Source organism: Mycolicibacterium parafortuitum, assembly GCF_002086815.1.
GTDB lineage: Bacteria > Actinomycetota > Actinomycetes > Mycobacteriales > Mycobacteriaceae > Mycobacterium > Mycobacterium parafortuitum.
Window position 1 is genome coordinate 115343 of record NZ_MVID01000001.1, and the last position, 57671, is coordinate 173013.

The 57671-nt window shown below is 69.3% G+C and carries 53 protein-coding genes and 1 other RNA gene (2 of these 54 running past the window's edge); 30 read left to right on the forward strand and 24 right to left on the reverse strand.

All coding sequences use genetic code 11. The features are described from left to right. A protein-coding gene (locus tag BST38_RS00530; RefSeq protein ID WP_083141280.1) for a putative bifunctional diguanylate cyclase/phosphodiesterase crosses the window boundary here: on the forward strand, nt 1–1204 show its 3' portion. The gene continues 1112 nt to the left of window position 1, outside the view; only the last 1204 of its 2316 coding nucleotides appear in the window; its start codon lies beyond the left edge, outside the window; its stop codon occupies nt 1202–1204. An 81-nt stretch (nt 1205–1285) separates the two neighbouring features. After that, nucleotides 1286–1653, forward strand: a transfer-messenger RNA (tmRNA) gene (gene ssrA / locus BST38_RS00535). A 66-nt stretch (nt 1654–1719) separates the two neighbouring features. Here the strand turns inward: ssrA and BST38_RS00540 are convergent. From BST38_RS00540 to BST38_RS00550, 3 genes are all read right to left on the reverse strand, one after another. Then, nucleotides 1720–2475, reverse strand: coding sequence for a hypothetical protein (locus BST38_RS00540; protein ID WP_083141281.1), 756 nt, complete (start codon nt 2473–2475; stop codon nt 1720–1722). Nucleotides 2476–2670: 195 nt separating this feature from the next. Next, nucleotides 2671–3285 (reverse strand): dihydrofolate reductase family protein, encoded by a 615-nt coding sequence (locus tag BST38_RS00545; RefSeq protein WP_083141282.1) that lies wholly within the window; start codon nt 3283–3285, stop codon nt 2671–2673. A 61-nt stretch (nt 3286–3346) separates the two neighbouring features. Further along, nucleotides 3347–4243 (reverse strand): NYN domain-containing protein, encoded by an 897-nt coding sequence (locus tag BST38_RS00550; RefSeq protein WP_083141283.1) that lies wholly within the window; start codon nt 4241–4243, stop codon nt 3347–3349. 96 nt (nt 4244–4339) lie between these two features. Here BST38_RS00550 and BST38_RS00555 point away from each other — a divergent pair, with 96 nt between their 5' ends. Both BST38_RS00555 and BST38_RS00560 read left to right on the forward strand, forming a co-directional pair. Beyond that, the gene (locus BST38_RS00555; RefSeq protein WP_435404606.1) at nt 4340–5767 is read left to right on the forward strand and encodes a DUF2252 domain-containing protein; all 1428 of its coding nucleotides are present in this window, start codon (nt 4340–4342) and stop codon (nt 5765–5767) included. Between the two features lie 60 nt (nt 5768–5827). Next, nucleotides 5828–6430 carry a hypothetical protein gene (locus BST38_RS00560; protein ID WP_083141285.1) on the forward strand — a complete coding sequence of 201 codons (603 nt, stop codon included), beginning with the start codon at nt 5828–5830 and terminating at the stop codon, nt 6428–6430. Between the two features lie 10 nt (nt 6431–6440). Here BST38_RS00560 and BST38_RS00565 read toward each other — a convergent pair whose 3' ends face one another. The 3 genes from BST38_RS00565 to BST38_RS00575 form a co-directional block, all read right to left on the reverse strand. Next, on the reverse strand, nt 6441–7178 hold the full coding sequence (locus tag BST38_RS00565) for a cutinase family protein (RefSeq protein ID WP_083141286.1): 738 nt from the start codon (nt 7176–7178) through the stop codon (nt 6441–6443). Between the two features lie 378 nt (nt 7179–7556). Continuing rightward, complete coding sequence (locus tag BST38_RS00570; protein WP_083141287.1) at nt 7557–8600, reverse strand: cupin domain-containing protein; 1044 nt, start codon at nt 8598–8600, stop codon at nt 7557–7559. Between the two features lie 107 nt (nt 8601–8707). Continuing rightward, on the reverse strand, nt 8708–9187 hold the full coding sequence (locus BST38_RS00575; RefSeq protein WP_083141288.1) for an acyl-CoA thioesterase: 480 nt from the start codon (nt 9185–9187) through the stop codon (nt 8708–8710). Nucleotides 9188–9279: 92 nt separating this feature from the next. On the opposite strand from BST38_RS00575, the gene BST38_RS00580 reads away from it, so the two are divergent. Next, on the forward strand, nt 9280–10284 hold the full coding sequence (locus BST38_RS00580; RefSeq protein ID WP_083141289.1) for an LmeA family phospholipid-binding protein: 1005 nt from the start codon (nt 9280–9282) through the stop codon (nt 10282–10284). Nucleotides 10285–10288: 4 nt separating this feature from the next. Here BST38_RS00580 and BST38_RS00585 read toward each other — a convergent pair whose 3' ends face one another. Beyond that, entirely contained in the window at nt 10289–10762 is a 474-nt protein-coding gene (locus BST38_RS00585; protein WP_083141290.1) for an Lrp/AsnC family transcriptional regulator, read from the reverse strand. Between the two features lie 139 nt (nt 10763–10901). Between BST38_RS00585 and BST38_RS00590 the strand changes: the two genes are divergently transcribed. After that, a complete protein-coding gene (locus BST38_RS00590) occupies nt 10902–14342 on the forward strand; it encodes an indolepyruvate ferredoxin oxidoreductase family protein (protein WP_083141291.1) in 3441 nt (1146 codons plus the stop codon). Here the strand turns inward: BST38_RS00590 and BST38_RS00595 are convergent. Genes BST38_RS00595 through BST38_RS00610 form a run of 4 tightly spaced genes read right to left on the reverse strand, consistent with a single transcriptional unit; the run spans nt 14336 to nt 17826 of the window. Then, nucleotides 14336–14881: a nuclear transport factor 2 family protein gene (locus BST38_RS00595; protein WP_083141292.1), complete on the reverse strand. Its 546-nt coding sequence runs from the start codon at nt 14879–14881 to the stop codon at nt 14336–14338. The two genes, BST38_RS00590 and BST38_RS00595, sit on opposite strands and share 7 nt — an antisense overlap. A 14-nt stretch (nt 14882–14895) precedes the next feature. Continuing rightward, complete coding sequence (locus BST38_RS00600) at nt 14896–15699, reverse strand: aminoglycoside phosphotransferase family protein (protein ID WP_083141293.1); 804 nt, start codon at nt 15697–15699, stop codon at nt 14896–14898. Between the two features lie 21 nt (nt 15700–15720). Next, nucleotides 15721–16887: an LLM class flavin-dependent oxidoreductase gene (locus BST38_RS00605; RefSeq protein WP_083141294.1), complete on the reverse strand. Its 1167-nt coding sequence runs from the start codon at nt 16885–16887 to the stop codon at nt 15721–15723. 45 nt (nt 16888–16932) lie between these two features. Continuing rightward, complete coding sequence (locus tag BST38_RS00610) at nt 16933–17826, reverse strand: SDR family oxidoreductase (protein WP_083141295.1); 894 nt, start codon at nt 17824–17826, stop codon at nt 16933–16935. Nucleotides 17827–17906: 80 nt separating this feature from the next. Here BST38_RS00610 and BST38_RS00615 point away from each other — a divergent pair, with 80 nt between their 5' ends. Both BST38_RS00615 and BST38_RS00620 read left to right on the forward strand, forming a co-directional pair. Next, a complete protein-coding gene (locus tag BST38_RS00615; RefSeq protein ID WP_083141296.1) occupies nt 17907–18494 on the forward strand; it encodes a TetR family transcriptional regulator in 588 nt (195 codons plus the stop codon). A gap of 41 nt (nt 18495–18535) precedes the next feature. Beyond that, complete coding sequence (locus BST38_RS00620; protein ID WP_083141297.1) at nt 18536–19906, forward strand: APC family permease; 1371 nt, start codon at nt 18536–18538, stop codon at nt 19904–19906. 15 nt (nt 19907–19921) lie between these two features. On the opposite strand, the gene BST38_RS00625 is transcribed toward BST38_RS00620, so the two are convergent. Continuing rightward, nucleotides 19922–20782, reverse strand: a complete 861-nt coding sequence (locus BST38_RS00625) for a class I SAM-dependent methyltransferase (protein ID WP_083141654.1) — start codon at nt 20780–20782, stop codon at nt 19922–19924. Between the two features lie 93 nt (nt 20783–20875). Beyond that, the gene (locus tag BST38_RS00630; RefSeq protein WP_083141655.1) at nt 20876–23470 is read right to left on the reverse strand and encodes an ATP-binding protein; all 2595 of its coding nucleotides are present in this window, start codon (nt 23468–23470) and stop codon (nt 20876–20878) included. A 110-nt stretch (nt 23471–23580) separates the two neighbouring features. Between BST38_RS00630 and BST38_RS00635 the strand changes: the two genes are divergently transcribed. The 5 genes from BST38_RS00635 to BST38_RS00655 are packed head-to-tail and all read left to right on the forward strand — an operon-like array spanning nt 23581 to nt 29325. Beyond that, nucleotides 23581–23769 (forward strand): nickel-binding protein, encoded by a 189-nt coding sequence (locus tag BST38_RS00635; protein WP_110781430.1) that lies wholly within the window; start codon nt 23581–23583, stop codon nt 23767–23769. A 39-nt stretch (nt 23770–23808) separates the two neighbouring features. Next, the gene (locus BST38_RS00640; protein WP_083141298.1) at nt 23809–24477 is read left to right on the forward strand and encodes a PAS and ANTAR domain-containing protein; all 669 of its coding nucleotides are present in this window, start codon (nt 23809–23811) and stop codon (nt 24475–24477) included. Between the two features lie 14 nt (nt 24478–24491). Continuing rightward, nucleotides 24492–24857 carry an STAS domain-containing protein gene (locus BST38_RS00645; protein ID WP_083141656.1) on the forward strand — a complete coding sequence of 122 codons (366 nt, stop codon included), beginning with the start codon at nt 24492–24494 and terminating at the stop codon, nt 24855–24857. Continuing rightward, entirely contained in the window at nt 24854–29014 is a 4161-nt protein-coding gene (locus BST38_RS00650) for a SpoIIE family protein phosphatase (protein ID WP_083141299.1), read from the forward strand. The genes BST38_RS00645 and BST38_RS00650 overlap by 4 nt, the downstream gene beginning before the upstream one ends. Continuing rightward, complete coding sequence (locus BST38_RS00655; protein ID WP_083141300.1) at nt 29014–29325, forward strand: STAS domain-containing protein; 312 nt, start codon at nt 29014–29016, stop codon at nt 29323–29325. Before BST38_RS00650 ends, BST38_RS00655 begins: the two co-directional genes overlap by 1 nt. Here BST38_RS00655 and BST38_RS00660 read toward each other — a convergent pair. The 5 genes from BST38_RS00660 to BST38_RS00680 form a co-directional block, all read right to left on the reverse strand. Then, on the reverse strand, nt 29322–30281 hold the full coding sequence (locus tag BST38_RS00660; RefSeq protein WP_083141301.1) for a DNA polymerase domain-containing protein: 960 nt from the start codon (nt 30279–30281) through the stop codon (nt 29322–29324). The genes BST38_RS00655 and BST38_RS00660 overlap by 4 nt on opposite strands. Nucleotides 30282–30304: 23 nt before the next feature. Continuing rightward, nucleotides 30305–31054 carry a nuclear transport factor 2 family protein gene (locus BST38_RS00665; RefSeq protein ID WP_083141302.1) on the reverse strand — a complete coding sequence of 250 codons (750 nt, stop codon included), beginning with the start codon at nt 31052–31054 and terminating at the stop codon, nt 30305–30307. Further along, entirely contained in the window at nt 31044–32006 is a 963-nt protein-coding gene (locus BST38_RS00670; protein WP_083141303.1) for an oxygenase MpaB family protein, read from the reverse strand. The genes BST38_RS00665 and BST38_RS00670 overlap by 11 nt, the downstream gene beginning before the upstream one ends. A 128-nt stretch (nt 32007–32134) precedes the next feature. After that, the gene (locus tag BST38_RS00675) at nt 32135–33349 is read right to left on the reverse strand and encodes a sulfotransferase family protein (protein WP_083141304.1); all 1215 of its coding nucleotides are present in this window, start codon (nt 33347–33349) and stop codon (nt 32135–32137) included. Beyond that, nucleotides 33346–34413, reverse strand: coding sequence for a DUF1214 domain-containing protein (locus BST38_RS00680; protein WP_083141305.1), 1068 nt, complete (start codon nt 34411–34413; stop codon nt 33346–33348). The genes BST38_RS00675 and BST38_RS00680 overlap by 4 nt, the downstream gene beginning before the upstream one ends. Before the next feature lie 123 nt (nt 34414–34536). Between BST38_RS00680 and BST38_RS00685 the strand changes: the two genes are divergently transcribed. The 3 genes from BST38_RS00685 to BST38_RS00695 are packed head-to-tail and all read left to right on the forward strand — an operon-like array spanning nt 34537 to nt 38289. Beyond that, on the forward strand, nt 34537–35166 hold the full coding sequence (locus tag BST38_RS00685; protein ID WP_181792015.1) for a TetR/AcrR family transcriptional regulator: 630 nt from the start codon (nt 34537–34539) through the stop codon (nt 35164–35166). Between the two features lie 55 nt (nt 35167–35221). After that, a complete protein-coding gene (locus BST38_RS00690; protein ID WP_083141307.1) occupies nt 35222–37282 on the forward strand; it encodes a TRAP transporter permease in 2061 nt (686 codons plus the stop codon). Continuing rightward, complete coding sequence (locus BST38_RS00695) at nt 37279–38289, forward strand: TAXI family TRAP transporter solute-binding subunit (RefSeq protein WP_083141308.1); 1011 nt, start codon at nt 37279–37281, stop codon at nt 38287–38289. Before BST38_RS00690 ends, BST38_RS00695 begins: the two co-directional genes overlap by 4 nt. 9 nt (nt 38290–38298) lie before the next feature. On the opposite strand, the gene BST38_RS00700 is transcribed toward BST38_RS00695, so the two are convergent. Further along, nucleotides 38299–39447, reverse strand: coding sequence for an acyl-CoA dehydrogenase family protein (locus BST38_RS00700; RefSeq protein ID WP_083141309.1), 1149 nt, complete (start codon nt 39445–39447; stop codon nt 38299–38301). 115 nt (nt 39448–39562) lie between these two features. Here BST38_RS00700 and BST38_RS00705 point away from each other — a divergent pair, with 115 nt between their 5' ends. Genes BST38_RS00705 through BST38_RS00765 form a run of 13 tightly spaced genes read left to right on the forward strand, consistent with a single transcriptional unit; the run spans nt 39563 to nt 52243 of the window. Continuing rightward, nucleotides 39563–40741: an acyl-CoA dehydrogenase family protein gene (locus tag BST38_RS00705; protein ID WP_083141310.1), complete on the forward strand. Its 1179-nt coding sequence runs from the start codon at nt 39563–39565 to the stop codon at nt 40739–40741. Between the two features lie 41 nt (nt 40742–40782). Further along, on the forward strand, nt 40783–41943 hold the full coding sequence (locus BST38_RS00710) for an amidohydrolase family protein (protein ID WP_083141311.1): 1161 nt from the start codon (nt 40783–40785) through the stop codon (nt 41941–41943). Then, nucleotides 41940–42215 carry a hypothetical protein gene (locus BST38_RS00715; protein WP_083141312.1) on the forward strand — a complete coding sequence of 92 codons (276 nt, stop codon included), beginning with the start codon at nt 41940–41942 and terminating at the stop codon, nt 42213–42215. Before BST38_RS00710 ends, BST38_RS00715 begins: the two co-directional genes overlap by 4 nt. 29 nt (nt 42216–42244) lie before the next feature. Beyond that, nucleotides 42245–43111, forward strand: coding sequence for an MlaE family ABC transporter permease (locus BST38_RS00720; protein ID WP_083141313.1), 867 nt, complete (start codon nt 42245–42247; stop codon nt 43109–43111). Beyond that, on the forward strand, nt 43112–43966 hold the full coding sequence (locus tag BST38_RS00725) for an ABC transporter permease (RefSeq protein WP_083141314.1): 855 nt from the start codon (nt 43112–43114) through the stop codon (nt 43964–43966). Nucleotide 43967: 1 nt separating this feature from the next. Continuing rightward, nucleotides 43968–45314, forward strand: coding sequence for an MlaD family protein (locus BST38_RS00730; RefSeq protein WP_083141315.1), 1347 nt, complete (start codon nt 43968–43970; stop codon nt 45312–45314). Next, on the forward strand, nt 45311–46360 hold the full coding sequence (locus BST38_RS00735; RefSeq protein WP_336385735.1) for an MlaD family protein: 1050 nt from the start codon (nt 45311–45313) through the stop codon (nt 46358–46360). Before BST38_RS00730 ends, BST38_RS00735 begins: the two co-directional genes overlap by 4 nt. An 8-nt stretch (nt 46361–46368) precedes the next feature. Further along, entirely contained in the window at nt 46369–47403 is a 1035-nt protein-coding gene (locus BST38_RS00740) for an MCE family protein (protein WP_083141657.1), read from the forward strand. Further along, complete coding sequence (locus BST38_RS00745) at nt 47400–48503, forward strand: MCE family protein (RefSeq protein WP_083141317.1); 1104 nt, start codon at nt 47400–47402, stop codon at nt 48501–48503. The genes BST38_RS00740 and BST38_RS00745 overlap by 4 nt, the downstream gene beginning before the upstream one ends. Continuing rightward, on the forward strand, nt 48500–49714 hold the full coding sequence (locus BST38_RS00750) for an MCE family protein (RefSeq protein WP_083141318.1): 1215 nt from the start codon (nt 48500–48502) through the stop codon (nt 49712–49714). Before BST38_RS00745 ends, BST38_RS00750 begins: the two co-directional genes overlap by 4 nt. Continuing rightward, the gene (locus BST38_RS00755; RefSeq protein ID WP_083141319.1) at nt 49711–50988 is read left to right on the forward strand and encodes an MlaD family protein; all 1278 of its coding nucleotides are present in this window, start codon (nt 49711–49713) and stop codon (nt 50986–50988) included. Before BST38_RS00750 ends, BST38_RS00755 begins: the two co-directional genes overlap by 4 nt. An 18-nt stretch (nt 50989–51006) precedes the next feature. Continuing rightward, entirely contained in the window at nt 51007–51513 is a 507-nt protein-coding gene (locus tag BST38_RS00760) for an Rv1363c family protein (protein WP_083141320.1), read from the forward strand. Further along, nucleotides 51494–52243: a DUF3298 domain-containing protein gene (locus BST38_RS00765; protein ID WP_237160623.1), complete on the forward strand. Its 750-nt coding sequence runs from the start codon at nt 51494–51496 to the stop codon at nt 52241–52243. Before BST38_RS00760 ends, BST38_RS00765 begins: the two co-directional genes overlap by 20 nt. 3 nt (nt 52244–52246) lie before the next feature. Here the strand turns inward: BST38_RS00765 and BST38_RS00770 are convergent, their stop codons facing one another. Continuing rightward, nucleotides 52247–52693 (reverse strand): DUF2599 domain-containing protein, encoded by a 447-nt coding sequence (locus BST38_RS00770; RefSeq protein ID WP_083141321.1) that lies wholly within the window; start codon nt 52691–52693, stop codon nt 52247–52249. After that, nucleotides 52678–54150 carry an aldehyde dehydrogenase family protein gene (locus BST38_RS00775; RefSeq protein ID WP_083141322.1) on the reverse strand — a complete coding sequence of 491 codons (1473 nt, stop codon included), beginning with the start codon at nt 54148–54150 and terminating at the stop codon, nt 52678–52680. Before BST38_RS00775 ends, BST38_RS00770 begins: the two co-directional genes overlap by 16 nt. Nucleotides 54151–54239: 89 nt before the next feature. Between BST38_RS00775 and BST38_RS00780 the strand changes: the two genes are divergently transcribed. Next, a complete protein-coding gene (locus tag BST38_RS00780; protein ID WP_083141323.1) occupies nt 54240–55034 on the forward strand; it encodes a FadR/GntR family transcriptional regulator in 795 nt (264 codons plus the stop codon). A gap of 8 nt (nt 55035–55042) precedes the next feature. On the opposite strand, the gene BST38_RS00785 is transcribed toward BST38_RS00780, so the two are convergent. The 3 genes from BST38_RS00785 to BST38_RS00795 all read right to left on the reverse strand — a co-directional run. Continuing rightward, nucleotides 55043–56251, reverse strand: a complete 1209-nt coding sequence (locus BST38_RS00785; protein WP_083141324.1) for a CaiB/BaiF CoA transferase family protein — start codon at nt 56249–56251, stop codon at nt 55043–55045. 23 nt (nt 56252–56274) lie between these two features. Continuing rightward, complete coding sequence (locus tag BST38_RS00790; RefSeq protein ID WP_083141325.1) at nt 56275–57375, reverse strand: DUF7064 domain-containing protein; 1101 nt, start codon at nt 57373–57375, stop codon at nt 56275–56277. A gap of 100 nt (nt 57376–57475) precedes the next feature. Beyond that, nucleotides 57476–57671 carry the 3' portion of an AMP-binding protein gene (locus BST38_RS00795; protein WP_083141326.1) on the reverse strand. 1373 nt of this gene lie beyond the right edge of the window, so only the last 196 of its 1569 coding nucleotides appear in the window; its start codon lies off the right edge, out of view — the gene reads right to left on this strand; the stop codon is at nt 57476–57478.

Consider the following 57671-nt stretch of genomic DNA (forward strand, 5'->3'; position numbering starts at 1 on the left):
GCTGATCTTCGTCGACCTCGACGACTTCAAGGAGGTCAACGACCGGTTCGGGCACGCGGCCGGCGACGAACTGCTGTGCGCGGTGGGGGACCGGCTCGGCCGACAAGTGCGCAGCAACGACACCCTGGCCCGCATCGGCGGCGACGAGTTCGCGATCCTGATCGACGGCGTGCGCGACATCCCCGAGATGGTCGCCGACCGGCTGCGGGTAGCGCTGCGTGACCCTTTCCCGATCCACGGCTCCTCGGTTCGGGTGCGCGCCAGCATGGGGCTGGTGCGATCCGGTGGACCGGGCAGCGTGCAGACCCCGGACGACCTGCTGCGGCAGGCCGACGTTTCGATGTATGCGGGCAAGCGCATCGGTAAGGACACCGCGGTGGTGTACCAGCCGTCCTCGGGGGTGCGCGCCGAGTTCCCGACCGTGCTGCGGGAAGCCAACGGCGGTGTGCCCGCCGGGTTCAGCATGGCCTACCAGCCGGTGGTCCGACTGCCCGGTCAGACACCGGTGGCCCTGGAGGCGCTGGCGCGGTGGACCGCGCCGAACGGGATCGTGGTGTCCCCGGAGACGTTCGTCGCGGTCGCCGAGGCGGCCGGACTCGGTGCGACCCTCGATGCGATGGTGCTCGAGCTCGCATGCCGCGAGATCAGCGATGCCGGCCTCGACGTCGACATCCACGTCAACATCGGCGCCGCGCGGCTCGGCAATCCGACCTTCGAGGAACAGGTGCACCGCACGTTCGACGAATGCGGCATGGCGCCGAGCCGTCTGGTGCTGGAGATCACCGAGACCGTCCCGATCGTCGACCTGTCGTACGCCGCCGCCCAGATCGAACGGTTCAACGAAATCGGGGTGCGCATCGCGCTGGACGACTTCGGTGCGGGCTACAACACGTTGACCTACCTGCACGCGCTTCCGGTGGACATCGTGAAGCTCGACCGCGGCCTGGCTGTCGGTGCGGACCCGAAGCGGGATCTGGCGATGTACCGGTCCGTCGTCGGGTTGTGCACCGACCTCGGCATGGACGTCGTCGCCGAAGGTATCGAGACGCAGTTGCAGGCCGACACCGTCTATGCGGCAGGCTGCATGTTCGCGCAGGGACATCTGTTCGGCAGGCCGGTTCCGGTCGACGAGCTGGACCGGGACAGATACACCTCCAACGATCAGCGCGGCAACGACACCAGCGGTGTGGGGCAGCCGGGCTGATCGGCGGGAGTAAATAACGGGTGGCCGATGTTGATATCGCCGGTAGTATGAACCTCCCACCGAAAGTCGGTGGGTGTGCGAGGGGCTGAACGGTTTCGACTTCGCGCATCGAATCAAGGGAAGCGTGCCGGTGCAGACAACTGACCACCGTAAGCGTCGTTGTAACCAATTAAGCGCCGATTCCAATCAGCGCGATTACGCTCTCGCTGCCTAAGCGAAGCTAATCCGTCAGACCGGGAGAGCCCTCGACCCGGACCCTGGCGTCATCTAGAGGGACCCACCCACGGGTTCGGTCGCGGGACCTGTGGGGACATCAAACAGCGACTGGGATCGTCATCCTGACTTGTTCGCGTGATCAGGAGATCCGAGTAGAGACATAGCGAACTGCGCACGGAGAAGCCTTGAGGGAATGCCGTAGGACCCGGGTTCGATTCCCGGCAGCTCCACCAAGAAACCGCAGGTCAGGCCCCCCAGACATGGGGGCCTGACTTGTGTCAAGGGATTTCGAGCGCGCGTCAGCACCCGGGGGACCGTGCTTTGTGGACGATGGCGACCGCGCTGCCTTTGCGCACCGCCCCGTTGACCGTCACATAGATCTGTTCGTCGGCATCGCCCCAGGTCCACATCGTCAGATCCCGCTCGACATGCTCCCAACACCACGGCAATCCACGGTAGGGCAGGTTGACGGGCAGTTGAGCACGCAGTTTGTCCACCGCTTCGGCGTAGGGGAGCGGCACTTCCCAACTCTCGCGACCCTCTCCCGAGTCGCGCAGGCCTGTCGATCCCGCCGGCAACTCCAACCCGGCAATGATGTCCGAAGTCGGCGGCGGGCCCGTAGCCGGCGTGGATGCTGGAGCAGGAGTCGCTCCAGTGGTCGGGGCGAGGAGTTTCCGGGCATCGCCCTCGCAGCGGGCGATGTCGTCGTCGCCGAGGTCCTCGGCCACAGTGCGCCCGTCGACGCTGATACGACAGGTCACGCCGCCCTTCTCACCGGCTGCGAAAGCCACCAGGTCCACGCGCACTGGGAGGTCGTCGGGAGCGCGGAAACTCACCTCTCGGCGCCACGGCGACGAGTGGGTGGGCCAGGTCTCGAAGTCGGAGGGCTCCATCTCGTGGTCTGGCCAGCCGAAGTTCAGGTGCGCAGACTGCGCTGTGCCACCGATCTCGAAAACGACGGTGAAGTCACGCTGCGGGGTCGGCGACGCCAACTTCATTACGTGGTAGATCCCGGAAACTGCGATCAGACAGGCCGCGACGGCGGCGACGATCACGAGCGCGACGATCCATGACCGGTCCGGTCGGCGGGGGCCGGGCGCAGGCCTGGGGGCATACCGAGGGGGGTGCACACCTGGATGCCCCTGCCACGGCGGGGGATAAGCCATGGAAAGCATTCTCCGGCAACCACTTCATGGTCAAGCGCACCAATTTCTCGGGATGGGTGGCGCCGGCGATCCGACCTCTTGCCCTCAGCGGATCACGTTGTAGCGCAGGTGCACGACGCCTGGTGCCTCCAGCACGCGGGCGAGTTCCAGGTTCAGCGCACCCGGTGAGAAGCCGTCGAACAGCCGCTCACCCCCGCCCAGGATCTCGGGGCTCAGCTGCAGGTCGATCTCGTCGACGATGCCGGCCGCCAGCGCTTGGCGGGCACACGAGGCGCCGCCGGCGATCGAGATCGGGCCCCCGTCGGCGATCGCGGTGGCCTGCTCGTAGGCGGCCATGATCCCGTCGGTGACGAAGTGGAACGTCGTCCCGCCCTTGAGTTCGATCGGCTCGTGCCGATGGTGGGTGAGCACGAACACCGGGCAGTGGTAGGGCGGTTCGTCACCCCACCAGCCCTGCCACGGTGAGTCGCCCCACTCGCCGCGGACCGGGCCGAACATGTTGCGCCCCATGATCGTCGCCGCCATCCCGGCCAGCATCTCGTCGGCGACCTGACGGTTCACCGGGTGATCCCGACCTGTCCCGATATGCCACTGGTGCAGCCGCTCACCGCCGATGCCCAGCGGATGTTCCTCGCTCTGCTTCGGTCCGGCGACGTACCCGTCGGCGGAGACGGACATCGATAGGTTGGTTCTGCTCATCGGGCCTCCTCGTCGTCACCGTCTAGACCCCGCCGCGCCGTGGAACTCATCGCCGCAACGTTCACACCCCGTCGCGCAGGCGCACCATCCGGATCGTGGAGCTCTCGTCGAGTTCGACGATGTCGGAGCGTGAGCGCAGGAAATCGCTGAACGACCGGAACCCCAACGCCTTCTCGCTGAACGACGGGTCCATGCGCTTCATCTGGGCCTTCACCGCCGAATTGTGCAGCCAGTCCGCGTCGTCCTTCTCCAGCCCGATGCGCAGCGCGCGGGTCAGCAACCCGGTCGCGCTGGCCTGCGGGTCCGGCGGCTCCGGGTCCTCGACGGGGTCCGCCGCGGCGGCCTTGGCGCGCGTCGACCGCCGCTTCGGCGCGGGCTTCTCGTCGGTGACCGGCGCCGGCTCCAGCGCGGGCACCCCGGGCAGCGCGTCGTAGGTGACGAACTCGTCGCACGCCGCGGCCAGCATCCGGCTCGACGAGCCGGCCACCCCGATTCCGACCACATAGCGGCCGAGGCGTTTGCAGCGTTGCGCCAGAGCGATGTAGTCCGAGTCACCGGCGACGATCACCACATGCGTCAGATCCGGCAGGCGGAACATGTCCTCGACCGCGTCGACGGCCAGCCGGATGTCGGCGCCGTTCTTGCCGTACGCCGCGGCCGGGAACAACTGCACCAGGTCCACCGCGCGGCCGACCAGTTGTCCGCGGTACCGGGCGTTGATCTCTGCCGACCAGTCGGCGTACGCGCGGGTGAGCACCAACGTGCCGAACGACGACGCGAAATCGATGACGGCTCCGACGTCGACGGTGGCCCGGTCCAGCTTGTCGCGGACCTCGTCGAACCCCTTGGCCTTGTCGCGCTGAAACGAGTTACGGCCGTTGACTTGGTCGTACCGCGAGATCACGATGTTGTCGAAGTCGAGATATACCGCGACGCGGGCCGCACCGGAATCCGTCATGGCTTCAGTTAAGCCGACCGCCGGTCCACCCGCGGTATCGCGGTGAATTCGCCGAGCTCCCGCACATCACAGCGCACATCACGCACCATGGAACCGATGAGTGCCGCACCGGGTCACGAACCGATCCGACATACCGTCCTGGCCGAGACGGACAGCTCGGCCTACCACTCGCTACGCCAGCGGCCGGTCACCCGCGCCGAGCGCTACGCACTGGGGAAGAGCCTGCGTAAGCGTGTGCCGCGGCGCACGCTGGCCGACTGGACCCCGCCGCCGGACCGGCCGGACCCGATCCGGCTGATCGAGGCCAACCATCGTGGCCGGCTGGACTGGCTGATCCCGGTGCGGGTGGGCCGGATGGTCGCCTCGCCGTACGGTTTTCTGCGCGGCACCGCGGTGGTGATGGCCGACGACGTAGCCCGGCTGCCGTCCACCGGAATCATGCCGGTCGTCTGCGGGGACTCGCATCTGGGCAACTTCGGCTTCTACGCGTCCCCCGAACGCGACCTGGTGATCGACCTGAACGACTTCGACGAGGCCCACCCCGGCTGCTGGGAATGGGATCTTCGTCGGCTGGTCGCCAGCATCTGGGTCGCGGGCCGTCACAACGGCGCGTCCGAGCAGGACTGCGAGGAGGCGGTGCGCTCCTGCACCGCCGCCTATCGCGCCGAGATCCGTCGGCTGGCCGAGGAGCCGCTGTTCTCCCGGTCTTTCACCCGCCTCGACGTGGACCGGCTCGCCGGGGAGGCGGCCGGTCCGCTGGCCGACGAGGTGCGGCGGTCGGCAGCGCGCGCCCGCAACCGCACCAGTGACCGCGCACTGCCGCGCTTCACCGAGGAGGTCGACGGGGTCCGCCGGATCGTCGAGGAGCCGCCGCTGATCACCCGGTTACCCGGTGACGAGGCCGAGGCGCTGTCGGAGGCGCTCGACGCCTACCTGCCGACGCTCGCCTCGCACTGGCGCCGGGTGCTCGGCGGCTACACCCTGCTCGACGTCGCGCACAAGGTGGTCGGGGTCGGGAGTGTGGGTTTGCGCGCGTATGTGGCTCTGCTGGAGGGGTCCTCGCCCGAGGATGTGGTGTTCCTGCAACTCAAGCAGGCCCGCCGCTCGGTGCTGGCCCGGTACGTGCACGGCGAATCCGCCTGGCACGTCCACCAGGGCCAGCGGGTGGTCGAGTACCAGCAGGCGCTGCAGACCGTCAGTGATCCGCTGCTGGGCTGGACGACGGTCAACGGGCTGCAGTTCTACGTGCGGCAGTTCCGCAACATGAAGGGCACGATCCCGTTGGACGCGATGGATCCGAAGGCGTTGATCGACTACACCGGTGTCGTCGGCCAGTTGCTCGCCAAAGGGCATGCCCGCACCAGCGGTGCGTCGATGATCGCCGGGTATCTGGGCCGCTCCGAGAAGGTGGACGACGCGTTCAGCGTGTTCGCCCGCCGCTATGCCGATCAGACCGAAGCCGACCACGCCGCGTTGGTCGCCGCGGTCGACCGCGGCAGGCTGCCGGTCGAGCGCGGCGCGTAACCCCTGCTCCGGACGCGTTGCGGCGCCGAAAGTCAGAGAAGTATCTGGCAGTCTGTGCGGGTGGATTTGATCTGGAGCGTCGTCGCGGTGACGATCGCGACGTTCACCGTGCTGCTCGCGGTGCGCCATTTTGTCGCGCTGGGAAGCGAGTGGGTGTTCCACCGCTACGTCGCTGTCGGCGGGTTGGTCGCGTTCACCGCCGATGCGCTCGCCGACGGCGGCCACCGCATCCGGTTCGAGGTCGGCGGTCCCGGGATCTTCCACAACGTGACCGTGCAGCTGTTCGGTTCACCGGAATCCGTTGTGGCGCAACCCGAGGTACGGCACACGATGACCGCCGGTGACCCCGCGCTCGAGTGGACGCTGCCCGCCACCGCCGAACGGGCCTGGGTGATGGTGACGTGGGTGCGGCCGTATCTGCAGGGTGTGGAATCCGAGGCACTGGCTCGGGTGTTGTCCACCGACCGGCTGTACGAATGGCGTTGGTATTCCGAGACGTATCGCTACCTGCGCACTGTGGCGCGGTTCGCCGCCCGGCGGGGGTGGGTGCCGGGTGGGGCATCGCTGCGCGATCTGCGGCTCTACGGGCGGTGGCGGCGGACGTCGTCGAACACCGCCGACGAGCTGCTCGGCCCCGCGGCGACGCCGCCGCCGCTCGTCTGAGCCGGCGAGGTCAGCTCTCGGTGTCCTTGTCGGCAGGAGCCGCGGTCACCTGGGCCGCGGCGAAGTCGGCGGCCTGCAGAACCAACCCGTCGGAGATGTAGCGGGCGTGGGCGCCGAGGTCGTTGCCGGGGGAGCAGACGAAGTCGTTGGGCACACACAGGTCGAGCGTCTTGGGCCGGTACAGCGCGCCGATCGTCACCGGAGGCTGCTGGATCACGTCCATGAACCGTGCCGACGGGGTGCCGAGCAGCGCCACCGCCGCGACATGGTCGGCGATGTCGGCGGGCATCGGTGCGGGCACCTCGGACGCCGACACGCCGTCGGGAATCAATTCCGTTGTCACAAAACCCATCACGGCCGCGCCCTGGGAGTAGCCGCCGAGCACCAGTTTGGTGTCCGGACAGTTCATCGCGGTCTGCTGCACGCGGGTGCTCGCATCGGTGATGCCCGCGACGGCGGTCGGGAAATCGGGGCTGGCCGGATAGTCGACCGCATAGACACGTACCGACTTACCGGCGAGCCTGGACTGCAGGTCGTCGACGAACTGCTGGCCCATCACCCCGAGCCCGGGCGCCTCCGTCGTGCCGCGGGCGAACACCACCTCGACGTCGGGGCAGGCCGGTACGGGAGCCGCCAGCGGAACCTCCGCCAAGGGCCCGGGTGCGGGCCCGACACCGGCGGGACCCGGCGCGGGCGGTACCGCGGGCGGGTTCGGTGGTTGCGCAACGGCATTCGGGGCGATTGCCATCGATATACACGACAGTGCGAAAGCCGCAGCCACCGCGGGGCGTCCGACACTGGTCAGCGAAGCGGTCAATCCCACGCCTCGATGGTGGCACAGATGGCGGCGTCGGGCAGCCCAAAAATGGCCGTGTCACGAACCTGTGAACGTCACGGTGCGTCCGGCGCGGGGCTCGGTGGATCCGGTCAGGTCACCGAAGGAGTTTTGCCCCGACTTGCCCAGCGAATTCCCCAACCGAGGCACGTCATCGACTTGGGAGCGGGATGACCTGCGATGGCGTGGGCGCTTGCCGGACCGAATGCGATTCCGCCGAGCGTGATTCCGCCGGCCACCATCGCGCGGCAACGATCTTGGTCGGTGCTGCGCCGCCACCGATCCCAGCTCTCAGTCGACCGGATTGGTGCGGGTCACGATCAACGGGTCGGCCGGGGTGAACGGGAACCGCGGCAGATCCTCGATATGGGTGTCGAACGTGGCGGCCAGCACCTCGCGCGAGTAGGCGCTCGCAGATGCGCGGTAACCGATGTCGGCCGGGAACGGCTGGTCGAAGAAGATCAGGAAATGCCACTCGTCGGTGCCGATGTTCTCGATGTGGTGGGGATAGGCGCGCGGGATGAAGTACATGTCGCCGGCGGTCATCGTCCAGGTGTCGAGCGTGCCGTCGGGGTTCATCACCGTCATCCGTGCGTCGCCTCGGCGCACATACCCCATCTCCGCGGTGGCCGGGTGCCAGTGCGGTTCACGCATCCCGTCCTCGCTGACGCGCAGTGAGTACATCGAGATGTCTTTGAGGACAGGCCAGAACTGATCGCGGGCGAACCGGGCGTTTCCGCTGACGTAGTTCAGTCCCGGCGCCTGGGCCTCGATGTCGAACTTGTGTGGGTCGTCGAAGTACGCGGAGTGTGGGATGTCGGGGGCGCCGGTGCGCGCCGCGAGTTTGCGGTCGGTGGTGTCGCGGCGGATCCGGGCGAGATCGGCGGCGGGCAGGTCATACGTGTTACCCAGCACCGCGTCGGAGAACGCGCCCATCGTGGCGCCGAAACCGAAATCCTCTGGCCGCTCGTGACGGAACGCGATGATGAACTCGGCGACGTCCTCACCGATGCTCTCGATGTGGTGCAGCGACCCGGACGCGGCGTAGAACATCTGGCCCGCGGTGACGATGAAGGTGGAGAAGCGGCTGTGGTCGTCCAGGATGCACACCAGCGCGGTTCCGGACACGCAGTAGGTCAGCTCGTTGGCGTTCGCATGCCAGTGCGGGGTCCGCATGGCGCCCGGGTGGAGCAGCACCCGCTTGATCGAGAGCCTCGTGAGGATCGGCAGATTGTCGGCGGTGACCCGGCGCATCGAGCCGAGCTCGGACTCCTCGACGATCTCCCCGTGGTGCAGGGACGCGGTGTGGCTGGAGCGGCTGACGGACGTCGTCATGGGAATCTCCTGACGGATCGGGTGCTGTGCAGCCGACTCTGCTCCGTCAGGACAGCGAGGTCATCGAAGTTGCCACCGATTCGCACTACCTGCTGGCAGGTATTCCGCTATCCCGGGGCGCGCAGTGTCAGCGAGTTCAGGCGTGCGCGGGCATCGTCGGGGATCGGCATCGGGCCGTCGTCGCCGAGCACCACCAGCACGGTGTCGCAGAGGCTGACGCAATTGCCCTCGTGGAACAGCGCCGTGGACGCGACGTACGAGGTGCGGCCGAGGTGTCCGATGCCGATCGCGGTGTCGATCACCGACGGCCACGGCGCCTCCCGCAGGTAGTGCACGACGATCGTGGACGTCACGATGCGCAGCGTCCGCGCGGTGCGGTCGTAGACGTCCGGGAAGACCTGACGGTTCAGTGTGGCCCTGGTGGTTTCGTGCAACGACTCCAGCGCGACGTTGTTCAGGTGCCCGTTGGCGTCCATATCCCCGAACCGGGTGTCGACGGCGCGGTGCACCGGATAGGTCGCCGCGTCCAGGCGCACCGGGTGCGGCCGCGGCACGGTGCTGACGAACGTGTTCGGTCCGGAATCCATGCGGTCAAGGTAGTGGCCGGGGATCTGCGTGGCGTGTGGTGTCCCCGCCGACCTACCCCGCGGACGGGCGGCGATGGGGCAGAATCGCGCAGATGACCAACCCGCCGCAACGCCCGGGCCCGCCGGGGTGGCGCGGTCCGGGGACGCCGCCGCCGGACCCCGCGACCCGGCGGATACCCCGGCCGGACGGACCGGATGCGCGCACCGAGCGGATCCGCGCCCGGCAGCCCGACGCCGCACCGACCGAGAAGCTGCGCCGGGCTGCGCCCGTCGGCCGTCCGCCGGCCGGGCCGCCGCCGCAGCCCTCGCAGACCCCGCCCTCGCGGACCCCGCCCTCGCGGACCCCGCCGCCGGCCGGTGACAAGCCCCGCCGCCCAGGGTTTTTCACCCGCCAGACCACCGTGCTGCTGGCCGTGATCGTCATTGCCGCACTCGCGGGCGGGCTGGCCGGCGCGGAGCTGTACGCCAGGCACCGCGCCGACGACATCCTCGTCGACGTCGCCGAGTGCGTCGTCGAAGACGGCGCGTCGATCTCCTACGGCGTCAACCCGCCGTTTCTGTGGCAGCACCTGACCGGCCACTACACGAACATCTCGGTGCTCACCGCCGGCGACCGCGTCCAGTCGGCCGACGGGATGACCGCCGAGGTCACCCTTCAGGACGTGCGGCTGCACGACTCCGGGGATGCCAAGGGCACCATCGGGAAACTCGACGCGACCCTGACCTGGACCGCCGACGGCATCAAGGAGACCGTCGCGGCGAACCTGCCCGGGGTGGGCGCACTGATCACCGCGGTGCGCACCGATCCCGCGGCCGGGACGATCGTGTTGGACGCCGGCAGTGCCGCCGTCACCGCCAGACCGGTCGTCACCGACGGTGACCTGAACCTCGAGGTGCTCGACGTCAGCGGACCGTTCCCCAAGGACACCGTGCAGTCGGCACTGAACGACCTGACCAAGAAGCTGAACGACAACTATCCGCTCGGCATCCAGGCCGACAGCGTCGAGGTCACCGGAACCGGGGTGGTCGGCACGTTCTCCAGCCGCGACGCGTCGATCCCGAACGAGGAGACCAACCGCTGCTTCGCGCGGCTGTGACGTCTCACTCGCCGCGCGCCAGCTTCTCGATCAGAGGTCGCGTGCGGTAGGCGATCACCTCGTGCATCGCGACCGACATCGTGGTGCGCTGCACGCCCGGTACGGCCAGGATCAGCCCGGCGACGCGGTACAGGTCGTCGGCGTCGGTCGCCACCACCGCGACCAGCAGATCGGCGGCCCCCGACAGCCCGGTCACCTGGGTGACCTGGGTGACCTTCTCCAGTTCGGCGATGACGTCTTCGAGGCGGTGCTGGTCGACGACCACGGAGATGAACGCCTTCAGCGGATAGCCGAGGTCGCGTGGCGACACACAGCGGTCGATCGGGGCGAGCACCTTGTCCTGGTCCCAGCGCGCCAGCCGAGCCTGCACGGTGTTGCGGGCCAGTTTGAGCATGGTCGCCAACTGCACCCCGGTGGCGCGGGGTGCGTCACACAGCGCCAGCAGCAATCGGGCGTCGGTGCGGTCCAACTTCGTCATGTCGCGCAGTATCCCACGTCACACTTTGCAAAATCTGGGCAACATGCTCAACGTGCCACGTATTGCTTGCTCACTCTGGTGACCGCTGACACTCTTGAGTCAGCAGTACGCCCAGCGATCGCCGAGGTGGTGAGCACCGATGACAGAACTCGACATCCGGCCGGACCGGCGCCCGTACGACCTCTCCGACCGGTATCGGTCCGGCTCAGGGGCGGTTCTGCTGACCGGGGTGCAGGCCATCGCGCGGGCGCTGGTCGAACAGCACGAGCGCGATGCACGCGCCGGCCGGCGGGTGGCGACCTTTGTCTCCGGATACCAGGGCAGCCCGCTCGGCGGCGTCGACCGGATGCTCTCGGGCATGCCCGACGTGCTGGCCGCACACGACATCGTGTTCACCCCCGGGCTCAACGAGGAACTGGCCGCGACGTCGGTGTGGGGCAGCCAGGCCGACCTGCCGGGCGGCAGGACCCACGACGGCGTCGTCGGGGTCTGGTACGGCAAGGGGCCCGGCCTGGACCGGGCGACCGACGCGCTGCGGCACGCCAACATGTACGGGGCCAACGCCCGGGGCGGAATGCTGCTGCTGGTCGGCGACGACCCGGCGTCGAAGTCGTCCACTGTCCCCGCCGTCAGCGAACGGTCCCTGGCCGCGCTCGGGATCCCGGTGCTGTTCCCGCGCAACGCGCGCGAGATCATCACGATGGCCCAGCACGGGATCGCGCTCTCCCGCGCGTCCGGATGTGTTGTGGCGCTGAAGATCGTCGCCGACGTCGCCGACGGTGCGTGGTCGGTGGACGCCGGCGATGTCGACATCGACATCTCGGTCCCCGAGATCGTCTGGGACGGAAAGCCCTTCGTCTACACGCAGCGGCCGATGGCCGCGCCCGCGGACAGTCTGCTGGCCGAGGCCGACCTGTACGGACCCCGCGCGGAGGTCGTCCGCGCATACGCCGGCGCCAACCGTCTCGACATCACCGAGATCGACCCGCCGAGTGCGCGGATCGGGATCGCGGCGCCCGGAACGGCATTCGATTCGATGCGCCAGGCGCTGGCCGATCTCGGCGTCGACGACGACGCGTTGCGCAGCGCCGGGGTGCGGCTGCTGCGCATCGGCATGCCGACCCCGCTGTGCCCGGACACCGTGCTCCGGTTCGCCGCCGGACTCGACGACGTGCTCGTCGTCGAGGACAAGACCGCGTTCGTCGAGACGCAGATCCGCGAGATCCTCTACGGCGGCAAGGATGCGCCGCGCATCCTCGGCAAGAAGGACGCCGCCGGGCGGCCGCTGATCCCGGCCGACGGCGAACTGACGGCGGGCCGCCTGCTCGCACCGCTGCGCCGCGTGCTCGGTGAGCGACTGCCGCTGCGCAAGCCGCCGCCCCCGGCCCTGACGCTGGAAGTGCTTCCCGCCCAACGCAAGGCGTACTTCTGCAGCGGCTGCCCGCACAACCGCTCCACCGCCGTGCCCGAGGGCTCGCTGGCCGGCGGAGGCATCGGCTGCCACACGATGGTGACGATGTCGGGCCGCAAGGACAGCGCGGTCACCGGGCTGACCCAGATGGGCGGCGAAGGCGGCCAGTGGATCGGGCAGGCGCCGTTCACCGACGTCGAGCACCTGTTCCAGAACATCGGCGACGGGACGTTCTTCCATTCCGGCCAGCTCGCCGTGCAGGCGTGCGTCGCCGCCGGGGTGAACATCACGTTCAAACTGCTCTACAACGACGTGGTGGCGATGACGGGGGCCCAGCACGCCGAAGGCGCGATCACCGTCACCACGCTGACCCACAAGCTGAAAGCCGAAGGGGTCGGCCAGATCATCATCTGCGCCGACGAACCCGGCAAGTACCGCAAGCGGGCGCTGGCACAAGGCACGTTGCTGTGGCACCGCGACCGCCTCGACGAGGCCCAGAAACGACTGCGCGACGTGCCCGGCGTGACCGTGCTGATCTACGACCAGCACTGCGCGGCCGACGCCCGCCGACAGCGCAAACGCGGCACCCTGCCGGTCCGGACCACCCGGGTGCTGATCAACGAGGCTGTCTGCGAAGGCTGCGGCGACTGCGGCGTCAAGTCGAACTGCCTGTCCGTACAACCGGTGGACACCGAACTCGGCCGCAAGACCCGCATCGACCAGACGTCGTGCAACACCGACTACAGCTGCCTCGACGGGGACTGCCCGTCGTTCGTGACCGTCGAGGTGACCCCGGGCAGGAAACGTAAGCCCCGGACGGCGCCGGTCCCGCCGGTGCTGCCCGACCTCCCGAACCCACCGATCACCGCGACGCACAACGTGTTCCTTGCCGGGATCGGCGGCACCGGCATCGTCACCGTCAACCAGGTCGTCGCGACGGCGGCGCTGCGGGCCGGCTACGACGTCGAGAGCCTGGACCAGATCGGGCTGAGCCAGAAGGCCGGTCCGGTGGTGTCGCACCTGCGCTTCGCGGCCGGCCGGCTCGACCCCGCCAACCGGCTGACCCCGGGCAGCGCGGACTGCATCGTCGCGTTCGATCTGCTGGCCGCCGCCGACACCAAGAACCTCGGGTACGGGGACCCCGCCAAGACCGTCACGGTCGCCTCGACGAGCAAGACACCGACCGGGGACATGGTCTACGACAAGACCGTCGAGTACCCGGAGACTGCGTACCTGCTGCACCGGCTGGGCCAGGTGTCGCGCAGCGTGCAGTCCTTCGACGCGCTGGCCGCCGCGCACGCGCTGTTCGGCACCACCGCCGCGGCCAACTTCCTGGTGATCGGCGCCGCGTATCAGGCGGGGGCGCTGGGCATCCCGGCGGCGGCGATCGAAGAGGCCATCGAGATCAACGGTGTCGCGGTCGAAGCCAACATCGCGGCATTCCGGTGGGGCCGGGTCGCGATCGCCGACCCCGCCCGCTTCCACGACGTCGTCGCGCCGATGCGGGCCCGCCCGGCTCCGTCGGTGCCCCGCGGGGTGCTGGCCGGTGCCACGTTCTCCGGGCAGGTGGGTGACCTGATCACCCGCCGCGCCGCCGATCTGGTCGCCTACCAGAGCGAGAAGGTCGCACGGAACTACGTGACGGTGATGCAGTCGGTCTGGACGGCCGAGCGGGCGGTGGGACCGCGCACCGAGTTCAGTGCCGCGGTCGCCAAGGGGCTGTACAAGTTCACCGCGTACAAGGACGAGTACGAAGTCGCCCGGCTGCTGACCGATCCGGAGTTCCTGGCCCAGGTCGCACAGGAGATCCCGGACGGCGAGAATCTGACCTACAAGCTGCATCCGCCGACCCTGCGGTCGTTGGGCCGGAAGAAGAAGATCGGTCTGGGCCCGCGCAGCCACGTCGCGCTGCGCGCGCTGTCGGCTGGAAAGCGGTTGCGAGGGACCAAGTTCGATCCGTTCGGGTACGCCCATGTGCGCAGGGTCGAACGCGACCTGCTCGCCGAGTACACCGCGCTGGTGAGCAGGCTGGCCGCCGGGCTTGACCCGCACACCTACGACCGCGCGGTCGAGGTGGCCGCTCTGGCGGACATGGTGCGCGGATACGAGGGCATCAAGCTCGCCAACGTGGAGGCCTACCACGGCAGGCTGCGCGAACTGGGTTACTGATCCCGGCCGGTTCGCAGCAGCGCGAAGAAGCGGTGCGACGGGTCGTCGTCGCCGGGGGAGCCGGTCGGCGTGCCCTTGGTGACCGGGTGCTCGAAGGTCGCCGCGGACGGGTCGTTGACGAACGCGGTATCGGTGACGATGGCGCGTTCGGTGAATCTCCATTCCCCGGATCGCTTTTCGTACTTGTCCAGATACCGGCCGCCGACGATGACGTCGACGTCGCGGCCGCCGGCGATGAAGGTGTGGGTGGCGATCGTGTAGACCTCGCCCTCGGCCACCTCCCCACGGATCGCGAATTCGACGGTGGTCACGTGGTGTTGCATCGAGCGCAGATACGGGCGGGTCGCGGCGATCTGGTCGGTGAACGTGTGCGCCGTTCCGGAGGAGAAGCCGCCGTGGGTGTCTGCGGCGTCGGGGTGATACAACCGCCGGAGCTCCTCGACGTCGCCGCGGTCGACCGCGCGGCAGTAGCGGTGGACGAGTCTGCGCAGCTGATGTTCGTCGAGCATCTCCTGCAGCAGTCCCTCGGGTGAGGTCATCGCGATACCGCCCTTCAGTCCTGGATCGCCTTGGCGAGCGCCACATATCGGGTGAGTTCTTCGCCGCCGCCGGATAATTCGCGGACCGCGGCGAGCACCACCCGCACCAGGGTCCAGGCCCGCGCGCGGTCCTCGTCGAGACCCGTGATGTCCACCAGCATCCAGAACCGGCCGCGGATCCCGTCGCGGATGTTGCCCGCGAACGCGTCCCACCCGTGCCACAGCATCGGGGCCAATTCGTAGTGCGGGTCGCCGTTGCGGGGCCGCGGGGAGATGGCCAGCCACGGGGCGCGCCGGGCGGCCAGCACGTTCGCGTGATGCAGGTTGCCGTGCAACACCACGTCGTCGGAGCTGTCGGCGCTCAGTTCCCGCGCCAGCGACGCCGCGTGTTCGACCAGTCGGTGCGGGATCGCACTGCCGCGCGGCAGCTTGTCGAGCTCATCCACCGACGCCGCGACATCGGCGGTGAGGGAACGTAACTGCGGCATCGCCGGCACGTGCAGGCGCCGGTACAGATCGGCGACGATCCCGCAGGCGGCCTCCTCGGGCAGTGTGGACAGGTCGGTGGCGCAGGCCCGTTCGAGCAGCACCGCGTCGCGGTGCGGATCGGCGCGCAGCAGGCGCACCGCGCCGTCACCGCCCCAGCGGCGCAGCACAAGATGTGCATGCTGGCCGGTCTCGCCGGGCGCGGCGACCTTGAGGACCGCGGCCACCCCGTCGGCGGTCCGCACCGGGAGCACATCGGCGCGGGGACTTCGGTGTCGCTCGCCGTCGGGTCGCAGCGCCCAGGCGTCGACCAGATCCCGGACGGTGTCCATCGATTCAGGCTCGGGCACAGGTCAATTGGGTGCCGCTGCCTGTTTCGACTGCTTCTCGGCCGCGTGGTCCTCGATGGCCTTGCCGATCGCGTGGACCGCCTGGTCGACGAAGGTGCGTCCGGCGCCGGTGACCCAGTCGCGCGAGGCGATGGGTCCCGCGAGCTGTCCGGTGAAATGCGGGATCACGTGTTCGGCGAACAGTTCGTAGCTGCGCAGTTTCGCCGCCGGCGGGGCCCAGTCGTGGTCGAACAACAGGAACGCCCCGAAACCTCCGTTGCTGGCCTCGACCAACTCGTCGATCTTGGCGATCGCGTCCTCGGGGGTGCCGATCACGGCGAATCCGGACTGCCGGTTGTTCGCGATGATCTCGGCCGGGGTGTCACCCTGCACCGGGCCGGCGGGCAGGATGTGGCTGAAGTAGCGGGAGAACTCCGCGATGCCGTACTCGACGTCACGCTCGGCCTGCTCTCTGGTCTCGGCCAGGTGCATCGGTCCGACCAGCCGCCATTTCGACCGGTCGGCGACGTGCCCGTGCTCGCGGGCCACCTCCTCCCACGTATCCCAGTGCTGGGCAAGCAGATCCATGCCCTGCTTGGCGGTGGCGGCGATCGACAGCATGCCGATCCCGTGCTTTCCCGCCCCGCGCGGGCCGGTCGGGGAGAACGACGCGGCCACGGCGATGTCGAAGCACGGGTCGCTGTACGGCGCGAGTTGCAGCCGGGCGTCCTGCAGGGTGAACCCGTCGGTGTGCATGGTGACGGTCTCGCCGCGCAGCAGCCGCACGATCGCGTCCAGACATTCCTCCATCCGGGGCCGCTGCTGGTCGGCGGGGATGCCGAGCATGTGGGCGTCGGAGGTCAGCTGGCCGGGGCCGCAGCCGAGCATGACGCGGCCCCGGGTCAGGTGATCGAGCAGCACCATCCGATCCGCGAGCATCAGCGGGTGGTGATACGGCAGCGAGCTGACCCCGGTGCCGAGCTTGATGTGCTTGGTGCGTTCCGCCGCGACCCCGAGAAACACCTCCGGTGAGGCGATGATCTCGAAGCCGGCCGAGTGGTGCTCACCGACCCAGGCCTCGTGGAACCCGAGCCGGTCCATGGCCACGATCAGGTCGAGATCGCGTTCCAGGGCCAGGGTCGGGTTCTGACCGGCGGGATGGAACGGGGCCATGAAATTTCCGAAGCGCATCTGGCCATTCTGCGTGGCACCGGGGTCTCGCAGGCCGGTTTCGTGTCAGGCCGCGGCCCGGGCGAAGTAGTGGCCCTGGGCGAGATCGGCGAGCAAGCCGGGCTGGCTGGGTCGCCAGTCGAATCGCTGCCGGGTCAGCGCACTCGACGCCGGGATGTCCATCGCGAAGACGGCGCCGACGAACCCGGAGCGCGCTGCGAGGTCCTCCGGGGTGACGGACTCGGTCGGAACTCCCAGGCCCTTGCCGATGGCCTCGGCGATGGTGCGGACCGGGATTCCTTCCTCGTCGGCGCCGTGCAGGACGGTGCCGGACGGGGCCTGCTCGGCGGCGAGCCGGAAAAGTGCCGCCGCATCGAGGCGGTGGATGGCCGGCCAGCGGTTGGTTCCGTCTCCCGGATACGCCGAGACACCCGCGGCGCGGGCGTCGGCGATGAGCTTCGGAATGAACGCGTGGTCCCCGTCGCCGTGCACGGTCGGCGCGAGCCGTACCGCTGACGCACGAATACCGCGGTCGGCCAGGGCGAACAGCGTCGGCTCGGAGACGCGCGGCGAGTCCGGTGCGACCACGTCGTCTTCGGTCAGAACCCGGCCCTGCCCGATCCCGGCCAGACCCGAGGCGACCACCAACGCCCGGTCGGAGCCGGCGAGTGCGTCGCCGATGGCCTCGATCGCCTGCCGATCCCATTGCGCACCGCGCGCGTAATCCGTGAAGTCGTGATGAAACGCCAGGTGGATGACGGCGTCGGCCTCCGCCGCGGCGCGGGCGAGGCTCGCGGGGTCGCCGAGATCGCCGGGGACCGCCCGGGCCCCCGCCGAGGTGATGCGGTGGGCGGCGGACTCGGAGCGGGCCAGACCGGTGACGTCGTGACCGTGCGCGAGCAGCTCGGCGACGACGGCCGAGCCGATGAAGCCAGAGGCTCCGGTGACGAAGATGTTCATGGCAATTCCTTTCGATGTCAGTGACTGCCATCGGAGGTAACGCTGATGTCAGTCGCTGACATTCCCGTTACGATCAGCCGATGAGCCGGTGGCAGCCGAATGCGCGGGAGCGCCTGGAAGAAGCGGCGCTGCAGCTGTACGCCGAACGGGGCTTCGACGACACGACGGTCGACGACATCGCCCGGCGCGCGGGACTCACCGAGCGGACCTTCTTCCGGTACTTCGCGGACAAGAGAGAGGTGCTGTTCTCCGGGCAGGGCGAGTTCGTCGACACGATCACGACCGCCCTCGACGCGGCGCTCGCGCAGGGATCCGGGGTGAATCCGCTCGACGCCGTCGCCGCGGGGTTCGCCGCGCTCGGACCGTTCTTCGACCAGCGGGCAGACCGCGCCCGGCAGCGCCAGCGCGTCATCGACGCGACGCCCGCGCTGCGCGAACGTGAACTCGGCAAGCTCGCGACCACCTCCGATGCGCTCGCACAGGCCCTGCGTGCCCACGGCGTGGAACCGGTGACCGCGCGGCTGACCGCCGAGGCCGGGCTCGCGGTGTTCAAGGTCGCTTTCCGCACCTGGGTGGCCCGCACCGACGGCGCGGGTTTCGGGGACACGCTGCGCGACGCGTTCGCCGAGCTGAAAGCCCTGTCCCGGTCGTCCACCGCGGTGAGCTGATCATAGGTATCGACCTGCCCGGATCGGGGTATCTGCGCGGCATGCCCGTAGATGCCGCCCCCTCGACGTCCGCGCCGACGAAACTGGCGCGGCGGATCACCGGCCCGCTGCTGTTCCTGTTCATCCTCGGCGACGTCCTCGGCGCTGGGGTGTACGCACTGATGGGCGAGTTGTCCGCCGAGACCGGCGGGGTGCTGTGGGCGCCGCTGCTGGTGGCCCTGCTGCTCGCCTTGCTCACGGCGGGCTCCTACGCCGAGCTCGTGACGAAGTATCCGCGCGCCGGCGGCGCGGCCGTCTTCGCCGAGCGCGCGTTCGGCAAGCCGGTGATCTCGTTCCTGGTCGGGTTCAGCATGCTCGCCGCGGGCGTGACGAGCGCCGCCGGTCTGGCGCTGGCCTTTTCGGGTGATTACCTCGCGACGTTCATCGACGTGCCGACCACGGTCGCCGCGCTGGTGTTCCTGGCGCTGGTGGCGTGCCTGAACGCGCGCGGGATCAGCGAGTCGCTGAAGACGAACGTCGTGATGACCGCGATCGAGCTGTCGGGTCTGATTCTTGTGGTGGCCGTCGTCGCGGTGATGATGGGCCGCGGCGATGGTGACGTCGGGCGTGTCACCGAGTTCCCGGACGGCACCGCACCGGGCCTGGCGATCCTCGCCGGCGCGATCCTGGCGTACTACTCGTTCGTCGGCTTCGAGACCTCGGCCAACGTGGTCGAGGAGATCAAGGATCCGCGCCGGGTGTACCCGAGCGCGCTGTTCGGGGCGCTGATCACCGCAGGCGTGGTGTACGCGCTGGTCGGTCTGGCGAGTGCGATCGCGCTGCCCACCGAGGAACTGTCGCAGTCCTCGGGGCCGCTGCTCGACGTGGTCGCCGCGTCCGGGGTGGGTGTGCCCGACTGGCTGTTCAGCCTCGTCGCGCTGATCGCGGTCGCCAACGGCGCACTGCTGACGATGATCATGTCGAGCCGGCTCACGTTCGGGATGTCCGAACAGGGGTTGCTGCCCGGCGTTTTCGCGCGGGTCCTGCCCAAGCGCCGCACCCCGTGGGTGGCGATCCTGGCCACCACCGCGGTCGCGATGGTGCTCACCTTGGTCGGCGACCTGTCGATGCTCGCCGAAACCGTGGTGCTGCTGCTGTTGTTCGTGTTCCTGTCGGCGAACGTGTCGGTGCTGGTGCTGCGCCGGGACCGGGTCGACCACGACCACTTCCAGGTGTGGACGTTCGTGCCGGTGCTCGGCATCGCCTCCTGCGTGCTGTTGCTGACGCAGCAGAGCGCGCAGGTGTGGCTGCTGGCCGGTGCGCTGCTCGCCGTCGGGGTGGTGCTCTACCTGCTCGCGAGGCGATTCGGCCCCGAAACCGCCGAAACCGCCGAGGACACCGAGGATTCGGTCGGGGCGAACACCTCCGAGTAGCCGCGCGCCGAGTCGTCACCTCTTGGTGGCGGTCACCAACAGGTACTCGGCGTGGTAGGCGGTCCGGCCCGGCTGCGGGGACTCGTCGGTCTGCTCCAGGAAGGCCAGGAAGTCACGGTCCAGCGCGGCCACCCGATCCGGGTCCTCGGCGTTGAACCGGTAGGCCGCGATGGTGGGTCCGTAGTTGGTCTTCCAGAACTCGCGGAACTCCAGCGGAGTCGCGCACACGTCGAAGGTGACGGTCTGACGGCTCATCGTCAGCCCGCTGACCCTGTCGCCGAACAACTCTCGCACGTGCTCCTCGCTGCCCCACAGCGGCGCGGGTGAGGCCCCCGGCGGTGGCGGGGGAGCGTAGGGCTTCATCGTCGCGAACAGCCGGCCGATGAATCCCTCCGGCGTCCAGTTGATCATCCCGATCGTCCCGCCGGGCCGGGTCACACGCACGATCTCGTCGGCGGCGGCCCGGTGGTGCGGGGCGAACATCGCGCCGACGCACGACATGGTGACGTCGAATTCGCCGTCCCCGAAGGGCATCGCCTCGGCGTCGGCCTCCACCCACGTCACGTCCACACCGCGCCGGGCGGCGCTCGACCGCCCGGCGTCGAACAGTTCCGGGGTCAGGTCGCCGGCGATGACGGTCGCGCCCGCGGCGGCAGCCGGGATCGCCGCGTTGCCCGTGCCCGCCGCGACGTCGAGGACGCGGTGCCCCGGCTGGATCCCGCACGCATCGACCAGGCGCGGTCCCAGCTCGGGAATCAGGTCCGCGGCCACCGCCGCGTAGTCGCCCGACGCCCACAGCGCCCGGTGTTTGGCCTTGAGCAGGCGGTCGGCGTCCGCGGCGGTCTTCGCAGAGGTCGCGGTCTTTGCAGAGATCATGTCGTTCCCTGTCGGTTCGTTGAGGTGGTACCGCAACGATGACCGTCGGCGGGTGCGCGGCGTATCGGTAGTGGATACCTATTTTCGGCACCCTCAGGACAGGATCCCGACCTCCCTGGCGCGGCGCACGGCATCGCGACGCCTGCTGACGTCGAGCTTGGTGAGGATCGCCGACACGTGATGGTCGACGGTCTTGACCGACAGGAAAAGCCGCTCGGCCAGTTCGGCGTTGGTCAGGCCGTCCCCGATCAGGCGCAGCACCTCCACCTGCCGGGTGGTCAGCCCGGCGGGATTGGCCAGCGTGGACGCACGCCGCGGCCCCGGTACCGTCGACGCCCCGTTCGCGCGCAGGTCGGCACGGACTTTCCCCGCGACGGCGTCGGCGCCGAGGCGGTCCAGGATGTCGAGGGCACGCCGTACCGCGTCGGGCTCACCCGAGTCGGCCAGCGCCAGCGCCGCGTCGTACGGCGTCGACAGTCGGTGGAACGCCGCGGCGGCATCGTCGAATCGGCCCCGCAGCAGCACGGCATACGGCTCGGCGACCTCGGCCGGATCCAGATCGGGTGTCAGGTCAATGCGGCCCAGCCACATCCCCAGCTCGCCGCGCGCCCACTCCAGCCCTGCCGCCGGCGCGGTGCGCAGCAGCGGCAGACACGTCTGCACGCGCGGGTCCGGCCGACCGGTCAGCCAGGAGCGCTCGACGATGGCCGATCCCGCGGGCAGCATCCGGACGAGTTCGCCGTAGCGGCATGCCAATTCCCATGCCTCGTCGATGAAGCCGGCATCCTCGCCGTCACGCCGCAGCGCGACCAGGCCGCGGATCAGCAGCGGCCAGGTGCGTGCCAGCGGTGCACTCGGGTTCTCCAGCACCGACGCGGCGTCGGCGAGCGCGTCGTCCCAGTCGCCGATGAGCAGGTTCATCCGGCTGCGTGAGCCGAGTTGCACCATCCGGCAGATCGGAAGATCGTGTTCGATCATCAGCGGGATGCTGGCGTCCAGCAGCGCCGCCGCCGCGGGCAGTCGGCGCTGCTCCACATCGAGGTAGGTGAGGTTCGTGTAGCCGCCCGAATAGGTTTCGTCGATGTGCCGCGGTCCCGATGCCAGTTCCGACAGCAGGTCGTCGCGGACCGCGGTGCTGCCGGACAGGATGTCGCAGTAGTAACCGACGAGCCGTAGCCGCACCGCCAGGTGGGGATCGCCTGCGTCGGTGGCGATCTGGCGCACCCGGGTGAGCGTCGCGGCGGCGGTGTCGAGACGGCTGGACTGGATAGCGAGGAACGCCTGCATCGCCAACGCGTGGCCCAGTCGGCTGAGATGGCCCGGATAGTGTTGCGCCGCTTCGGTGTCCAGTGCCGCGATCGCGGCGGCGACGTGCTCGTCGGCTTGGGCCCGATTGCCGTTGTACCACTCGTAGACGGCCAGGGCGTGGTGGTCGGCGCTGACGGCCACCGGATCCGCGAGATCCTGCCGGATCCGCATCGCCCGCCGGCACGCGCCGATCGCGTCGTCGAGGCGGTCGGTCAGGTAGTACTCGTCGGCCAGGTGCTCGAGCAGTTCGGCTTCCTCTGCGGCATCGAGCAGGCCGCCGCGGTCCAACGCGATCTCGAAGAACTCACATGCCTGCGTGTGCGCTCCCGACCGCGCGGCCGCGCGACCGGCATCGGTCGAGGCCGCCGTGATGAGCGCCTTGTCGCCGCCGCCGAGCGCGTGGTGGGTCAACACCGCCGGGTCCAGATCGGTGGCGGCGCGATGCGCTTCGAGGAATCGGCGGTGCAGCCCGGGCTCGGCGCCCGGCGGGATCACCCCGGCGATCGCGCGCCTGCACAGGTCGTGGCGGAAGGCGACCCCGCGGGTGTCCCGGCGGATCAGCTTGGCCTGATGCAGGGTGCGCAGCGCCGGCAGACTCACTCCCAGCGGGGCCAACAGGTTGTCGCCGATGGCGCCGGGTGCACAGCTCAGCAGGTGCAGTAGATCCCACGCCCCGGCGTCCAGCTCGGCGGTACGCGCCAGGATGGCGTCGCGCACCGTCGCGGGCAGGTCCGTGCCGTGGTGGTCGAGCATCTCGCAGACGAAGAACGCGTTGCCGCCGGTCACCTCGTGCAGCCGGTGCGGGTCGACGTCGCGGTCACCGATCAGGGTCGCGATCGCCTCCAGGCTCAGCGGGGGCAGCGTCAGCAGCTGAGCGTGGGGGGATCGTGCGATGTCGCCCAACAGGGCGCGGAGCGGATGCGTGACGCTGACTTCGTCCTCGCGCATGATCCCGACGGCCAGCAGGTGCGACTGGCGGGCACGCCGTACCAGGAACCGAAACAGGTCGATGGTGCCCTGATCGGCCCAGTGCAGATCGTCGAGGACGAGGACCGTCGGTCGGTCCCGCAGGTCGGCGAACACCGACACGAAGATGTCGTGGGGCTGCCCGCCGGCGCTCAGGTGTCGCCGCGTCCGGTCGCCGAACCTGCCTGCCAGGTCGTGCAGCGGGCCGAGAGGCCGTGGCGTGGACAGCGGATCGCATGCGCCCCACAACACCGCGGTGTCGTCGGGCAGGTCGGCGACGAACGACTCGACGAACGATGTCTTGCCGGCCCCGGACTCGCCGCACACCAGCACCGCTCCACCCCGGCCGGCGCGCGCCTCGGTTGCCGGCACCGCGAGGGTGCTCAGCTCGTGGTCGCGCCCGGTGAGCGTCACCGCCGAATCGTATCCCCGCGTGAGGGCCCTCACCAGCGGAAATGGGAGTTCTGCGCGTCCGGGCTGACCGAGGCCCAGCTCGCCGAGATCGCCGAAAGTCGATTGCGTCAATGGAATCACTCGGCGTGCCCTACCGCTGGATCACCAGCTATGTCACCGGCGACAAGGTGTACTGCGTGCACGAGGCCGACGACGACGACGCGATCCGCGAACACTCCCGGCGCGGGGGCTTCCCGGCTACCGTCGTGTCGGTCGTCGCCAACGAGTTCGGGCCGCACACCGCGGGCCTGCGCGTGTGATCCGGTTTGTACGGCCCTGTCAGGTGGAATAATGCGGAAATGCCGCACACTGACCGGGCACCGGGACCCGAGTTGGCCACACTGCTCCGGTCGAATGGCAACCTCCGCGTCGGAACCTTCCGCTTCTGGTTCGTCGGGCAGCGGTGGGAATGGTCGGACGAGGTCGCGCGCATGCACGGCTACGAACCGGGCAACGTCACCCCGACCACCGAGCTGCTCCTCGCCCACAAGCACCCCGAGGATCGGCGCCACGTCCAGGAGCTCCTCGATCAGGCGTTGCACTCCGGCGGTTCGTTCTCCAGCAGGCACCGCTTCCTCGACACCGCCGGGCGCGAGCACACCGTCCTCGTCGTCGCCGACCGGATGGAAGACGACAGCGGCGCCGTGGTGGGGACGGAGGGCTATTACGTCGAGCTGACCGACACGCTCGACGAGGCCCGCCGCGACGTGCTCAACCAGACGCTTCCCGATCTGTTCGCCGCGCGGGCCGCGATCGAACAGGCCAAGGGCGCACTGATGCTCGTGTACGGCATCGAGGCGGATCAGGCGTTCGAGCTATTGCAGTGGCGCTCGCAGCAGACCAACACCAAGCTGCGCACGCTGGCCGAGCGGATCGTCGCGGACTTCCACACCGTGCAGGCGCCGCGCGGAGATCTGCGCCGGCAGTTCGACCATCTGCTGCTGACCGCTCATCAGCGCGCCCGGTGACGGCCCCGGAACGCATGGGACTCTTGGACATCGAGCAGGACGTTCGCGACGCCGCCGTCGTCGTGTGCGCCCACGGGGAAGTCGACACCAGCACCGCCGACGCGCTCACCGGCGCGCTGGAGAACGCGGTGGTCGAGGCGGCCGCGCACCCGGCCAGACTCGTCGTACTCGATCTGAACGGCATCGTCTACTTCGGCAGTGCGGGGCTCAACGCGCTGCTCACGTGCTGTGAGCTCGGCGACGCCAAGGGCGTCGCGGTGCGCTTGGTGGCCACGACCCCCGAGGTGCTGCGGCCGATCGAGGTCACCCGGCTGGACTCGGTGCTGCGGCCCTATCCGAGCCTGGACGACGCCGTCGCGGCCCCGGAAGAGCGGCGGTGACCGCGGTGGGTGGCGCATTCCCGGCACAGGTGTTCGCCGACGGCGGGGAGGTCGGCCAAGACCACTCCCGGGTCGACTGGGCGTCCACTCCGCTGGGGCCGCCCGAACACTGGCCGCAGAGCCTGCAGACGGCGGTGAGCATCCTGCTGTCGTCGCGGTTCCCGATGTGGATGGCCTGGGGTCCGCAGCTGACGTTCTTCTGCAACGACGCGTACCGGCGGGTCACGCTGGGCCGCAAATACCCGTGGGCGCTGGGCCGGCCGGCCGGCGAGGTGTGGGCGGAGATCTGGGACGACATCGGCCCCAGGATCGAGCGGGTGCTGTCCACCGGCGAGGCCACCTGGGACACCTCGCTGCTGCTGTTCCTGGAGCGCGCGGGCTACACCGAGGAGTCCTACCACACCTTCTCCTACAGTCCGCTGCGCGACGACAACGGCACCGTGGTCGGCATGCTGTGTGTGGTCAGCGAGGACACGCTCCAGGTCATCGGCGAGCGCAGGATGGCGACGCTGCGTGACCTCGGATCCGATCCGAGCGTCGTGCGCACCGAGGCGGAGATCCTGCGATTCGTCGATCAGCAACTCGGCCAGAACCTTCGGGATCTGCCCTTCACGCTGACCTACCTGTTCGACGACGACGGCGCGGCGCATCTGGCGGGCCGCAGCGGTATCCGGGCCGGACATCCCCTCGCACCCGCGCTGCTGACCGGCGGCGACGGGGAGGTGTGGCCGCCGGCCGCCCCCGCCGAGGGCGAATCGGTTCTCGTCGACCTCGGAAACCCGGCGTATCCCGATCTGCCGCAAGGGGATTGGCGCGAATCTCCCCGGCAGGCCCTGATCGTTCCGCTGCTGCAACAGGGTGCGTCGCCGATCGGTTTCCTGGTCGCCGGGCTCAACCGGTACCGGTTGCTCGACGACGCCTACCGAGGATTCGTCACGCTGGTCGCCGGCCACATCGCCGCGGGCATCGGGCTGTCGCGCAGTTACCGCGCGCAGGAACGGCGCGCCGAGGAGCTCGCCGAACTCGACCGCGCCAAGACCACGTTCTTCTCCAACATCAGCCACGAGTTCCGCACCCCGCTGACGCTGATCCTCGACCCCGTCTCGGAGTTGCGCCGCGACGGAAGCGTCGGCGACGATGCGCGTCGCGAGCTCGATGTGGTGTGGCGCAACGGCTTACGGCTGACCAAGCTCGTCAACACGCTGCTGGACTTCTCCCGGATCGAGGCCGGGCGCGCGCAGGCCCAGTACCGACCGGTGGACCTCGGCGCGCTGACCGCGGAGCTGGCCAGTGTGTTCCGCTCCGCGGTGGAACGGGCCGGCCTGGAGTTCGTCGTCGACTGCGAATCACTGGGCGAGGACGTGTACGTCGATGGCGACATGTGGGAGAAGGTCGTCTTCAACCTGCTGTCGAACGCGCTGAAGTTCACCTTCGACGGCAGCATCTCGGTCCGGGTGCGCCGCGACGGAACCGATGCGGTGGTGCAGATCGCCGACACCGGCACCGGGGTGCCCGCGGCCGAAATGCCGCACCTGTTCGAGCGATTCCGCAGGGTCGAGAACGCCAGGGCCCGTTCCCACGAGGGCAGCGGCATCGGGCTGGCACTGGTCAAGGAACTCGTCGGGCTGCACGGCGGCGCGATCGCCGCGGACAGCGCCGAGGGGCGCGGCACGACGTTCACGATCCGGCTGCCGCTCGGGTCGGCACATCTGTCCGCCGACGCGGTCGTCACCGACGGCGGCACAGGCCGGCCGGCGGGCGGATCGGCGGACGCCTACGTCGAAGAGGTGCTTCGGTGGATCCCCGCCGACCTCGGCGAGTACGTCGCCCAGAGTGTCGGCATGTCAACCGGATCCGAGCCATCGGGTTTCGGCGCCACGACGGCGGCGCGGGTGCTCGTCGCCGACGACAACGCCGATATGCGGGAGTACCTGACCAGGCTGTTGCGGTCGGACGGCTACCAGGTGAAGGCCGTCGTCGACGGCAGGCAGGCGCTGGAGTCGATCCGCGCCGACACGCCCGACATCGTCATCAGCGACGTGATGATGCCGGGTGTCGACGGCCTCGAACTGGTCGCCGAGCTGCGCGCCGACCGGCGCACCGCGGCGGTGCCGGTGCTGTTGCTGTCGGCGCGCGCGGGGCAGGAGGCGTCGATCAGCGGGCTGCGCGCGGGTGCCGACGACTATCTCGTCAAACCGTTCGCCGCCGCCGAACTGCTCGCCCGGGTGCGTGCCAACGTCGAGCTCGCCCGGTTGCGGGACGGCCACGCGCGGTGGCGCACCGCGCTTCTGGACTCGCTGCAGGAGGCGTTCTTCCTCTGCGACGAGGACGGCGCCGTCGTCGAGATCAACCAGGCGTTCACCGACATCCTCGGCTACGACACCGCCGGGTTGCCGTACCGGGCGCTGCACCCGTGGTGGCCGTCGGACGACAGCGATACCGACGCGCACAGCCGCGTCGGCGAGGCGTTCAGCGCGTTGCTGCACGATCCGCACGGCACGATCCCGGAACTGCCCGTCACCCACGCCGACGGTCACCGGCTCTATGTGACGGTGACGTTCAGCCACGTCGCCGATCCGGACTCCGGCCGCGACGTCGTCGTCGGCACACTGCGCGACGTCACCGCCGAGCGCTACATCGTGCAACGCGAATCCGCGCTGGCGGCGCTGAACGAGAAGCTGGGTCAGGCTGACACGCTCGACGATGCGGTACTGGCCGCCGCGCACGAGTTCTCCTCCATCTGGCAGGCCCGCCGCGTCCTCGCGGTGACGTGGCCCCAGGAGGCCGACGAGTCCGCCGGTCCGGAGGTCAGCGCCGTCGGCGAGCCGGCCCACCACTGGGAGGAGCTGTCGCCGGTCACGCAGCAGTTCATCGTCACGGTGCGTGACGACGTGCTGCTGGATCCGCACACGTCGATCCCGGGCACGGCGGGAATCGCGCTGCGCCATCCGCGCGGCGTGCTGGTGTTCTGCATCGAGCTGTTCGAGGAGCGCCTGTTCACCGCCGAGGACAAGACACTGCTCGCGGTGCTCGCGGGACGCCTCGGTCAGGGGCTGCAGCGGGTGCACCAGATCGACCAGCAGCGTGAGACGGCGTTGGCGCTGCAGCATGCGATCCTCGGGCCGTCGCTGTCCAGCGGGTTCGCCGTGCGCTACCAGCCGGCCACCAAACCGCTGCAGGTCGGCGGCGACTGGTACGACGTCATCGATCTCGACGGCGGCCGCATCGGCCTGGTTGTCGGCGACTGCGTCGGGCACGGGCTGGACGCGGCCACGGTGATGGGGCAGCTGCGCAGCGCATGCCGGGCGTTGCTGCTCGAACATCCCAGCCCCGCGGCCGCGTTGTCGGCGCTCGACAGGTTCGCCGCGCGGCTGCCCGGCGCGCGCTGCACCACGGCGTTCTGCGCGGTACTCGATCCCGACACCGGTGACCTCGTGTACTCGTGTGCCGGGCATCCGCCGCCGATCCTGGTGCTTGCGGACCGCTCGACGCATCTGCTCGCCGAGGCGCGGGCGACCCCGCTCGGGCTCAAGGACACACCACACCGGGTCGAGGCCCGCCTGACGATGCCGCCGCGTTCGACGCTGCTGCTCTATACCGACGGCCTGGTGGAACGCCGGCGGGAATCGATCGACGACGGCATCGCGCGCGCCACCGACGTCGTGCAGGACAACCCGACCACAGAACTCGACGAACTGGCCGACATCATCATGGCGCGGTTGGCCCCGGCAGATGGGTATCACGACGACGTGGCTCTACTTCTCTACCGCCAACCGGCCCCGCTGGACCTTGACTTCCCGGCCGATGTCGCAGAGCTCGCGGGCAGCCGCACGGCGCTGCGCGGCTGGCTCGACAGCGCCGGGGTGCCGGCGGATCAGGCCCTCGACATCCTCATCGCCGCCGGCGAAGCTCTCGCCAACGCGATCGAGCACGGTCATCGCGACGATCCGGGGGGACGCGTGCGGTTGCGCGCGGTCGCGACGGCCGACCAGCTGGAGCTGACGGTGATCGACAGCGGATCGTGGAAGACACCCGACGAGGCGCCGCCGCTGCACCGGGGGCGGGGCATCGCCCTGATGAGGGCGCTGATGCAGGATGTCACCATCGAATCGGACCCCACCGGCACCACCGTGCACATGAACGCAAGGATCGCCTGATGCCCACCCGGTTGCAGTTGAGCACCGACCGCCGTGATGACGGTGAGCCGGTGCTGGTCGCTGTCGGTGAGTTGGACCTCAGCAACGTGCACCTGTTCGCCGCGGCGATCCAAGAGGCCGCCCCGGCGGGCAACGGCGACGTGTTGCACGTCGACCTCAGCGCGATCGAGTACCTGGACAGCGGAACGATCAACGTGCTCTTCGAGCACGCCGATTCCATCGACCTGGTGGTCAACCCGCTGCTGTTGCCCGTGCTGACGATCAGCGGCCTGACCGACGTCGTGACGGTGAAACCGGCACCCGCGATCTAGCCCGATTGCTCGCGCCGCTCGCGGGCCCGGCGCTTTCCCTCGTGCATCGCCGCCACCCGCGCGACCGGGATGGTGCGGCCGTGTTCGATGACCTCGGCCGGCAGCTGCTGAGGCGCCGGCATCGCGTCCGCCCACGGGTCCCGTCCGGCCAGCACGTCGATCGCGGTGTGCACCGTGAAATCCGACGGCTGCACCGCGTCGAGGTCGGACCAGGCGACCGGGAACGAAACCGGGGTTCCGGGGCGCAACCGCGGGCTGTAGGCGGCGGCAACCGTGGCGCCCCCGGCCCGCGTCGCGTCGACGAACACCTTGCCCGCGCGGTCCTCGACGATGAACGCGGTGGTCGCGATGGCCGGGTCGAGCTCCGCCGCCCGGGCAGCCAGCGCACGGGTCGCGGCGCCCACGTCGTCGACCGGCGCGCTGTCGTCGATCGGGACGAAGATGTGCAGGCCGCGGGAGCCGCTGGTCTTCACCGCGCCCGAGAGTCCGGAGTCCTGCAACGCCTGACGGACCAGATGCGCGACCGCGACGACCGCGGCGAAGTCGGCGCCGTCGGGCGGATCGAGGTCGAGGATCAGGTGGGTCGGCCGGTAGATGTCGTCGGCCGGGCCCAGTGCCGGGTGGAACTCGATGGCGCGCTGATTGCCCAGCCACAGCAGGGTGCGGCGGTCATCGCAGACCGCGTAGTGGATCTCCCGTTTGGACGCACCGGCCCAGATCGGCACGGTGCGTACCCAATCCGGGGTGTACTTGGACACGTTCTTCTGCATGAACGGGGCGCGTCCGCGCAACGCCCGCAGCACGGTGAGCGGTCGCCCCGCCAGCACCGGCACGAACCGGTCCGCGACGGCGTCGAGGTAGTCGAGCAGATCGCGTTTGGTGGCGGAAGCGTCGTCGAACAGCGGCGTATCGAGGTTGGTCAGGTCGACGCCGGCGCGCTGTTCGCTGCTCCCCACCGGACCAGCCTAGGCACGGCGGGTCAGAACACGCGGGGAATGCGCCTGCTCGCCCTGGTCAGTGCGGACGGGATCCAGCTGGCGGCGAACAGCGCCCGCAACTGCCAGCTGTCCCCGCCGGGCAGCACCCCGCCGCGCTGCAGACCGTCGACCAGGTCGTAGAGCGTTTCCCCCTCCTGCATCAGGCCGTCGGCGTTGAAGTGGTACCGGTCCACCGCCGGGCACTGGATGAACTGCCCGTTGCCGTGCACGCGCGGCGCGGAGTCGTCGAACGGATGCAGGCGCAGCGCTCCGGTCCAGTGCCCGCTGCCGATGTAGCGGATCACCGTGCGCACGGTGCCGTCGGGCTTCACGTCGATGTAGACCTGGTCGGGCAGAGGGTCGTAGCGCCAGTCGGGGATCGCCTCGAAGAACGCGAAGTTGTACTTCACGAACTCGTCGATGCCGACGATGGTGTGCCCGAAGGTGCTCACGTCGGTGTAGCGGACGTCGGCCGCGTACAGCTCGTGGTTGAGGTCCATGTCCCGGACCAGGAAACTCCACCAGTACTTCTTCGCCCACGTCATCACCCACGACAGATCCTGGTGAAAATGCGTGCTGTAGTGGTCCAGCTTGTCCGCGAAGTCGACGAACCACTGTTTGGTCATCGCCTGGAGTTCGGCTTCCTGGTAGACCCGGATCGGCTCGGCCCGGTTCGACTGCAGATACTCGGGCACGTCGCCCCGCAGACGGGGCCGGTCCAGCGCCTTCTGGAAGGCATCCTCATCGAACATGTGAAACCACCTGTGTCGCTGCGTCTTCGAGAATTCTTGCGCTGTCGTCGCCGAGATAGCGGGACAGTATCGCGCGGCGGGCAACGCCGATCCGCAGCAGCGCGAACCCCGGTAGCGCCGACGCGTGCACGAGGGCCAGCACCGGGTCCGCGACGGCGGGGACGCCGTTGAGGCGGCGCGACGGTATCGGAAGGGCGGCATACCCGAGCATCAGAGAGGCCATCAGCGCGATGTCGGCGAGGGTGTTGCCGACGTCGGACCAGCTGTCGGGACGCAACAGCAGCAGCGCGGTCCGTCGTTGCGCCGCAGGGAAACCCGGCACGGTGCGCATCTTGTCGGCGATCGAGCGGTAGTACAGAGCGACCGCGGCGCTGCTGTCGGGGATGCGCTCGCGCGGCACCCCCATCAGGACGCCCAGCTGCGTCATCTCCCGGAAGTACCGGTCGCGATCGGCCGGCGGCAGCCGGCGGGGGAGCAGCCGGTCGGTGCAGGAGTACTTCTCGTACGCGATCAGCCCGGCGTGGGTGATCGTCACCGCGGCGAACAGCATCGCGTCGGGATCGGTGGCCGCGTAGCTGGATCCCCCGGGCAGGGAACCCTCCATCGGCCGGTGGAAGTCGAACAGGCGGCGTGCGCATTCGGTTGCGGTTCGCTTGTCGCCGAACAGGATCGGGAACGGCACCGAGACGGTGCGGCGCAGCCGGTCGTGGAACCGGCCGTCCTTGCGCGCCGACGCACCCCGCTGACGTCGCCGGTTGGTCGGGAACAGCGGGTCGTGCCCCATCAGTACCGCCTGGAAGTCTTGATGGGGGACTTCGAGCAGATTGGTGATCTGGGCGATCGTCAGCGCCGCCGCCGGTGCGCTCAGCACTCGCCACGCGACCGAATCAGGGCCGAAGAAGCCTGTGCTCTCGACGGGCACGACGTTCGCGGCGGGCGCATCCGCATTCATAGGAATCAAGTGTTTCCTATGAGTCTGACGGGTGTCAACCCCCGGCGTCCGCGACGAATGTGGGCCTTGTGCACGGAAACCACGTCGATCAGGTGCACAGGGCCCACATCAGTGGGGCCGCGGGATGCTCAGGCGGACGGCAGGAACGCGAATCGTTCGCGCAGTTCGGCGGCGTCGAGGCCGAACTCCGCTGCGGTATAACGATGAACACCGTGACCGTCGCGCGGATGCGCCTGGTGATAGTCGGCGATGAAGCGATCCAGATCCGGCGGCGGTGCCATGTCCGCGGCGGCATAGATCGCCTCCAGCACGGTGGCCGGCCGTTCGACGAGGTCGCGGTAGTCGATGTCGACGAACGTGACGTCCGCACACCGCGGCGACGCCCGGAACTGCTGGGCGCGGCGGAACCAGTGCTCGGTCTGCTCGGTCTGTCTGCAGCCCACGTCGACCGCGTCGACGGTGTCGCTGTAGGTGGACTGGTAGACGGCGAACAGGCTGGCGCCGGAGGCGATCGTGGTGACGATGTCCCGGTGGATCTGGATCACGATACTGCCGGGCAGTGCGGTCGCGACATGGTCCAGTTCGCCGGTGTGCGCGGGCGCCTTCAGCACGAATCGGCGGGGGTCGGACACCGAAAGGAGTTGCAGCACTTCGCGGTAGCGCGCGTACGGTTCGGTGAAGTCCTGTCCGGTGAGCCACCGGGCGTAGGACGGTACACCGAACATCGAGGTGAAGCCCCAGTTACGCAGGTCGGTGCCCATCGCGAGCACGCATTCCTCGGGCAGGTCCGGGCCCGACGGGTGCACGACGGCCATCTCCGGGTTCAGCCTGTGCAGCATTCTGGTGCCCGCGGCGGTGACCGATGTGGAGGGCCGCGCCGATGCGTCGGTGAACAGCCACGGTGCGACGAGCTCGGCGGGCAGCGGCGCGTGCAGCCGGGGGTCGGTGCCCAGCAGCCGGAACAGGAACGTGGTGCCGGTGCGCCAGCCGCCGACGATGACCAGCGGTGCGCGGACCTCGGTGCGTGCGGCGCCCGGATGCTCGCGCAGGCACCGGCGCATCGATGCGCCCGCGATCAAGCGTCCTGTCGCGGTGGCCAATGCCGTGCGCGCACCGATCGCGTTGAGCCTGCCCTCTTCTCGCGCAGACTCCAGGAACTTCTCCAGTCCGGGGCGCCATCCGGGCGCGAACTGATCCTCGGTGACCTCACCGCGCGCGGCGATCCGGTCCAGCACCGCCGCCGGGTCCAGCGTGTAGCGCTCGGGCCGGTCGAGCCGGTCCTGCTCGGCGGCGGCGTAGATCTCCTGGGCGGCGGCTGAGCGCGGCGGTGGTCGCCAGGTCATGTCGGCGGGTCCAGGTCGGCGGTCTTGACCAGCCTCGCGGCGGGAAGTGACGGAGCCTGCGCGGGCTGCAGGAACCGCATCACGAAGATCCCGAACGGCAGGCCTTCGGTGTCGAGCCAGTGATACCCCGCGACCCGGGGGTCCTCGGCCGAGAGCACGAACGAGAGCCGACCGTCGTGGGTGTCTCCGCTGCGCGACACCGGCCGGTGCCGGTAGTCCAGCGAGTTCAGGAACCTGTTGTACAGCACGATGTTCCAGTGTCGGCAGGCGACGAGGGGGCCGTCGATCACCAGCGCCTCATCGGGTGCCAGCGACCACGCGCCGCGCAGATAGTGGATGCCGGGTTCGGTGAACGCCGCCCCGCCTGCCATCGCCGCCCAGTGCCGGACCGTGTTGGGGCAGCGGCGGTCCTCCTCGGTGGACAGTTCGAAGATCCGCGGGATCTGGGCGATGGTGGTGCCGAGTCGGGCCAGACCGCGGTCGAACCTGTCGGGGACGGGCACGGCGGGCGGGCCGCCCGCGCTGTCCGTTCTGGTGATGCGGCAGCTGCCTTCGTGCACCGGTACGGGGCCGCGGTGCACATACCGGACCCACAGTGACGTCGTCGATTCCGGGATCTGCAGGTGTGTTCCCGACGACGCGCCCGTCGCCGAGACGGTGAGCTCGAAGCGGCCGTCGTCATCGACGCGGAGCCCGTCGGTGTCGACGCGTGCGACCGCCGCCGCGTCGGCCACGCCGCGGCCGGTGTAGGCGGTCACGGACTGATAGACGGAGTCGCCGACGTTGCCGCGGATGCGATAGCTGTGATCGCCCGAGATGTCGGTGATCCAGTACCGGTAGTCGGGGTTGTCCATGAAGAACTTCTGCCGCCAGCCGTTGAACGGGGTGAGTTCGGGGGCGTCGGGGTCGGTCTCGAAACGCCCGAGCAGGTTGTTGGTCGCGCGTACGAGGGCGCGGTAGCCGTCGGCACGTTCGACGTCGGACAGTGCGGCGGTGGCGTTTTCGAGGAAGCGGCCGGCCTCGTCGAGACCTTGGACGAATGCCGTCCAGCCCTCGCCGGTCACGGCTGCACCGCGCCGGCGGCGTGCTCTCGCATGGAGACCGAGTGTCGCCGAACCGGCTCGGGGTGTCAACGACCTACGGGAATCAATCGATTCCTGTGCAAGGGGGCATGCGATGATCGGGCGGTGACGACGCCGAAGCGCTGGCGCGGCCAGACGATGCGCGACCGGTCGGCCGACCGGCGGGTGCAGCTGCTCGACGTCGGTGAGCGGCTCCTCGGTACGGACGGATCAGCGGCGGTGGGCATGCGGGCGGTGTGCCGTGAGGCGGGGCTGAGCCCGCGCTACTTCTACGAGAGCTTCGACAGCAGAGAAGCGCTGCTCGTCGCGGTGTACAACCGTGTCGAGGACCGCCTGATGAACCACATCGCCGACGGCGGCGGCGCTCAGCCGCTGACACCGCGCGACGTGCTCGAGCGCTGTGCGAACTTCTTCGAGGAGGATCCGCGCCGCGCGCGAATCCTGCTGCGGGAGCCGTTGGCCGACGACACACTGCGCAAACACAGCGCGAGCCGCACCCCGGCGTTCATCCGCGCGCTCATCCCGCTGGTCGGTCCTGAACTGCGTGATGCGGTGCCGCGCGACGCCGAGCAGATGGAGATCCTGTCGACCGTGCTCGGCGGCGCGCTCGTCGCGCTGTACCTGGAGTGGGCGGACGGCCGCCTCAACGTCGGTCGTGAGACGGTCGCCGACGCCGCCGCCCACGTCGTCTCCGCGCTGGTCGCGATGCCGGGATCGGCGCCACCGGCTCGGTAACGAAGTCCGGATTCCGCCGCGAGCAGCGCGCGCGCCGCCTAACGTGGGTCTTTCTATGGACCGGAGCCCATCGGACGAGCCGGGCGGTGCCCCGTCGGCGGTCGCCGCGCCCGCATCACCGTCGACGGCTGAGGTCTCGGCCGTATCCCCGGCACTTCCACAGGCGGACGACCAGGAGAAGCCGGGCCGCGAGCTGACCGGCTTCACCCGGAATCTGGTCACCGGAGTCGCGTTCGCCGTCGCGGTCCTGACCATCTGGCAGGTGTTCCGGCCGCTGTCCCAGGGCAGCCAGTACTACCTGATCGTGTTCCTGGCCGGCACGCTGCCGCTGGTCTACCTGGTCTACCGGTCGGGTTGGGGCCGGCTGGACCACCCGGACCGGCCCGCTGTCCTGGACTGGGTGCTCGCGGTGGTCACGCTCATGGTGTGCCTGTACCCGGTGCTTCCGCTGCGCGTCGGCGAGGCCGGCGGCGGATACAACGCGTTCCTGGACCGCCAGGGCATGCTCGCCCCACTCGACGTGGTGATGGGTGCGCTGCTGCTGGTGCTCATCATCGAGGCGTGCCGGCGCACCACCGGGTGGGCGCTGCCGGTGGTGTGCGCGGCGTTTCTGGCCTACGGCTACTACGGGGGCCTGCTGCCCCAGGGCTGGGCGATCGGGCATGCCGGGCTGGACTTCGACCAGATCATCGATGCGCTGTACAACTCGGGCAGCGGCTTCTTCGGCACGCCGCTGGACGTCGCGGCCACCTACATCGTGCTGTTCACCATCTACGGCGCGGTCCTCGACCTCTCCGGCGGTGCCCGGTTTTTCGTCGACCTGTCGGTCGCCGCGTTCCGTCGCTCACGAAGCGCGGCGGGCCGCACCGCGGTCGCGTCGGGGTTCCTGCTCGGCACCGTGTCGGGATCCGGGACGGCCACCGCGGTCACCGTGGGCGCGGTGACATGGCCCATCATGCGGCGGGCGGGCTACACCCCCGAACGTGCGGGCGGGGTGCTCGCCGCCGCGGGCGTCGGCGCGCTGCTGTCACCGCCGACCCTCGGGGCGGCCGCATTCATCGTCGCCGAATACCTCGAGGTGTCCTACCTGATGGTGCTGGGCTGGGCGATGATCCCGACCGTCCTGTACTACCTGGGCATCCTGCTGGCCGTGGAGATCGATGCCCGCCGGTTCGGGATGACGGCCGCGAACCTCGACACCGTCTCGCCGTGGAAACTGCTGGGCCGCTTCGGCTATCACTTCTCGTCGCTGATCGCGATCGTGGTGTTCCTGGCCGTCGGCATGTCGGCGACCAGGGCGGTGGTCTACGCGACCGCGCTGGCGTTCGTGCTGTCCTTCGCCGACCGGCGGCACCGGCTCACGCCGCGCCGGCTCTACGACGCGTTGAGCGCCGGTGTGCGCGGGGTGCTGCCCGTCGTCGCGGTGTGTGCGGCGGCGGGGGTGATCACCGCGACGACCACCAAAACCGGTCTGGGCGCCCAGTTCTCGTCCGTACTGGTGGGTGGCGTGGACGCGGTCACCGACAACCGCACCGTGATGCTGGCGCTGACGGCGGTCTTCGCCGCGATCGCGCTGGCGCTGCTGGGCCTGGCGATCCCGGTCACCGCGTCGTTCGTCATCGGCTGGGTCATCATCGGGCCCGCGCTGCTCGCGCTCGGCGTTCCCGCCCCCGCGGCGGCGATGTTCGTCTTCTACTACTCGGTGCTGTCCGAGGTGACTCCGCCGACCGCGCTGGCGGCCGTCGGCGCATCCGCGGTCACCGGTGGCCGGGCCATCCCGACGATGTGGCAGGCGCTGCGCTACGCCGCGCCCGCCTTCCTGGTGCCCATCGCGTTCGTGCTGACCGACCCAGGGGAGTACCTGCTGGGCCGCGGCCCGGTGGTGGGCGTCGCGTGGGTGTTCGCGGTCGCCTGCCTCGGCATCGTCGCGTTGTCGTTCGCCGCGGGCGGGTGGGCGCTCGGCGCCGGGCCGATGCGGCGCCCGGCGCGGATTCTCAGCGCGATCGCGGCGCTGCTGTTGTTGTTCCTTCATCCCGTCTCCATCGCGGCGGGATCGGCGTGCCTGCTCGGCGCAGTCGCGCTCACCTTCATCACCAACACGAGGAGACGGACATGAAGCGCACGGTGACGACGTTCGCGACGCTGATGCTCGCCGCGGCCGCGATATCGGGATGCGGCGGACGCCAGGATGCGCCTGCCGCGGACTCCGGCGGCGAGATCACCTGCGAGATCGGTTCCGACACCCGGGTCAGTATCGCGACCGGGAATTCGACGGGCGTGTATTTCTCGCTCGGAAACGCCTTCGCCGAACAGCTTTCGGCCGCCACCGGCGGAAAGCTCAAGGCCACCGCCGCCGAGACGGGCGCTTCGGTGCAGAACATCCAGCAGCTCGTCGCAGGCAGCTATCAGGTCGCGTTCTCCCTCGCCGACACCGCCGCCGACGCGGTCGACGGGAAGGGCAGCTTCGACGGTGCCGAGCAACCGATCCAGGCGCTGTCCCGGATCTACCCGAACTACACGCAGGTCGTCGTGCGCGCCGACAGCGGGATCACCTCCGTCGGCGACATGCGGGGCAAGCGGGTGTCGACCGGCTCGCCCGGCTCCGGTACCGAGGTGATCGCCAACCGCTTGCTGGAGGCCGCCGGTTTGAATCCCCGAACCGACGTCGCCGCACAGCGTCTCGACCTGACCAAGACCGTCGACGGGATGAAGGACGGCGCCATCGACGCGATGTTCTGGTCCGGCGGGCTGCCGACGCCCGGAATCACCGATCTGTTCACCTCCGAGCGGGACAACGTCAGGTTCATCGACGTGACGCCGCAGCTCGGTCCGCTGGCCGAGATCAGCATCGCCTACGAACAGGGCCTCATCCCGGCCGAGGCCTACGGGCTGCCGTCCGCCGTGCCGACCATCGTCGTACCCAACGTGCTGCTGGTCCGTGACGACCTCGACGCGAACCTCGCCTGCGTGCTGACCAAGACGCTGTTCGAGAAGCAGCCCGAGCTCGCCAACGTGGTCAGCGCCGCCAAGGGCATCAGCCTCGAGCATGCCCGCGAGACCGCGCCGGTACCGCTGAACCGCGGCGCGGAACTCGCCCTGGACGAACTCAACGCGCCCAAGTAGAGCGCGCGGTCAGACCGACGCGGACTCCAGCAGACGACACAGCGTCTCCCGGTGGAAGCGGGCGTCGCCGGACAGCAGCGCGCCGCAGCGCGCCCGCCGTAGGTACAGGTGCAGATTGTGCTCCCAGGTGAAGCCGATGCCGCCGTGCAGCTGCAGTGCCTCGCCTGCGATCCGGCCCGCGGCATCCGAGGTGTACGCCTTCGCGACGCTGACCGCCCGCTCGACGTCCGCGGCGCTCTCGGGGCCGGCGTTCTCGGGGGCGGCGTCGAGCACCATCGCGGCGTGGTACGTGGCGGCAGTGCTGCCCTGTAACCAGATCCGCATGTCCGCGCATTTGTGCTTCACGGCCTGGAAGCTGCCGACCGGTCGGCCGAACTGGACCCTCTCCTTGACGTAGTCGACGGTCATCGCGAGTAGGCGCTGCCCGACGCCGACCAGCTCGGCGCACACCAGCACGGTGTGCAGGTGCATCGACCGGGTGATCGCCGCGGCCGCGTCGGCCCCGGCCGCACACAGCGCGGACCCGTCGACGAGGACGTCGTCGAGTCGGACGTCGCAGTAACTGCGGGTGAGGTCCAGCGTCTGCTGGCGCACGACCTCCACGCCGCGGGCGTCGGTGGGCACGAGGAAGCGTGCGGGCGCGCCGTCGAGCAGCGCGTCGACGACGAGAAACTGGGCCGCGTCGGCGTCCTGGACGTTGACCTTGGTACCCGAGAGCCGGTAGCCGCCACCCTGGGGTACCGCCGCCGTGCTGATGCCGAGGGTGCCCCAGGGCCGGCCGAACTCGGTGAAAGCCCAGCCGACGATCAGCGATCCTTCCGAGATCAGCTGCAGCAGTTTGGATTTGTTCTCCGCCGTGGAGGTGGCCAGCGCATCGGCGGCGACCGAGACCGGGATGAACGGGGTGGCTGCCAGGCCGTGCCCGAGTTCGGCGCAGACCAGCGCGAGGTCGACGACCTGCTGGCCCAGTCCGCCGTCGCGCTCGGGGATCCCGAGTGCGGGCCAGCCCAGATCCGTTCCGTCCTTCCACAAGTCGGCATCGAAACCTTCGGTGCTGTCGATGAGCCGGCGTGCGTGCTCGACCGACGCCCGCCGCGTCAGCAGCGACCGGGTGGAGTCGACCAGGCCCCGTTGTTCGACGGTGAGTGTGAAGTCCACGGCCTGCTCCTTAGCTGAAGGGGATCGCTTGAGGGAGATACTCGAAAACCTTCCCAAAGATACAGGATACTGATTAAGCTAAATCACGCGTGGCGGATCGGAAGCGGAGGGTGCTTTGCAACTCAGGCAGGACGCGGGACTCGATGAACTGCGGCAGCGTGTTCGCGACCTCGCAGCCCGCCATGCGCCGCCCCGGCAGGCGCGCACCGGCGTCCGCGCACCCGAAGCCGAGGACATTCCCGCGCTGCGGAAATGGACCGGCCTGTTGTTCGCTGAACAGTTGCTGGGAGTGAATTGGCCGGTGGAGTTCGGCGGACTGGCAGAGCCGCACCCACTGCACGAATCGGTGGTGCTCACCGAACTCGTGCGGGCCGGCGCGCCGGGTCCGGTCGGTGGTGGGCTGCTCGCCGCGGCGGCGATCATCTCGTCCGGGACCGCCGCGCAGAAGGAGTACTTCCTGCCGCGGATCCGGTCCGGTGAGCACATCTGGTGCCAGTTGTTCAGCGAACCCGACGCCGGTAGCGACCTGGCGAACCTACGGACCCGCGCGCGGCAGGACGGCGACGAGTTCGTCGTCGACGGTCAGAAGGTGTGGACGACCAACGGCCAGCATGCCGACTGGGGATATCTGCTGGCGCGCACCGATTCCGAGGCGCCCAAGCACGCGGGCATCACCGCGTTCGCCCTCGACATGACCACCCCGGGTGTCACCGTGCGCCCGTTGCGCGAGATCACCGGCACGTCCGACTTCAACGAGGTCTTCTTCGACGGGGTGCGCATCCCGGCCGAGCGGGTGATCGGTGAGGTGAACCAGGGCTGGGCGGTGACGACCGCGAGCCTGGCGCAGGAACGGGCGGGCGCCGGCGGCGGCGCGTCGCTGTTCGCCGCGCTGGACCGCCTGGTCAGGCTCGCCGGCGACACCGACCGCGACGGGGTACCCGCCATCGACTGCGACGACATCCGCCAGACGATCGGCCGCCTGGCCACCGAAGTCCATGTCAACGCGCTGGTCTCGGCATTCGGGGAGAGCCGCCTCCTGCACGGCACCGGTGACGTCGCCGACGCCCCGGCCTCGAAGATCATGTTCAGCGAGGTGAATCTCGGTCTGCACGAGTTCGGGTTCGGCTTACAGGGCCAGGACGGCATCCGCGTCGAAGGCGATCCCGAGGTCGCCGACGACGGCTGGTGGCAGGACGGGTTCCTGTATGCGCGCGCGTTCACGATCGCCGGCGGCACCAACGAGGTACTGCGCAACATGATCGCCGAACGCGCACTCGGCCTTCCCCGCGGCTGACCCGACCCGAACCCCACGAGATCCGACAGACGGAGGATGCAGTGCCGTTACAGGACTGGATGAAGATCATCTCGGTGGACGACCACGTCATCGAGCATCCCAGGGTGTGGCAGGACAGGTTGCCCGAACGGATGCGTGACGACGGCCCCCAGATCATCGAAACCGCTGAGGGGCACCACGTCTGGCGGTACGAAGGTCAGCTCTACCCGCAGATCGGGCTGAACGCGGTGGCAGGCAAGCCGCCGTCGGAGTACGGGATGGAACCCGTGCGCTACGACCAGATGATCCCGGGTTGCTACGACCCGGTCGAGCGGGTCAAGGACATGGACATCGACGGCGTGCACGCCGCGCTGTCCTTCCCGTCGTTCCCCGGGTTCGGTGGCGGGGTCTTCCAGCGGGCCAAGGACAGGGACCTCGCGCTCGCGTGCGTGCGCGCGTGGAACGACTTCCAGGTCGACGAGTGGTGCGCCGCGGCGCCGGACCGGTTGATCCCGCTCGGGATTCTGCCGACCTGGGATCCGCAGCTGGCGGCCGACGAGGTGGATCGGCTCGCACGGCTCGGCACCCGCGCGGTGTCCTTCCCGGACAGCCCGGTTCCGTTGGGGCTGCCGTCCTTTCACCACCCCAGTCACTGGGAGGTGCTCTGGGACGCGGTGGAACGCGCCGACATGCCGATCTGTCTGCACTTCGGCGCGGGCGGCTACGTCCCGGGCTTCTCGTTCGCCAACCCGAACCCGGCCGATATGGCGCCGTTCGCGGTCGCGATCGCGACGTTCTCGACGAACCTGATGTGGACCACCGCCGACCTCGTGTTCTCCGGGATGCTGCAGCGCCATCCGAACATCAAGTTCATGCTCTCCGAGGGTGGGATCGGCTGGATTCCGTACATCCTGGAACGGTTGGACTACACGTGGGAGCGGCACCGCTGGTACCAGAACATCAGCCGCACAGACCGCCCGTCCGACCTGTTCCGCAAGCACATCTGGGGCTGCTTCATCGACGATGTGCACGGTGTCGGGTCGCGGGACGTGATCGGTGTCGAGAACATCCTGATCGAGGTCGACTATCCGCACTCGGACTCGAACTGGCCCAACAGCCGCAAACGCATCGCCGAAAACCTGCGCGAGGTCGACGACCACGACGCGCACCGCATCGTCGAACTCAACGCCCGCGAATTGCTCCACTTCGGCGCGGACAGATGACCGAACGCCCGGACACCGACGACTACGACCTGCTGACCTTCGGCGAAGTCGCGGCCCGGCTCTCCGAACGCCTCGCCGAGGAGCAGGAGGTGCTCGCACAGGCGCGCCGCGACGACGACACCGCCCGCATCGAGGCGTGCGAGCAGCGGATCGAGGTGCTGCGGACGAGCGTGGAGCGGTACGGGCGGGAACAGCAGACGGGTGAGGTGTTCCGGCGCCGCTTCGGCGCGATACCGGTACAGCCGCCCGCCGAACGCCCCAGCTGGCAGTAACAGTTCGGGTCCGAGCGGGAAGTTCGACGATGACGCGGCACGAAGCGACACAGCGGCACGAGTCGGTGATCTCACCGGTCGGTGAGATCACGCAGTGGACGCGCGGCTACGTCGACCGCCACCCCCGCGCCGCGCTGGAAACCGTGGGAAGCCAATGCCTGCTGGGACTGCGTGCGTTGCGCTACCTGATCGTCGACATCGCCGCGGGGCGCTTCCCGTTCCGCGAGTTCGTTCAGCAGGCCGCGTTCATGGCCTCGACGGCCATGCTGCCGACGATGTGCGTGGCGATCCCGATCGGGGTCACGCTGCAGATCCAGTTCGCGCTGCTCGCCGGTCAGGTCGGCGCGACATCACTGGCCGGGGCGGCCAGCGGTATGGCCGTGATCCGGCAGGGCGCGCCGCTGGTGGCCGCGCTGCTGATGGCCTCGGCGGTCGGGTCGGCGATCTGCGCAGACCTCGGTTCGCGCACCATCCGCGATGAGGTGGACGCCCTTGAGGTGATGGGCATCTCGGCGATCCGGCGGCTGGTGGTGCCGCGGCTGGCCGCCGCCGTCGTCGTCGGTGTCTCGCTGACCGGGCTGGTGTGCTTCATCGGATTCCTGGCCGGCTATCTGTTCAACACGTTCGCCCAGGACGGCGCACCGGGCAGCTTCGTCAGCACCTTCGCGTCGTTCGCGACCGTCGGCGACCTGGTGCTGACGCTGATCAAAGCTGTCGTCTTCGCGGCGATCGTGGTGATCGTGGCCTGCGACAAAGGTCTGACCACCCAAGGCGGCCCGGCCGGGGTGGCCAACTCCGTGAACGCCACCGTCGTCGCGTCCATCGTGCTGCTGATGATCACCAACGTGGTGTTCACCCAGATGTATGTGCTGCTGTTTCCGAAGGCGGCACTGTAGATGGCCGCGCCGTACTATCCGCGTGGGGTCCGCCCGGTCGTGGTGGCCGGCCGCTCGGCGGCCGGCGTCGGAATCCGCCTGGGACACATGGCGACATTCTTCACCAGGGCGGTCGCCGGGATCCCGGTGACCCTGACCCGCTACCGCAAGGCCTTCCTGACCATCCTGTCGGACGTCACCTGGGGCAACGGATCCGTTGTCGTCGGCGGCGGCACGGCATGGGTGATCATCCTGCTCGGTGCCACCGCTGGGGCGATTGTCGGTATCGAGGGATACCAGGCCCTGCACCTGCTCGGCATGGAACCGGCGGCCGGGCTGCTGTCGTCGACGGTGTCCACCCGCGAGCTCGCGCCGATCATGGCGGCGCTGGCGTTCGCCGCCCAGGCCGGATGCCGGTTCACCGCGCAGCTGGGGTCCATGCGTATCTCCGAGGAGATCGACGCGATGGAATCGCTTGCCATCCGGCCGCTTCCGTATCTGGTCACGACGCGGTTGCTGGCCTCGGTGGTCGCGATCGTCCCGCTCTACGTGTTGTGTCTGGTGGTCAACTACGTCGCCGTGCAGACGATCGTCACGTTCGCCGGTGGTTTGTCGGCGGGATCGTTCGAGCACTACTTCCGGCTTGTCCTGAGCGGGTCGGACATCGCGTACTCGGTGGTCAAAGCGGTGGTGTTCGTGATCATCACCTCGACGATCCAGTGCTACTACGGGTATTTCGCGAGCGGCGGCCCGCAGGGAGTCGGCGTGGCCGCAGGCCGGGCGATGCGCGCCAGCATCTCGGTGATGATCATCGCCAACCTGTTCCTGACGATCGGGCTGTGGGGAATCGGTTCCGGCGCAAGGCTCGGTGGCTGAGATGCAGCCGTTCGAATCCGCCACCCGCGCCGTCTCCGACGGGCGCCTGCTGCTGCGCGGCGCCGTGGTGCTGGCCGTGGCAGTGCTGGCCGCCGGGATCGCGATCGCGAAGTCCGAGGGGGCGTTCTCCCGCAGCGTGGAGGTCGTCGCGCTGCTGAGCAATGTCGGTGACGGCCTGCCGAAGGGTTCGGACGTCAAGTTCCGGGGTGCGCTCGTCGGCACCGTCGCCGAGGTCACCCCGGCGGTGGGCGCCGAACCTCATACCATCGAACTCACCATCGAACCGCGTTTCGCCCAACGGATTCCCGCGACCGTCACCGCGCGGGTGGTGCCGAGCAACGTGTTCGCGGTGTCGTCGATCCAACTCGTCGACAACGGTCCGGCACCCGCACTGCGACCCGGAGCCCGTATCGCCCAGGACGAGAGCCTGGCCACCGTGCAGTTCCAGACCGCCCTGACCAAGCTGCGCGACATCCTCGGCGCGGCGGGCAAACCGGGATCGGCCGACAGCATCGGCATCCTGGCCACCGTCGCCGAAGCCACCGAGGGGCGCGGAGACGAACTGTCCGCCGCCGGCGGCGGCGCCAAACGCATCGTCGACGAGCTCAACAAGTACATGGCCGGCGGTGACATGGACCGCGGCGAGGAACCGGCGCTGCGCACGCTGTCCGACGCTCTGGACGGATTGCAGACCGCGGCGCCTGACCTGCTCGACGCCGTGCACCACGCCGTCGTGCCGATGCGCACTCTCGCCGAGACCCGGTCGCAGCTGGCGGACTTCCTGTCCGCGGGTCTCACCACGACATCGGAAATGGGGACCGCGTTCGAGAACAACACCGACCGGCTGATCGTCATCACCACGCAGATGTCACCGGTGCTGGGTGTGATCGCCGACGGCGGAAAGGACTTCGCGTCCATCGTGACCCGGCTCAACACCGTCACCGACCGCTTCTTCGACCACGTGTGGGACGAGCAGCGAAACATCGCCACAGGCAAGTTCATGCTGGTCTTCACCCCGAACCGGATGTACACCCGGGCCGACTGCCCCCGCTACGGCAACCTGGAAGGGCCGAGCTGCCAGACCGCGCCGATCTCGGCCGACCCGCCTGCGCTGCCGCAGCCGCTGCACCCGCGCAACTTCCCGGTCGCCCCGCAGATGGCCGGCGGCAACGTGGGTTCGGTCGGAAGCCCGCAGGAACGCGCGCAACTGGCCGAGATCCTCGGGCCCGGCACCAATGCCGCGTCCGAGCTGCTCCTCGGTCCGGTCGCGCGCGGTAACACCGTTGAGGTCGTCCCCGACCCGGCCTCCGGGCCGCTGCTTCCGGCGGAAGCGGGGCAGCGCCCATGATGAGTTACCGCCGGTCGCTGGCCGTGCTGTGCGTGTTCGTCACGGTATGCCTCGCGCTGATCTGGACGGTTTTCGTCACCCTGCAACGCAACGTGCACGGTGAGACCAACTCGTACAGTGCGATATTCACCGACATCACGGGACTCAAGGTCGGCGACGAGGTCCGGATGGCCGGGGTGCGGGTGGGCCGGGTCGATGCCATCGGGCTGGGCGGCGCCGACGGTACACAGGCCACCGTCGGCTTCCGGGTGGACGCCGGACAGCTTCTCTACGGCGACACCAAGGCCTCGATCGTCTACCAGAACATCATCGGCCAGCGATATCTCGGCCTTTCGCTCGCCGACTTCGGTGACCCGTCCGTGCTGTCCCCCGGTGCGGTCATCCCCGTCGAGCGCACCGAGCCGTCGTTCGACATCTCCAGCCTGCTCAACGGTTTCGAACCGCTGTTCGCACTGCTGGACCCGCATCAGGTCGACAACCTGACCACCGCGGTGGTCAGGGCCATGCAGGGCGACGCAGGGGCGGTCACCACGTTGATCTCGGAGACCACCCGGCTGGTGGAGTCCTACTCCGGCACCGACCGGATCCTCGACGGGGTACTGACCAACCTGAACTCGGTGCTGGACTCGCTCGCCGAACGCGACCACGACCTCGAGGCGACCATCGCGTCGTCGACCGCGATCTTCGACGGATTCGCCGCGCGCCGAGCAGAATTCATCGACTCGATGGATCAGGTGTCCATCGTGGGTGAACGCCTGGCCGACGTTGTCACCGACGTGCAGCCCGACCTCGACGAGTGGATGCGCCGCGAACCGGGATTCGCCAGGCATTTCGTCGAGAACAAGCAGGGGTTCGCGTACCTGGGATTCAACATGCCGCTCGCACTCAAAGGGCTGTCCCGGATGAGCCAGAGCGGGTCCTACCTCGACATCTACGCCTGCAACATCACCGTGACCCAGTTCCCCCGGATCGACAGCCTGCTCTACGCGATCCTGTCCAACGGCACCCCCGGCGGGGTGCCCCGCAACAGCCCGAAATGCCGGTGAGGTCGGCGATGGACAGACTGGTCAGGGCGGTCAATCCGGCAGAACCGCACGGCAAACTGCGCCTCGGAGTGCTGACGGTGCTGGTGATCGCCGCCGTTCTGGGCGGGGCGCTCGGCCTCGGAAAACTGGGTGTCGGGCGCGCCACCTACCGTGCCGATTTCCTCCAGGCGGCCGGCCTGACGCCGGGGGATCAGGTCACCGTCGCCGGGGTGCGGGTGGGTGCCGTCCGGGCGATGCGGCTCGAAGGTGACCACGTCGTGGTGACGATGGACATCGACAACGGGGTGCGGCTCGGGGCGGACACCAGGGCCGCCATCAAACTCACCACACTGCTGGGGGCGCGGTATGTCGACGTGCAGCCCGCAGGCGGTGGTGAGCTGGACGGACACCGGATCCCGTTGGCGCACACCGAGGTCCCGTATGACCTGCAGACCGCTCTGCAGGACGCCACCACCACCTTCGAGGCGGTGGACGCCCGCAAGATCGCCCAGTCCATGACCACCATGGCGGAGCAGCTGCGCGGTGCGCCGGAGATCCTGCCGCGCGCGCTGGGCAACATCGAGGACGTCTCGGCGGTGATCGCCGCACGGCGCGACCAGATCTCCGACATGCTCACCAGCAGCCAGAAAGTCACCCAGCTGCTGGGCCGCCAGCAGAGCAGCCTGGGCCTGCTGATCACCCGGGGGCACGACGTACTCGGCGAACTCGCCGCGCGCCGGCAGCTGATCGTGCGGATGATCGACGCCACCACCGCGCTGGTCAACCAGCTGCGCCCGATCCTCGTCGACGATCGCACGCAGATCGACGACCTGCTGGCCAACCTGGACCGGATGCTGGCGGCGGTCGGGGACAACGACGCGGTGCTGCGCAGCACGCTGCAGATGATGCCGGTGCCGTTGCGCAACTTCACCAATGCCACCGGAAACGGCAACGAGTTCGACTTCACCTCGTCGGGCGGGACGATGATCGACAGCTACATGTGCGCGATCAGCGGCCGCGCCGAGCAGTTCAACCTGCCCACGTACTTCGAGGACTGCCGATGAGCGTCCGTGCCGTGAAAGCCCTCGCCGTGCTCGCGATGGCGGTCGGCGCCTGCGGCTGTTCCGGCGCTCCGATCGGCGGCTCGGCCGACCACATGACCATCACCGCCCAGTTCGACAACGCCAACGGACTTTACGAGGGCAACGCGGTGTCGGTGCTGGGCATGCCTGTCGGCCGGGTCGAGAAGATCGTTCCCAACGGGGCGTACGTCGAGGTCACGATGACGGTCGAGGCGGGGGTGAAGATCCCCGCCGACGCGCAGGCCGTGACGGTGTCGACGTCGATCCTGACCGACCGGCACGTCGAGTTCACCCCGCCCTACACCGGCGGACCCACGCTGGAGGACAACGACCACCTCGGCTTGGCACGCACCCGCACCCCGGTCGAATTCGACCGGGTGCTGGCGATGATCGACACACTCGCGGTGGAACTGCAGGGCGACGGCAGGGGCGGCGGACCGGTCGCCGACCTGCTGGCGGTCAGCGCGGCGACGACCGGCGGTAACGGGCCCGAGATCCGGTCCGCGCTCGGGGAATTGTCCACCGCGCTGAAGATGAGCCAGGCCCGCGGGAAGCCCACCGGTGACGCGATCACCGCGATCGTGACCAACCTGGACCGGCTCACCGCCGCGGCCGCCGAGAACGACGAGACGATACGGCAATTCGGCGCCGCGCTGCGTCAGCTCAGCGCGGTGCTCGCCACCGAGCGGCTCGGCAGCGGCAGCACCGGTGCGCAACTCAACGAGATCCTCACCGAGACCACCGATCTGCTCGACAAGAACCGCGACACGCTCACATCGTTCGCCGGGAACACCGAGACCGTGACGAAGGCCGTCGCCGACTACCGCCGCGAGATGGCAGAGGTGTTCAACCTGATGCCGCTGCTGATGGACAACGTCTACAACATGATCGACCACGACAAGGATGCGATCCGTGCGCACCCCACCCTCGACAAGGTCGAGATGGACGGGCAGATGACCAAGGAACTGTGCAATCTGCTCGGCATGCGCCAGCTTGGCTGCACCACCGGCACCGTCCAGGACTTCGGACCCGATTTCGGACTCACCAGCATGCTCGAGGGATTGGCGGGGTTGGGCCCATGAGTGCGCCGATGTGCAGGTCACGGAGGGCCGGAATCGCCGCCACCACAGTGTGTGTCGGCTGGCTGGCGACCGGATGCTCGGTCGGGCTGGAGCGGATTCCGCTGCCCGCACCGTCGGTCGGCCGGCAGACCTATCCGATCAGCGCCACGTTCGCCAACGCGCTGAACCTACCGGCCAAGGCCAAGGTGCGGCTCTCGGGAGCCGATGTCGGCGAGGTCGCGTCGATGACCGCCGAGAACTACACCGCCGTCGTCACACTTGCCATCGATGCGGCGGTGGCGATCCCGGCGGGTACGAAGGCCGAGTTGCGATCGGCCACCCCACTGGGCGATGTCTTCGTCTCGCTGGTCCCTCCCGCGGCGCCCGCCGGCGCGGTGATGAAACCCGGTGACGCGATACCCCTGGATGTCACCGCATCCGCGACCACCGTCGAGGAACTGCTGTCGACGGCGGCGCTGCTGGTCAACGGCGGAGCCATCCGCAACCTGACCAAGGTCGTGAACGGAATGGGCAGGGCGCTCGACGGCAAGGGGGAGGACCTCGACCACTTCGTCGACGAGTCCACCCGGTTGATCCGGGATCTGTCGGCGCGTTCGACCGCGGTCAGGCAGGCGCTGACCCAGACCGACGAACTTGCCGCGACCATGGCCGCGCGGCAACAGTCGATCGACGACGCCGTCGCGGCCGCCAATCCGGCGCTGGGCACGCTCGCCGACAACACCGACCGCATCGTCGACCTCGTCGCCCAGATCAACCGGATCACCCTGCAGCTGGCCAAGTTCCCGTCGGTCCGGGGTGAGCAGTCGCGCAGCATGATGGCCGACCTCAACCGGCTGTCGGCGGCCCTCGATGCCGCCGCGAACGCGCCCGGCGCGTCGCTGGCCAACTTCAACACGATCTTCGGGCCGATGTTGAAGCTGACCAACGCGACCGCCTCGCATGTCAACATCGACCTCGCCGATCTCGCCGTCGGCGCGTTCGCCGACCCGTACCATCCGGCCGACCCCGGCAGTCATGCTCCGACCCGCGAGGACTTCCGCAACATGGTCGGCAGCATCAGTTACGTGATGATGAAGGTGCGAGACAAGTTCTGGGGCGCTCCGACACCGCCGCCGGGGATGGTGCCCCCACCGGATCTGGTCGGGCCCAGGCCCGATGCGCTGACCCCCGCGCCTGCGCCTGCGCCGTCGAACATCCCGGGCGGCAGATGATGACCTCCGCGGCACACGCGCTCGCCCGCCCCCTCCTCGACGCCGTGCACGCGCTGCGCAGACACCGGCTCGGACTGTCGGCGTGCGCGCTGGCGTTGATGCTCGTCCTCGGGGTGGGCTACCTGATCTTCGGCACCCTGCGGGTGGACCCGACCCGGTCCGGCAGCGTGGTCCGCGTGCACCTCGCCGAGACCGGCGGGCTGCTCACCGGCCAGGACGTCACACTGCGCGGGGTGCCGATCGGACGGGTGCGCTCCGTCGAGCTCACCGACAGCGGCACCACCGCGGTCGCGGAACTGCACCCCGGTGCCGAGGTTCCGGCCGACAGTACCGCGCGCGTGTCGGCGCTGTCCCCGGCCGGTGAGCAGTACCTGGACTTCCGGTCCGGCACCGCGGCCGGACCGTATCCCGCCGACGGCGACGAAATCGCCAGCGGCAGAACGCAGACACCGGTCACGCTGGCCCGGCTGCTCGGAAACCTGGACGGCACACTGAGCCAGGTCGACCCGGCCGAACTGGCCGCGGTGCTCGACGAACTCAAGGTCGGTCCGCAGGGCGCGCAGAAGCTCGCGGCGATCCTCGACGGCGGCGCGTTCCTGGTGTCGACGCTGGACGCGGTGCTGCCGCAGACGGTGCGGCTGCTCAACAACAGCAGCTTCGTGCTGTCGACGGTGCGCGACGTCAGTCCGGGACTGGCGGCCACGTCGGACAACCTGTCGACGGTGCTGACCGGGGTCCGGCGGATGGACGGTGGCTACCGCACGATGCTGGACCGGGGTCCCGACGCGATGGCGGGTATCGACAACCTCATCGCCGACAACTCCGAGACCATGGTGGCGCTGCTGGGCAATCTGACCACCGTCTCCCAGGTGGGCTACGAGCGGATGCCCGCGCTACAGGAATTCTTCTTCCCGCACACCGGCCGCGGCTCGGCGCTGGACGCGGTGGGCGCGACCTTCCGCGACGGCGGTGTGTGGGGCGCGGTCAGCCTCTACCAACGGTATTCGTGCGACTACAACCTGCCCCACGCGCCGCCGACTGTCGCAGACTTCCCGGAACCGTACCTGTACACCTACTGTCCCAACCCGGACCCGAAGTATCTGGTGCGCGGGGCCCGCAACGCGCCCAGACCGCCCGGAGACGACACCGCGGGCCCGCCGCCCGGTGTGAACCCGCTACAGCGTGCGGACCGGACACCCATTGGTCCGTATACGATTCCGCGGCCCTACGCCGGACCCGTACTGCCGTTGCCGCCGCCGCCGAGCGGACCGTGATCCGAAAGGGGTGACGCGATGACCGAGCTGGACGAGGTGGACCGCAGGCGTGGCCGGCCGTGGCTCGTCGTGGCGCTGAGCGCGGTGGCGATCGCCGCCGTGACCACGGCCGGGGTGCTGGGGTGGGAGGTGCGCGGCCAGCGGGCGGTGGCCGACGCCGAGCGGCAGGCGATGGCCGCGGCGCAGCAGTACGCGGTGATCCTGACCCGGGTCGACGCGGCCACCCTGGATCTGAACTTCGCCGCCGTGCTCGACGGCGCGACCGGTGAGTTCAAGGACATGTACAGCCAGTCGAGTTCCCATCTGCGGCAGGCGCTGGTCGACAACAACGCGCACGCCGACGGCACGGTGATCGCGGCGGGCATCAGGTCTGCCACCGCGGACACGGTCGAGGTGATGCTGTTCGTCGATCAGTCGGTCACCAACGCGTCGAACCCGCAACCGCGGCTCGACCGCAACCGCATCGTCATCACGATGCAGAAGATCGACGGGAGGTGGCTGGCCAGTGACGTCGACATGCTCTGAGAAGCGCCGGAATACGGTGGCGGCGGCGGTGCTCGCGCTGGTGCTGTTCGGGTGGGCCGTGCCCGCCGCGCAGGCCGCGCCGACCACGACCAACGGTGTCGAGTACACGGTCGTGCCTGCCCGCGTCAGCGGCGTGAGCCCGCACGGGGCGCTGGGGGAGTGGGTCGTCGACTACGAGAAGCTCGCCGGTGGAGATCCGCACGTGGCCGACGCCGTGAACCGGATCCTCGACGACGAGGCGAACGGACAGGTGTGGTTGCATGCCGCCAGCGCCAGCAAGAGCTCCCCGTGGACGTTCAGGACCCAGGGCCGATTACTGTTCCGGCGCATCACGATCTCGGCGTTGTTCGTCGGGCAGTACGACGCGGTGAACCTGCCCAACATGCCCTACGACACCGTCGCAACCCGGGTCTTCGACTCGCGCAGCGGAATCCAGATCGTGTGGGACAACCTGTTCGTCGACCGCAACGCGGGGCTGGCGCGGCTGTCCGAGGTGACCAAACAGCTGCTGCCCGCGGCCTACCCGAACCCGCCGGTCGGCGGATGGGTCGAGTACAGCCACGCGATGGCACCGATCGGGGTCAACTTCAAATACTGGATACCGACCGCCGAGGGCATCGAATTGCAGTTCCCTGAAGGTCAATTCGGCCGCGAACGGCGATCGGTCACCGTGCCGTGGGCGGCTGTGCGGGAACTGATCGCTCCGGTGTTCCTGCCGATCGCCGACTGAATCTCAGGTACCGATGGCGACGTCCTCCGCGCCGCCGGGGTTGCAGCCGGCGTTGAGCATCAAGGTGTTCGGCACCACGGTGCGCCACGGCTCCAGGTTCCAGGTTCCGACCTTGCCCGGGTTGGTGAACGTGGACAGCTGCCAGTAGCAGAGGAACTGCTTCTGCATGCTCAGCGTGTTCGCCTCCGGCGCGTGCTGGAGCAACTCGGCCCAGGCGTCGTAACTCTGCGCGCCGTTGGTGAACACCCCGGACGCCGACCAGCCCCACGGGGTCGGGTAGATCCGCAGCGTGGAGCGCTCGCCGTGCTGTTCCCACACCACATGGTCGATGTACTGCGGCGCGCCCGGCGGGCGCACCGGCAGCGGATCGGCGTGCGCGTTCGCGGCGCCGGCCACCGAGACCAGCACCGCCGCGACGCCGGCGCCCAGGCGCGCTATTTCACGGGCCACTGCAATGCCTTGTGCTGCAGGTATTCCGAGAGGCCGTACTCGCCGAACTCCCGGCCGATACCGCTGTTCTTGTAACCGCCGAACGGGGCGGCAGGGTTCAACCCGCCGCCGCCGCCGTTGATGACCACCATCCCGGTGCGCAGCCGGTGCGCCACGGTCGCCGCGCGCTGCGGATCGGCCGACCAGACGCCGCCGCCGAGACCGTAGCGGCTGTCGTTGGCGATCCGGACCGCGTCGTCGTCGTCGCGGAACGGGATGACCACACCGACCGGCCCGAAGAACTCCTCCTGCGCGATGCGCATCGAGTTGTCGACGCCGACGAACAGCGTCGGCTCCAGGAAGAAGCCGCGGTCGAGGTGGGCCGGCCGTTTCCCGCCGAACGCGATCTGCGCGCCGTCCTCGACACCCGAGGCGATCAACGACTCCACCCGCCGGCGCTGCACGTCACGGATCAGCGGACCCATCATCGTGGCGGGATCGGACGGATCGCCGACGCTGATGAAGCCGAGAGTGCCGACGATGCGGGCGACGAGATCGTCGTGCAGGGACTCGTGCACCAGGATGCGCGTCAGCAGTGCGCAACCCTGACCGGCGTGCGTGATGATCCCGGCCAGAACGCTTTCCAGCACCGCGTCCAGGTTCGCGTCGTCGAGGATGATGTTGGCCGATTTACCGCCGAGCTCGAGCACCACCTTCTTCATCGATTCCGCGCCCTGGGCGTACACCTTGCGCCCGACCGCGTCCGAGCCGGTGAAACTGACGAGGTCCACCCCGGGGTGGCGGGTGAGCCGCTCGCCGGCCGCGACGTCCCCGGTGACGATGTTCAACGTGCCCGGAGGTAGTCCCGCCGCCTCGGCGACCTCGCCGAGGACCAGCGCCTCCAGCGGGGTGTACGGCGAGGATTTCAGCACCACCGTGCAGCCCGCGGCCAGCGCAGGCGCGAGCTTCGCGAGGTTGAGCAGGAACGGGAAATTGAACGCGGTGATCAGCGCGGCCACCCCGTACGGCTCGCGGGTCACGATGCCCTGCCCGATCCCGTGGCCGATGACCGGCGGCACCGGCGCCTGGAACGGGAACTGCGGCAGCACCCGCTCCACCATGTCGACGAAATGGTCGATCGGGGTGCCCACCTGCAGGAAGTCGGCCAGCATCCGGGTCGAGCCTGCTTCGGCGATGTTGAGCTCGACCAGTTCGGCCCGCCTGCGGGTCAACTTCTCGGCCATCGCACCCAGGATCTTCGCCCGCTCAGCGGGTTTCATCGTCGGCCACGGTCCGTCGTCGAACGCCCGCCGAGCCGCCGCCACCGCCGCGTCGACGTCGGCCGGGGTGGCCTCGGGCACCTCGGCGATGACGTCCTCGGTGGCCGGGTTGAGCACCGGGACGGCGGTCGTGCCCTGCCCTTCGGTCCATGCGCCGTCGATGTACAGGCCACGCGTTGCCAGCGGTGTCGACGTCATCGAATCCTCCTGTGCTCTGTCAATGAGTAAGATGAGTGAGGTCTTTTGCGCCGTCGGGCGCGGCCCGCGGGACGACGACAGGTGGTCAGATGGACGCGATCAAGCGCCCCGGCAATGCCGGCAAGCTGGTACGGGCGCCCAAGACCGCCGAGCTGATCGCCGACCAACTGCGCGCGAAGATCGTTCGCGGGGTGCTCAAGAAGGGCGATGCGCTGCCCACCGAGCAGGAGCTCGTCAAGCAGTTCGGGGTGTCGCGCCCCACGCTGCGTGAGGCGTTCCGGATTCTGGAGAGCGAATCGCTGATCGTGGTGCGCCGCGGGTCGCGCGGCGGTGTGCTGGTGTCGTCTCCCGAAACCTCGGTCGCCGCACGCAGTTTCGGTCTGTTGCTGCAGATGTCGGGCACCACGCTCGCCGACGTGTACGAGGCCCGCAAAGTGTTCGAGCCCGCGGCGGCCGAGATGCTGACGCGTCGCGCGACCGCCGACGACATCGCCGCCCTGAAAGCCGCGCTGGCGGAACTGGCCGAGCTGGTGAACTCCGGCGCCGAGAACGCCGACTTCGACGCATGGTCGGCCGCGGTGTTCCGGTTCCACGACCTGATCCTGGAGCGCGGCGGAAACAACACCGTCGCGCTGGTCGGCGCCGTGCTGCGCGAAGTGGTGACCCGGCACATGGCCCGCGCGGTGGCGTCGTCCACCGACCCCGACGGCATCGTCAAACAGTTCAAGCGCACCCTTCGGGCCTTCACCAAGTTCACCGCGCTGGTCGAGGACGGTAAAGCCGTCGAGGCGCGCGAACTGTGGGAGGCGCACATGGACTGGGCCGGCCGCAGCATGCTGTGGGGGCGGCTCGGCACCGAGTCGGTGATCGACCTGTTCGTCTGAGGCGGAGGTCATCCCAAGGCGCCGCCGTCGCGCAATTCGCTGATCCTGTCCCAACTGAGGCCGCTCTCGGCCAGCACCTCCTCGGTGTGCTGGCCGAGCTCCGGTGCCGGTCCGGCGGGCACTCCTGGCGCGCCGTCGAACTGGTACGGCGGTGCCACCAGCCGGAAGTCGCGGCCGTCCGCGCCGGTGACGGTCGGCAGATAGCCGTTGTCGGCGGCCTGCTCGCTGGCGAGCACCTCGCCGAACGTCGCGGCGGCCGACCACACCCCGGAGAAGCCGGACAGCACCCGGCGCCAGTCGTCGAGCGGCCGGGATCCGAACGCCGCGTCGAGCTCGGCGATGCAGGCCTCCCGGTTGACGTAGCGGGACAGCGAATCAGCGAAGCGGGCGTCCTCGGCGAGCTCGGGGCGCCCGATCAGCTCACACAGCTCGGCCCAGAACCGATCCGCCTGCAGGCACACGAGATTCAGCCAGCGGTCGTCGGAGGTGCGATAGGTGTTGACGATCGGGTTCGGTGCATCCGAGCGCTCCATGCGCGGCAGTTCACCGCTGCCCGCCGCGGTCGCGGCCAGATCGGGACCCATCACCCACATGCCGGTGTTGAGCAGGGACACGTCGACGACGCTGCCCTCGCCGGTGCGTTCACGGCGGAACAGCGCCATCCCGACCGCGCCGGCGATGGCGCTGGAGCCCTGCAGGTCGAAGAATGCGGCCGGCTGCGCGGTCGGCGCGACGGCGCCCGGCGGGGTCAGCTTGTGCTGGATGCCCGCCGCCGACCACGCGGCCGCGGAGTCGAAGCCGCCCACGTCGGTCATCGCACCCGCGCTGCCCCAGCCGGTGCCGCGGACGTAGATCACCGACGGGTTGTGCGCGCGCACGTCCTCGACGTCGATGCCGAGTTTGCTCCGCACCTTCGGCAGGTAACTGGTCAGGAACACATCGGCGGAGGTGACGAGCCGCATCAGGGTCGCGACCCCGTCAGGGGATTGCAGATCCAGTGTGACGCTGCGCTTGCCGCGGTTCGGTACGTGCAGGAACGGATTGGGTGCGGTGTCGTCGGCGTTGAGTGCGTTGCGCAGCGCCCGCTGCGGGTCGCCGGTGGGAGGCTCGACCTTGATGACATCGGCGCCCAGGTCGGCCATGATCGCACCCGCGCCCGGCACGAACGTCCATGAGGCGACCTCGATGACGCGAACTCCGTCGAATGGTCCGGGCACAGTGCCTCCTGATCCGTCGTGACTCACCGCAGTGCCTGTAGGGCGTCGCGCATCCGGGCGAAATGTCCGGGGTGCCAGATGTCCTGGTCCTCACCCCAGCCGATGCGGTCGGCGAACTCCCACCGCATCAACGCCGTGCTGCCGCCGTCGTGTTCGCTGATGTGGCTGACCGAGTAGCCCTCGGCGGTCATCGTCCGTCCGGTCAGGTCCGTAAGGTGAACGTCCATCTGCGCGCTCCAGCCCGTGGCGGGGTCACGGAAGTTCTTCATCACGCTGGCGGATTTGTCGAGGCGCTCGAATCGCCCGTCGCGCAGCAGCCAGCCGTGGTTCAGCGGCGACCAGCCGTCGGCGTCGCCGTCGGCCACCCGGGCGAAGGCCAGGAATCCGGTGTCGGCGTCCGCGTGGCCGAAGATGTACTGGATGCGCCCCCGGCCGCGCTCACGTTCGATCTGACGCCACCTGGGTCCGCCGGGATGCAGCACCCGGGGTGTGTCGGCGGCTTTCGGGGGGCGGGTACCCGCGGGGCGCGGCGCGCCGCGCGGCGCCCACGACCGGTCGCGGATCGAGTAGCAGTCGATCGCGATGCGTTCCCCGGCCAGGGTCAGGGTTCCGGTCACATGGCCCAGCTGGTCGAGATGGGTGTGCTCCATGAACGGCGGTTCACCGGGGGTGTAGCGGCGCGGGTCGTGCACGCCGTGGAAGCCCAATTCGATCGCGAAATCGGCGTCGGCGTCGGCGTATTCGATCCGGTAGTCCCGTAGCGGCGTGAGCATCCGGACGCTGAACCCGCCGCCGGGGGCGGTGATGTCACGCAGGTCCGCGCTGCTCGCATCGAACGGCACCTCGGTTTCCATCCGGTGATAGCGAAGCTCGCCGGGCCGTGCGCCGCGGGGATCCCACACGTACACCCGCCACGTCGCCGTGCCGCGGTTGGTGTGGAAGGCCCCGTGCAACCAGCAGCCGATTCCGCGTTCGGGGATGTTGAACGACCACCAGGTGGTCTCGGTCCAGTACGGGTCGTCGGCGGGGCCGGGGTGGAAGCAGTCGTCGCGCGGCGTGAACGGGGTGTCCGCGGTGACCGTCTGGTCGTCGTTCACCGTTTCGTCGGTGACCGGGCGTGCCATGACGCGATCCTAACGTAAAGGATACTTATTTAGCTGATAGTTACGCCGATTGCCGGGAGGCGCGCTGCGGATGGCACCGCGCTGACGGTGACGGCGCCCCTCACACGTTGCGGCCGGCCTCCGTCCAATAGGACTGGCGGATATCGCGTTTGAGCAGCTTGCCGGTCTCGGTGCGGGGGAGGGCGGCATCGAAGTCCACCGAGCGGGGGCACTTGAACCCGGCCAGTCGCTCGCGGCAGAACGCGATGATCTCGTCGGCCAGCCCGTCCGACGGCGCCACCCCGCCGACGAGCTCG

Coding starts and splice junctions, on each gene's coding strand:
- BST38_RS00545 (WP_083141282.1), bottom strand. CDS start 3,285: ATGAGCAGAACCAACCTATCGATGTCCGTCTCCGCCGACGGGTACGTC.
- BST38_RS00550 (WP_083141283.1), bottom strand. CDS start 4,243: ATGACGGATTCCGGTGCGGCCCGCGTCGCGGTATATCTCGACTTCGAC.
- BST38_RS00555 (WP_435404606.1), top strand. CDS start 4,340: ATGAGTGCCGCACCGGGTCACGAACCGATCCGACATACCGTCCTGGCC.
- BST38_RS00565 (WP_083141286.1), bottom strand. CDS start 7,178: ATGGCAATCGCCCCGAATGCCGTTGCGCAACCACCGAACCCGCCCGCG.
- BST38_RS00570 (WP_083141287.1), bottom strand. CDS start 8,600: ATGACGACGTCCGTCAGCCGCTCCAGCCACACCGCGTCCCTGCACCAC.
- BST38_RS00575 (WP_083141288.1), bottom strand. CDS start 9,187: ATGGATTCCGGACCGAACACGTTCGTCAGCACCGTGCCGCGGCCGCAC.
- BST38_RS00580 (WP_083141289.1), top strand. CDS start 9,280: ATGACCAACCCGCCGCAACGCCCGGGCCCGCCGGGGTGGCGCGGTCCG.
- BST38_RS00585 (WP_083141290.1), bottom strand. CDS start 10,762: ATGACGAAGTTGGACCGCACCGACGCCCGATTGCTGCTGGCGCTGTGT.
- BST38_RS00590 (WP_083141291.1), top strand. CDS start 10,902: ATGACAGAACTCGACATCCGGCCGGACCGGCGCCCGTACGACCTCTCC.
- BST38_RS00595 (WP_083141292.1), bottom strand. CDS start 14,881: ATGACCTCACCCGAGGGACTGCTGCAGGAGATGCTCGACGAACATCAG.
- BST38_RS00600 (WP_083141293.1), bottom strand. CDS start 15,699: ATGGACACCGTCCGGGATCTGGTCGACGCCTGGGCGCTGCGACCCGAC.
- BST38_RS00605 (WP_083141294.1), bottom strand. CDS start 16,887: ATGCGCTTCGGAAATTTCATGGCCCCGTTCCATCCCGCCGGTCAGAAC.
- BST38_RS00610 (WP_083141295.1), bottom strand. CDS start 17,826: ATGAACATCTTCGTCACCGGAGCCTCTGGCTTCATCGGCTCGGCCGTC.
- BST38_RS00615 (WP_083141296.1), top strand. CDS start 17,907: ATGAGCCGGTGGCAGCCGAATGCGCGGGAGCGCCTGGAAGAAGCGGCG.
- BST38_RS00620 (WP_083141297.1), top strand. CDS start 18,536: ATGCCCGTAGATGCCGCCCCCTCGACGTCCGCGCCGACGAAACTGGCG.
- BST38_RS00625 (WP_083141654.1), bottom strand. CDS start 20,782: ATGATCTCTGCAAAGACCGCGACCTCTGCGAAGACCGCCGCGGACGCC.
- BST38_RS00635 (WP_110781430.1), top strand. CDS start 23,581: ATGGAATCACTCGGCGTGCCCTACCGCTGGATCACCAGCTATGTCACC.
- BST38_RS00640 (WP_083141298.1), top strand. CDS start 23,809: ATGCCGCACACTGACCGGGCACCGGGACCCGAGTTGGCCACACTGCTC.
- BST38_RS00645 (WP_083141656.1), top strand. CDS start 24,492: ATGGGACTCTTGGACATCGAGCAGGACGTTCGCGACGCCGCCGTCGTC.
- BST38_RS00655 (WP_083141300.1), top strand. CDS start 29,014: ATGCCCACCCGGTTGCAGTTGAGCACCGACCGCCGTGATGACGGTGAG.
- BST38_RS00665 (WP_083141302.1), bottom strand. CDS start 31,054: ATGTTCGATGAGGATGCCTTCCAGAAGGCGCTGGACCGGCCCCGTCTG.
- BST38_RS00670 (WP_083141303.1), bottom strand. CDS start 32,006: ATGAATGCGGATGCGCCCGCCGCGAACGTCGTGCCCGTCGAGAGCACA.
- BST38_RS00675 (WP_083141304.1), bottom strand. CDS start 33,349: ATGACCTGGCGACCACCGCCGCGCTCAGCCGCCGCCCAGGAGATCTAC.
- BST38_RS00690 (WP_083141307.1), top strand. CDS start 35,222: ATGGACCGGAGCCCATCGGACGAGCCGGGCGGTGCCCCGTCGGCGGTC.
- BST38_RS00695 (WP_083141308.1), top strand. CDS start 37,279: ATGAAGCGCACGGTGACGACGTTCGCGACGCTGATGCTCGCCGCGGCC.
- BST38_RS00715 (WP_083141312.1), top strand. CDS start 41,940: ATGACCGAACGCCCGGACACCGACGACTACGACCTGCTGACCTTCGGC.
- BST38_RS00720 (WP_083141313.1), top strand. CDS start 42,245: ATGACGCGGCACGAAGCGACACAGCGGCACGAGTCGGTGATCTCACCG.
- BST38_RS00725 (WP_083141314.1), top strand. CDS start 43,112: ATGGCCGCGCCGTACTATCCGCGTGGGGTCCGCCCGGTCGTGGTGGCC.
- BST38_RS00730 (WP_083141315.1), top strand. CDS start 43,968: ATGCAGCCGTTCGAATCCGCCACCCGCGCCGTCTCCGACGGGCGCCTG.
- BST38_RS00735 (WP_336385735.1), top strand. CDS start 45,311: ATGATGAGTTACCGCCGGTCGCTGGCCGTGCTGTGCGTGTTCGTCACG.
- BST38_RS00740 (WP_083141657.1), top strand. CDS start 46,369: ATGGACAGACTGGTCAGGGCGGTCAATCCGGCAGAACCGCACGGCAAA.
- BST38_RS00745 (WP_083141317.1), top strand. CDS start 47,400: ATGAGCGTCCGTGCCGTGAAAGCCCTCGCCGTGCTCGCGATGGCGGTC.
- BST38_RS00750 (WP_083141318.1), top strand. CDS start 48,500: ATGAGTGCGCCGATGTGCAGGTCACGGAGGGCCGGAATCGCCGCCACC.
- BST38_RS00755 (WP_083141319.1), top strand. CDS start 49,711: ATGATGACCTCCGCGGCACACGCGCTCGCCCGCCCCCTCCTCGACGCC.
- BST38_RS00760 (WP_083141320.1), top strand. CDS start 51,007: ATGACCGAGCTGGACGAGGTGGACCGCAGGCGTGGCCGGCCGTGGCTC.
- BST38_RS00775 (WP_083141322.1), bottom strand. CDS start 54,150: ATGACGTCGACACCGCTGGCAACGCGTGGCCTGTACATCGACGGCGCA.
- BST38_RS00780 (WP_083141323.1), top strand. CDS start 54,240: ATGGACGCGATCAAGCGCCCCGGCAATGCCGGCAAGCTGGTACGGGCG.
- BST38_RS00790 (WP_083141325.1), bottom strand. CDS start 57,375: ATGGCACGCCCGGTCACCGACGAAACGGTGAACGACGACCAGACGGTC.